Raw genomic sequence first — 56,367 nt, 5'->3', positions numbered from 1 at the left:
GCGCTCCAGCGGGAAGTGCAGCGTGTGCACCTTGTGCAACGCGACCTCCAGGACGCGGCCGACGACCTGGACCGATCCGGCGAGGCTCTGCGTCGGTGCGTAGATGAATGTGATCGCCTCGGCGGCGACGCCGGTCGCCTCCATCACCTTGCGGACGATGCTCTCCGGCGGCGGGGCGCCGGCCTCCAGCACCAGCACGATGCCCGGCGCGTCGTCCTTGTAGGCAAGCTCCTCATAGAGCGTCTCGACCGCGGCGGTGGCCCGGCCGGGGCCGGAACCGAGCGCGAACCAGTTCGGATCGTCCTCACCCCCGGCGAGAGCCCAGCCGGCGTACTGGCTGCCGAGGCAGCCGATCACCGGTTCGGTCGAGCCGACCTGGATCGAATAGGGCCAGTTGCCGAGCGCGCCGACGGTCGGCACGATCGACACCTGACCGAGCCCGCCGAGGCAGATCTCCGTCAGGCGGCGACCGGCTTCCAGGCCGCCCGGTACGGTGGCGCCCGCGTCCACCAGCCGGCAGCCGAGCGCGCCGGTCGAAACCTTGATCCTCAGCCGCACGGCGTCGGCGACCAGCGCCTCGACGAGCGGCGAAACGAGCCGGCCCACGCTTGGGCGCTCAACGGCAGCGGTCATGTCGCGTTTCCCCTCAGAACGGTTTCCAGTTCACGGGCCCTCGTGGTCAGGAGCCCTTCAATGTCTTCCAGGCGTTCGGCCGCGGCCGTGATGGTCGCAATCGGCGCACGGGCTTCGATCCGGGCGCCCGCCCCCGGCCGGTCGAGCACCCAGTCCGGCCATTTCGGTCCGACGGTGACAGAACTATCGACCGAGGCGTAAACCACCATCGTCGCGCGAATTGTCGCATCAACCGCGCGTGGCAGGAGGATCCGGCCTGCAACGGCCGAAATATGGGCCGTCAGAAGGGGCGCGTCCATGTGATCCAAGGCATCGAGCGAGGCGCCCGGGCGCGGGTTCACTTCCAGCAGCCACCAATCGTTTCCGTCCACCATCGCGTCGAGCGATGCCAGCCCCTTGAGACCGAACCGCGCCGCAAGCTTATCGGCCGCGTGCCTCATTCCCTGTTCGACGGTTGCCGGCAGTCGGACCGGACCGGCGACGCCGGCGAACCGGAACGGCGCCTCGTCGGCCGGGGCCAGGATCTGTTCGGCGAAGGCGAAGACCTCCGCCCTCCCCCCGTCAGCCAGAACGGCGGCCGACACCGGCCGCCCCGGCACGCGCCGCATCACCACGTGACCGGTCGGAACCGGTTCGCCGGCGGCGATCGGCCTGATATGCCCGCCGCCGGCGGCGCCGCGACGGCGAACCAGCCACTCACCCTCGGTCGGCACGTCGCGACGCACCTCCGGATGGGGAATGCCGTCGATCCGACAGGCCTCGGCGAGGCGGAACGGGTCGTTGACCGCCCGGACCACCTCGGCCGGGCAGCCGAGCAGGGACCAGCGCGCGGCAAGCGAGGCGACCAGCCGGGTGCGGTCCTCGAAACCGGACCCGAGAACGATCCCGACCGGCTCGACGGCGGCGGCGCGCAGTGCTGTCTCGATCGCCGGCATCAGCGCCGCGCGCCGGAAACCGCAACGCAGACCGCCGCTGACCCGCTCGGCGGCGAGCGCGAGCGCACGGGTGTCCTCGTCGGCGAAGAAGTCGACGGCGATCGGCGCGTATCCGGCCCGTACGGCGGCCGTGGCAAGCGATCGCGCCGATTGGGCGACGACGAGGAGCGCCGGACGGCTCATCCCTTGATGAAGGCGCGGGCCTCTTCGAAGGCATGGCGGAAGTCGAGCACCAGCGGCTTGTCGGTGCTGATCATCTTCTTGAACAGCAGATGTTGCGCCTGGTACTTGACGTTCCCGATGGCCAGAGCGCCGAGCGAAATCGCCTTCTCGGTGCCGGGGATCGGCTCGCCGTTGGCCATCACGTCGACGCCGGCGATTCCCGGCGGCGGAACGGCGTTCACGTCGGCGGCGACAAGCAAGGACTTCACGTTGCGGATCTGCTCCTCGTTGAGGATCTGCACGCCGGCCGGGCCGGCCGAGAAGATGATGTCCGCACCGTCGGCGGCGGCGAAGTTGGCCTCCGGCGACGAGCCGTCCGCCGGTTCGACGTCCACCCCGAAGCGGGCCTTCATGTCCTGCGAGATGCTGGTGACGCGCTTGGTGCCGTCGTAGCCGGTGATGACCACCGATGCGCCCTCGAGCGCGGCGATGACCGCGGCGGAGAAGGCGACCACACCCGTGCCGCCGTAGATCACCACGCGCTTGCCCTTGAGGTCCGTCTTGAACCGGTCCTTCAGCAGCTTTTCGGTGCAGGCGACCATGCCGGCAGCGGTGGTGAAGGAGCCCGCCGGATCGGCAAAGAGGTTCACGACGAAGGGCGGGACGAAGGATTCCTCGGCCGCCTTCAGCATGTCGAGGGCGGCGATGGCGTTCTTGCCGGCGAAGAAGATGCCGGTGCGGACGGCGTCGGACGGCGAGCGAGAGAAGATCGCGTCCTGCACGAGACCGCGGACTTCCTCCTGCGTCACACCCTGGTAGGTGGCCAGAACGTCGTAGCCGGCATCGGCGGCCATGTTCACGTCGAACGGGCTCATGTGCTTGAGCGGCGTGATCATGTGCAGGATGTTCTTAGACAAATCAGCCTCCCGTGCACCGAGCAAAGCCGTTTCCCGGCCTATGATCCGATCGGCGCAGACAATTGATTCAGAAGATCGTTTCGATCGTCGCCCCGTGGTTTCTGCCGCGGGCGATGAGGAACTGCAAGCCGACCTTCGTGTGACCATTGCGCACAAGGTTGTCGATCAGTTTAGACGCGGCTTGCTCCGACTCCACAAGCACGAAGCCGGTGGGTCCCCAGGAACTTTGCCCGACGCCGGGCGCGCCGGCCCGGGCCGCCTCGTCCAGGACGCGCCCGACCGCGGGCGAGGTGAAGCGCAGCCCGCCCTGAGCCGGCGCGAAGTGATCGCCGAGCCGGGCCTGGATCTCCGTCAGCCCGGCGCCGACGGCGGCGATGTCCGCCTCGGCGAGACCGGGCAGCAGGCGCATCATGACCAGCCTGCAGAGGTGGGCGGCCTCGGCGGCGGGAAACAGCGGCAGCGCCTGGAAGGCGGCGGATTCCTTCGGTCCGTGGACGCCCTCCATGGTGGGATCGAGGATCAGCACCATGCGCCAGGCTTCGGGGAAGGACATGCGCGCGATCACCGGGGGCACGGCGCCGTTCGGTCCGCGGCCGCCGTCGACCACGAAGCCGCCGGAGAGGAAGGACGCGACGCCGATGCCGGACCGCGCGCCGCGTTCCAGGAAAGCGCCCAGCCGTGCGACGTCCACCGCGACGCCGTTGAGGCGGCCGAGGCCGGCGGCGAGGGAAAGGGCGAGCTGCGTGCCGGAGCCGAAGCCGGCGTGAGCGGGCATCGTCTCGCGGATGACGATTCGCCCCGCTGCCGGGACACCGATCAGGTCCGCCGCCTCACGGGCGTAGCGCAAGGCGCGGTCGGCCTCCGGACCGTCGGCGGAGAGCGTGTCGGCGTGGCGGATCTCGATGTCCAGAAAGGGCTTGTCGACGGCGAGACCGATCGAGCCGAAACGCCGGCCGAGGTCGCCGTTCATATCGATGAGGCCGAGGTGCAGCCGCGCCGGAGCCTTGATCCTCACCCCGGATCCCGTGTTCGGCCCTGCCATGCGTCCTCGCCTCTTCGTCGCGCGTCACCGGGATGGTGGCCGCCGGCCGGCGCACCACCTATCATCATCGCGACCGTTGCCGCCATGCTGCCAGTGTGGCGCTGCGAGGAGGAGGATGCAACGATGGCCGACAAGACCTATACCGACGCGGAAGTGACCGAGCGGCTGGCGCGCGAACTGCCGAAATGGCGCCTGGAGGACGGCTGGATCCGCCGCACCTACAAGACTGCCTCCTGGAAGAGCACGCTGATGGTGATCAACACCGTCGGCCACCTTGCCGAGGCGGCGTGGCACCACCCCGACATCACCGCCTCCTACGCCTGGGTGGAGGTGCGCCTGATGAACCACCACGCCAAGGGAATCACCGACAAGGACTTCGCGCTCGCCAAGAAGATCGAGGAGGTGGTGCAGTGGCAGCCCGGCAAGGAAGGCGAGGGCCTGGAGGGCACGCCGGAGAAGGACCAGCGCTTCGCCTACGTGCGCTACGACGATTGATGCGCGCCGCGGGCCGCAGCGTGGGGCGGCGGCAGGGATCATGAGGCGGCTTTCGGTGGAGGAGCTCGTCGCGCTCGTGGGACGGGCCGGCGGTTCGGGTGCTGAGTCCTCGGACAACGGCCCGCCCAGGCTGGCTGAAGACGTCGCCCTGCCCGCGCCCTTGCCGCAACAGCCTGTAGCGCGCCGTGCGGGACGGGCTGTTTCGTCCGCCGACCTGCTCGGCGCATCCGCCACGTCGCCGGTGATGCTGACCGGACCGTTGCTGCGGGTTCGGATCGGCGACCCCATGCCGGCCGGGGCGGACGCAGTGATCGATCCGGACCTGATTCAGGCGGTCGGTCCGGCGGCGATGGCGACCGGCGAGGCCGAGCCCGGCGAAGGCGTGCGGCAGGCCGGGACGGACGTGCCGCCAGCCGGATACCTGGTGCCGGCGGGGAGCGTTCTCGATGCCCGGCTTGCGGCCGTCCTCGCGTCGGTCGGCCGGCTGTCGGGCGCATTCGGGTGCGCCCGGCTGGACGCCTCCGACAGGGCCCTGCCGGACCCAGCGGTGCTCGCCGCGGCCGGGGCGCTGTTCGGGCGGATCGCGCTTCCGTCCGGCCTCCGTGTGACGCTCAGTTCCGATCCGGATGCGGAGCCGGTCTTCGGCGACGAACGGGTCCTGGCCGACGGCCTCGCCCTGCGGCCCGGCGACCAGACGATCGCGATGGAGGGCGGCGACGGGGTCAGGTTGATCCTGCCGGCCACGCTGGATTCCGTGGTCGCGGTGGCGGCGATGCTGACGGCCTTCGGCGTGGTCGGCCTGGAGGGCGGCGTGCTCGCCCGCAAGGTCGCCTCCCGCGTCGGCATCGCCGAAATCGCGCTGCTCCGCCGGGACGGCGAGGCGTTCCAGGTGCTTGCCACGGGCGATTGGCCGCTTTGGGCGATCGCGGCTGCGACCCATATGCTGCTTGTCCCACCGGCCAGCGAAGGCTATCCGCCGGGAACGGCGGTCCAGGCGCTGCCGATCGGAGCATGGGCACGTGGCTGACAGGTCTTCCGACCAGGAGCAGTTCCTCACCGTCGTCTCGCGCGACGAGGCAATCGCGCGGTTCCGCGCGGCTCTCGACCCGCGCCCGCTCGGCAGCGAGAGGGTGCCGCTGGACGAGGCCGTCGGCCGGGTGCTCGCCGCCGACATCGCCGCGCCGGTGGACGCGCCGCCGTTCGACCGTGCGCTCGTCGACGGTTTCGCGGTGCGCGCGGCAGACCTGGCGGGCGCTTCGGAAGCGGCGCCCGCCGTGCTCCGCCTGCTGCCGGAGGTGATCGCCTGTGGCGTCCAGCCCACCCTCACCGTCGAAGCGGGAACGGCCACAGCGATCGCGACCGGCGGCCCCCTGCCCCGCGGCGCCGACGCTGTCGTCATGGTCGAGCACACCGAACCGGCCGGTCCGGACGCGGTCGCAGTCGCCAAGGCCGCGAACCCGGGACAGTTCGTCGGCTACGCGGGCAGCGACATCGCCCGTGGCGAGACGCTGCTGCGGCGGGGTGCGGTGATCGGCGCGCGCGAGATCGGCATGCTCGCCACCTGCGGCCTCGGCGACGTGCCGGTGTTCGTGAAGCCGCGTGTCGCGGTGATCTCCACGGGGGACGAACTGGTCGAGCCCGGCCGGCCGCTCCGCCCTGCCGCGGTGTTCGATGCAAACGGGCCGATCGTGGCGGCGGCGCTCCGCGAGAACGGATGCTCGGCGGTGCGGCTCGGCGCGTTGCCGGACGATCCGGAAATCCTGGCGCGGGAGATCCGCCGCGCGCACACCGAGCACGACGCGGTGATCCTTTCCGGCGGCACCTCCAAGGGCGCGGGCGACCTGACGTACCGCATCGTCGCCGACCTGGGGGCGCCGGGCATCGTGGTGCATGGCGTGGCGCTGAAGCCGGGCAAGCCGCTGCTGCTGGCGGTCGCGGACGGCAAGCCCGTGGTCGTGCTGCCGGGCTTCCCGACGTCGGCCATGTTCACCTTCCACGACATCGTGCTGCCGGTGCTGCGCGAAATGGCCGGACTGCCGCCGCGCGGCGCCGCGTCCGTGCAGGCGACCGTGCCGGTGCGCGTCGCGTCCGAACTCGGCCGTGCGGAGTTCGTGATGGTGTCGCTGCTGAACGGGCCCGACGGGCCGCTCGCCTACCCACTGGGCAAGGGCTCCGGCGCGGTCACCGCCTTCGCCCGGGCCGATGGGTTCTTCGCGGTCGACGCGCTGGCCGATGCGATGCCGGCCGGATCGAAGGTTACCGTCACGCTTTTGTCGGAGGGCGCGGGGCCACCGGACCTTTCCGTCGTCGGCAGCCATTGCGTCGGCCTGGACGCGGTCGTCGGCGCTCTCGGCGATCGACGGCTGACCGTTCGCACCGTCGCGGTCGGCAGCCTCGGGGGGCTGACGGCGCTCGGCCGCGGCGAGTGCGACATCGCTCCGATCCACCTGCTGCACCCGGAGACCGGCCGCTACAATGTGGACTGGCTGACGCCGGAGATGACGCTGGTGCCGGGCTGGCGGCGCATGCAGGGCATCGTTCACAGGCCGGGCGATGCCCGCTTCGAAGGACGTTCGGTGGAGGCGGCGGTCGAGGCGGCCCTGGCGGATCCGGACTGCCTGATGGTCAACCGCAACGCCGGATCCGGCACGCGCATCCTGGCGGACCGGCTGCTCGGCGGGCGCAAGCCGCCCGGTTCCTCCAACCAGCCGCGCTCGCACGATGCGGTGGCAGCCGCGATCGCCCAGGGACGCGCCGACTGGGGCCTTGCGATCGAACCGGTCGCCCGCCGGTCGGGATTGCGGTTCATTCCGATCGGGCCGGAGCACTACGACTTCGCGGTCCGCACCGCCGATCTGGAAAAACTGGCCATGCGCGCCTTCGTCGAGGCGCTGGATGCGCCCGCCGTTGCCGCCGTGCTCTCGGAGCTGGGGTTCGAGCGGGGCTGAGGCCGCGACAAACCACGCCAACGCCGTCGCTTGCGACTGTCGGAACTGACGGCCCATAATGCGTTCAACAAGAATCTCATGATCGGGGGGAGACGTGTCGCACGACACACCAGCACGGCCGGCCGATCCGCAAGCGATCGCCCGAGCGGCGGACATTCTGGGAAAGGCCAGGAACCCGGTCATCGCGGGTCTCGGCTGCGACGTGGACGGGGTTCGCGCCGCCCTTCAACTCGCCGCCCGAATCGGGGCTGCGATCGACCATTGCTCCATTGCCCATGAGCGGGTGGAGCTGCGCACGCTGGCCGACAGCGGCGTGATGAACACCACCGTCTCGGAGGCGCGGCACCGGGCCGACCTGATCGTGCTGGCCGGTGCCGGAGCCGTCGCCTGGGCCGACCACGGCAAGGCGCTCGCCGATGGCGGCGGGCTCTATTCCTGGCGCGGCGACCGCGGCGTGCTGTGTCTGGCCACCGGCGAGGCACGACCCGCCCATGTTGCCGTCAACGGCGACGTTGCCACCCTCGGCGACGGGCTGCCGCTGCACCGGATCGTCAGCCTGATCCGGGCGCGTCTGGGTGGCCGCCCGATCGGACCGCTGCCGTCCAACGGCCCGAGCGCGGAGGCGATCGACGCGGTCGCGCTGCAGATGAAATCGGCGAGCTTCGGCGTGATCGTCGTCGACCCCGAGGAGGTCGACCACGTGACGTTCGACGCGATCCAGGGGCTGATCAAGGACCTGAACGCCGAGACGCGCTTCACCTCGCTCTCCGTTCCGGCCAAGCATCACGGCCGCGGCGCGAACCTGGTGTCCGCCTGGACGACAGGCGACCGCCTGCCCGTCGGCATGGGCCGAGGCTATCCCGAGCAGGACGACTGGCGCTTCGACGCGGAGCGGCTGGTCACGTCCGGCGAGGCGGACGCGCTGCTCTGGATCGGCGTGCTCGGCGGCGACCTGCCCGCGTGGTCGGGCCGAGTGCCGACGGTGGCGCTGATCCACCACGGCGCCAAGGCGAACACGGCCGACGTGAGCGTGGAGGTCGGCGTGCCGGGCGTGACGCACGGCGGCGTGCTGACCGACAGCATCCGCGACGGCTTCACCTACCTGGAAGCTAAGTCGCCGCAACCCCTTCCCACGGTGGCGTCCGTCGTCGCCGCGATCGAGGCCGCCATCGCGGGAGCAGCGCCATGATGATCAGGCTCAAGGGCGGACGCGTGGTCGACCCGGTTTCGGGGGCGACCACTGTCCGCGACGTCTACCTGAAGGACGGGCGGATCGTCGCCGCGCCGACCGGCGAGACGATCGACGAGACCTACGACTGCACCGGCAAGATCGTGATGGCCGGCGGCGTCGACGTGCACAGCCACATCGCCGGCGGCAACGTGACCATGTCGCGGCTGCTCCTGCCGGAGCTGCATGTCAGCGAGGCGCCCGGCGCGGAGGGCATGCCTTTCTCCACGGCCAAGTGGTCCGGCTGGGAGATCGGCCGGCTCTACGCCGAGATGGGCTTCACCACCGTGGTCGAGCCGGCGCTGGCGCCGAGCCAGGCGATGCAGACGCATCTGGAACTCGCCGACATCCCGATCATCGATCGCGGCGCGCTGACGGTGGTCGGCAATGACGACCATTTCCTGTCGCTGCTCCGCGACCGGGAGGGTGCCGCCGCGCTGCGCGACTCGATCGCCTGGCTGGTCACCCAGTCCCGCGGGCTCGGCATCAAGGTGATCAACGCCGGCGGCCCGGCGGCCTTCCACTCCGGCCTGCGCACCTTCGACCTGGACGACGTGGTTCCGCACTACGGCGTCAGCTCGCGCCAGATCGTGCAGACCCTGCTGACCGCCGCCGCGGACATCGGGATCCCGCATCCGCTGCACGTGCACGCCAACAACCTCGGCGTCCCGGGCGCGCCGAAGACGATCGCCGACACGATCGCGGCCGCCGAGGGCCGGCCGCTGCACTTCGCGCACATCCAGTTCTACTCCTACGGCAAGGACGCGGAGGGCGGCATGACCTCCGGCGCGGAGGCGATCGCCCGGTCGCTCGCCGACGCGCCCAACATCACCTGCGACGTCGGACAGGTGATGTTCGGGCCGACGGTGACCATCTCGCTCGACCTGATGAAGCAGTGGCAGGGCGCCGCCTACGCCAGCCCGAAGAAGTTCTCGCTGACCGACGGCGATGCTGAAGGCGGCGGCGTGGTGCCGCTGGTCTACAAGAAGACCAACTGGGTGAACCAGCTGCAGTGGGCGATCGGCCTGGAGCTGTTCCTGCTGTCGCCGGATCCCTGGCGCGTGCTGATGACGACCGACCACCCGAACGGCGGTTCGTTCACAACCTATCCACAGATCATCCACCTGCTGATGGACCGCGGCGAGCGCGAGCGCTGGATGGAAAAGATGCCGGAAAAGGCAAAGGAGCGGACCGGCCTTGCCGATCTCACCCGCGAATATACGCTGGAGGAGATCGCCATCATGACCCGCGCCGCGCCGGCAAAGCTGCTCGGCCTGTTCGACCGCGGGCACCTGAAGGAGGGCGCCGTCGCCGACGTCGCGGTCTACGACGACCTCGCCGACAAGTCCGCCATGTTCGGCAGCGCCGCCCTGGTCTTCAAGGACGGCCGGCTCGTGGTGCGCGACGGCCGTGCGCTCGGCTGGGTGCACAGCAAGACCAGCATCCTTTCCGCCGACTACGACAGCCAGATGGACCGGCGCATGGGCGACTACATCACCGACCGCTACGGCGTGGGCCCGAGCGCGTTCTCCGTTCCCCAGGCCGCCTTCGGCGACCGCGACGTCTTCGAGGCGGTGCCATGCCTGAAATGATCGTCAACGGCGTCCGCATCGACGACGGCTTCGCGGAAGCCTTCGACATGGCCGCGACCGGCGTGATCATCACCGCGCCGACGCGCAAGTGGGCCGAGATCGCCGCGCGCACCATGACGGGCTTCGCCACTTCCGTCATCGCCTGCGGTTGCGAGGCAGGCATCGACGTGGAGCTGTCGCCGGAGGAGACGCCGGACGGACGGCCGGGCTTCCGCTGCCTGATCTTCGGTTTCGACGGTCCCGGGCTGGAGACGCAGCTCAGGAACCGCGTCGGCCAATGCGTGCTGACCTCGCCGGGGTCGGCCTGTTTCTCCGGCATCGACGGCGGGAAGCGCCTGAAGCTCGGCGCCACGCTGCGCTTCTTCGGCGACGGGCATCAGATCGCCAAGAAGCTCGGCAGGACGCGATACTGGCGCGTGCCCGTCATGGACGGCGAGTTCACCGTGGAGCACGACACCGGCCTGCACGAGGCGGCGATCGGCGGCGGCAATCTCCTCATCCTCGGCCGCAGCCACGCGGAAGTGCTCGCGGCGGCGGAAGCGGCGGTGGAAGCGGCCTCCACGGTGAAAGATGTGATCCTCCCCTTCCCCGGCGGCATCGTCCGTTCCGGCTCGAAGGTCGGGTCCAAGTACAAGGGTCTCGTCGCCTCCACCAACGACGCCTTTTCGCCGGTGCTGCGCGGCAATCCGAACTCCCAGCTGGAGGCGGACACCGGCGCCGTGCTGGAACTCGTGATGGACGGCCTTTCCTTCGATGCCATCAAGGAATCGATGCGGAGGGGCCTGCATGCCGCCTGCGCCTTCGGTCCGGAGAAGGGCATCCAGCGCATCGCCGCCGGCAACTACGGCGGCAATCTCGGCCGGCACCACTTCCACCTGAGGGATCTTCTCTGATGGCTGCGCTCGGCTTCACCCTCAGGCACGCTCCCCCGGAACGGCTGGACCTTTCCCCGCTGATCCCGGCCGAACTGGCCGGCAAGTCGCTGGCCGAGATCGAGAAGATCGCGGTCGGCACCTCCCGCGCCGGTGTCCGCGTCGGCGACGTCTTCGCCGTCTCCGGCGAGGTGGGCGATGAAATCCGGTTCGAGGGCCACGCTCGGCTCGACAACATCGGGCGCTCGTTGAACGGCGGCCGGATCATCGTCGACGGCGACGTCGGCGCCTACCTCGGACGCGGCATGAAGAAGGGCGCGATCGAGGTGTCCGGGTCGGCCACTGGCCCCTACGCCGGCACAATGATGACGGGCGGGGCGATCCGCATCGGCGGCGATGCCGCGGACGGCACGGCCGGGTCGGTGCCGGGCGCCATGCACGGCATGGCCGGCGGACTCATGGTGATCGCCGGGGCCGCCGGCGCCTACCTCGGCGACCGCATGCGCCGCGGCGTGATCGTCGTGCTCGGCGGCACGGGCGACGCCGCTGGGGCGCGCATGGTCGGCGGCACCATCGTCGCCGACAGGCTGGGCACCCGCGCCGGCGCGGGCATGAAGCGCGGCACGCTGATCGCCACGGCGGTGGACGACCTGGAGCCGACCTTCGTGCCGACGGGCACCTACGACGGCGTGTTCCTGGCCATTCTGGCCAAGCACCTGGCTACCGAGGCGCCAGAAGCCGAGGACCTGGTGCCGGCCCGGACCCGCCGCTTCCGTGGCGACATGGCCGCGCTGGGCAAGGGCGAGGTGCTGGTCGGCGGGTGACGGGCCGGTCGCGTCCGCCTCAGGTGAACTCGTGGTGCCGTGCGATCAGATCTTGTTGCAGTGCACAAACGTGGTAGTCTTGGTTTCGACAGTCGAGGCCGGAGACTGCTGAATGAGCTGGGCTTTGCGAACGGGCGGGACCCTCGGGTCCCATGGTCTGAAGGCGAACGAGAAGACGAAGCCGCGATCGATCCCGAAGGCTGCGGCCGGTACGCCTGAGACTGACGACGAGCGGCTCGACCCGCAGCCGGTGATCCCGGCCGACTTCCGATTTCCCGACCCCGGATCCCGTGGATAGGACTGGATGGCGCCGGCCTGTGAAGGCCGGCACCAGCCGTTCCGGAGGCGTACGCGCTACTCGGTCGCGACCGGGTTGTTGGATGGCGCGACATCCTCGGTAACAGGCGCCGGCGGCTGCGTGGTGGCGCCGGTGACAGACGAGCCTTCGCCCGGCGCGGGCGCGCTCGCCTCGTCCGGCACGCTCTCGATGCTGGACGTTTCGACCCCGCCCCAGAGGGCGATGCCGAGGATCGCCACGACAAACACGCCGATGACGAGGGTGATGAGGCCGCGGTTCTGGCGGCTGCGGCGGTGCGGATCGAGCGGAGGGGTCATGGGCTTCTCCCGGTTCGGCGGCGGCTGCCGCGGTGATCGGAAGACAAAGCCGGCCGGGTGCGATCCGGTTCCCGTTCAGCCTCTGGTGGCGGCGATGCGCGGATGGACGACCCGATCGCCCGGCTTCAGGCCGATCCTCTCCGCCGTTCCACCGTTGAGCTCCAGCACGAAGCGGACGTTCCCCTCCGACGGCACCAGCGCCTCGGACAACGGGGTGGTGCGGTGGGCGATGTTGGCCACCGTGCCGTCCTCGCGGATGAAGATGATGTCGAGCGGCAGGTAGGTGTTCTTCATCCAGAAGGTGGCCGGCGCGTTGCTGCCCATGTCGAAGAGCATGCCGTGGCCGGGCGCCATCTCATGACGATCCATCAGACCCTTGGCCCGCTCGGCCGGCGTGGCGGCCAGTTCCACGGAGAAGGTGTGAGGGCCGGCTGCCGTCTCGACGACGAGCTCGGTGCGAAGGACGGCGGCTTCCTGCGCCGTTCCCGGTGCAGTCCAGGTGAACGTGGCGGCCGCGCCGGCAAGTGCGGCGGCGAGAAGGAGTGCGGTGAGGACGGGCGTTCGCATCGGCATCTCGTCGGTGAAAGCGGGCGTCTACGAGAGCAGCGCCTCTTGTCCGGATCAAGGCGCGCTGGACGCCGCAGGTGCGCTTCCGCGTCTGCAAGAGGCCGTACCCACAAGCAGAATTGCCCCACGGTCGATGACGTGGAGCAACCTTTCTTCCAGGGATCTGGGACTTAGTGCGATGAGGGAATACCGCCGGGCGTGAGCGGCCGGATCTCGGCAGCCATGAGGCCCTTGGGTCCGTCGCCGAATCGGACGAGCACGGTCTGTCCCGGGCGGAGTTCGGCGATGCCGTAGCGGCGCAGGGTTTCCATGTGGACGAAAATGTCCTCGGTGCCCTCGCCGCGGGTGAGGAAGCCGAAACCACGGATGCGGTTGAACCACTTCACCACGGCCTGCTCCAGCCCGCTGTTCGGCACGACCTGGACGTGCGTACGGGAGGGCGGCAGCTGGGACGGATGCACGGCCGTGCTTTCGTCCATGGACAGGATGCGCAGCGCCTGCAGGCCCTTCTGCCGGTTCAGAACCTCGCAGACCACGCGGGCGCCTTCGTAGGCGGTCTGGTAGCCGTCCCGCCTCAGGCAGGTGACATGAAGGAGCACGTCCGACATGCCAGGCTCGTCAGGAACAATGAAGCCGAAACCCTTGGCAACGTCGAACCATTTGATCGTGCCGGCGACCTCGATCACATCGATGGCGCCGTCCTCTTCGGCGCTCAGCCCCCGCTCAACATCCACGTGACCCTTCGCCATCGAATGCCCCCACTGACGCCGCAACTGTTCACCTGCGCATCCAGCCCCGGGCGCGCAGGCGAATCCTTAATGAGACATTACTACCGAACGGACCAAGGCTCGCAAGGCCCGTCGTTAACCAATCCGGGCCCGTTTCCGGCCGCCGGGGACGATAGCCCGGGAGGTGGGCATTTCGGCCACAGTCCGGCCCAGGGACGGCGGCCGAAGGAAGCTGGAAAGTGGGACAAATCAGCGGAATCCGCCGGAATCGAAGGCCGAATCACGGCGACGCGGGTGTTGCGCCGAGCAAGTTTCGCCCTACTAGTGGGAGACCGGGGGCCAGCCAGACGACAACTCACGAGGTCATCATGCGATATCTGCATACCATGGTCCGCGTCCGCGACATCGACGAGGCGCTCGACTTCTATTGCGGCAAGATGGGGATGGTGGAGGTGCGCCGAAGCGAGAGCCAGCAGGGCCGCTTCACGCTGATCTTCCTGGCCGCGCCCGAGGACGTGGACGCCGCCCGCACAGGCGCGGCCCCGCTGGTGGAGCTGACCTACAACTGGGATCCGGAGGTCTACGGCGAAGGCCGCAACTTCGGTCATCTTGCCTACGAGGTGGACGACATCTACGCCACCTGCCAGCGCCTGATGGACGCCGGGGTGACGATCAACCGGCCGCCGCGCGACGGGCGGATGGCGTTCGTGCGCTCGCCCGACAACATCTCCATCGAGCTGCTTCAGAAAGGCGCCGCCAAGGCTCCGGCGGAGCCTTGGGCGAGCATGTCGAACACGGGGAAGTGGTAGGCCCGCGGCTCGCTCCGGTTGCGACGGGCCTCCCGAACGGTTCGCACGACGGCGGGACTTTCGGCCGTCCCGCCCGGTGGCGGAGCCCCTTCCGGGGCATTTTCCGCTTGCCTTGGCGGGGCGTTCCGTATTGTTTGGGCGCGCTTCAAGCGCTTGCAATGCGAACCTGCCGATGGGATGGCAGGGGCCGGCCAACGTGGCCGGCGCCGGTTCAAGATCAAGAAGGACTACGGCATGGGTGTCCGGATCGTCGCTGCGGCCGTCGTGGCCGTCACCCTGGCATCCTGTTCCGGCGGCGTCTACGACACCTCCGACTTCGTTTCGGGCAAGATCGCCAAGGCGCAGCCATCCGTGACTTCCGGAACGACCGCGGACAAGGCGCCGGCCGCGCAGACCGCAGCCTCCGGCACCCCGCAAACCACGACGCCGACACCGGTCAAGGTCGCGACCGCGCGCGCCAGCGGCAGCCTGCTCGCCATGTTCGGCATGGGCGGCGGCGGCGCGCCGGAAACCACGGGCAGCGCCTCCACGGCCGCGGTGACGGAGATCGCCGCCGTGGCGCCGGCCACGCCGATCGCGCCGGAACCCGACGTGGAGGAGATCTCCGAGGCCGAACTCGCCGGCGAGCAGGAGGCGGACCCGGCGAAGATCGCGCCGCCGGAGCCGCCCTACGACGACGGGCTGGAGCACGACTTCGTCAACGTCTACACCTCCAAGCCGGAGAAGCCGGTGGAGATGATGGAGGGGCTGCCCGGCGTCAGCTGGGAGGGCAACCTGGTGCTCGCCTCGCGCACGCCCGACGAGGGCAGCCTGTTCGACGGCGCGCAGCATCCGTTCGCCCGCAGCGTGCCCGGCGTGCCGCGCCAGGTGGTGCGGGCGGCCAACGGGCTGCTGCTCGCCCACTCGGCGATCAACGTGAGCTGCCTGAAGCCGCAACTGGTCAACCTCGTCCGCCGCGCCGAATCGCACTTCGGCAAGAAGGTGGTGATCACCTCCGGCTACCGCTCGCCGTCGCACAACAGGCGGGTGCGCGGCGCGCTCCATTCGCAGCACATGTACTGCGCGGCGCTCGACCTCTTCATGCCGGGCGTGGCGCGGGACGACCTCGCCCGCTACTTCTTCGCCCAGCCGGACCGCGGCGGAATCGGCCTCTACTGCCATACGCGATCGATCCACGTGGACGTCGGCCGCAAGCGCCAGTGGCGCTGGCCCTGCCGCCGCAAGCTGGGCTGACGGCCGGCGGCCGCGCGCCGCCGCGATCGGGCCGCAAGCGCCCTGCCCTGCCGCTTGCCGCGTTGATCCGGCTCGGCTTTTCCACACCGCCGACACGCCGAAGCGCCGCCGCGATGTTTCGCTTGAACTCCCCGCCGGAGACCTCTATACACCGCCCCGTTGGGCGGCCTTCGTCTATCGGTTAGGACACTAGCCTTTCACGCTGGAGAGACGGGTTCGATTCCCGTAGGCCGTACCACCCCAACCTTTTTCCCCCTGTTTATCTTCTGAACCTCATTCAGTCCGATGGGACCTGGAGCGGCTCGGCTGCGTTCCGGCGGGCGGCGGCTTTCGTGAGGTGACGATCGCAGCCTGTTGCACGGCACACGGGCAAGGACGATTGCTACCTATCTGCATTTTTGCAACTTATAGTTTATTTAACGCTTGTCATTTCTGACTTCGGCCGGACATACTCGCCTCTTGTTCCATCAGAGCGGGCGGCGGCGATGAAGCACAGGACCGAGATCGACGGGCTTCGCGCCATAGCCGTTCTTCCCGTGATCTTGAACCACGCAAAGTTTTCGCTGTTTTCGGGTGGGTATGTCGGTGTCGACGTCTTCTTCGTGATCAGCGGCTTCCTGATCTCCTCGATCATCGTGGAGGAGGTGGACGCCCGGAGATTTTCGATCATCAACTTCTATGAGCGGCGGGCGCGTCGCATCATTCCCGCGTTGGCGGTGGTCATCACGGCCAGTTTCGCGGCGGCTATCCTGACCCTGCTGCCCGATGATCTGGAGAACTTCGCGCAAAGCGTCGTCGCCACGATGGCGTTCGCCAACAACGTGCTTCTGACACTGACGAGCGGCTACTGGGAGCTTGCGTCGGACTTCAAGCCGCTGCTCCACACCTGGAGCCTGGGCGTCGAGGAGCAGTTCTATCTCCTCTACCCCCTGGTTGCCCTGACAATCCTGCGGTTCGCGCGGCGGCTGTTCCCTGTCGTGCTCGTGGTCGGGATCCTGGCGAGCCTGGCGCTCAGCATCGTGCAGACGCCGACGCGGCCGAACGCGGCCTTCTACCTGCTCCACACCCGGGCCTGGGAACTCCTGCTCGGCGCCCTGGCGGCGTATTATGCGCCCCGCCTGACGCACGGCATCACGCACGAGAGGGCCAATACGCTGTCGCTGATCGGGCTGGCTCTGCTGGCCGGGTCGATCGTCGGCTTCACCGAGGAACTCGCCTACCCCTCGCACTGGCCGCTGCTGCCGTGCGTGGGGGCGGCACTGATCCTGGTGTTCGCGTTTCCGAGCACGATGGCGGGCCGGATCCTGTCGCTCAAGGTGCTGGTCGGCGTCGGTCTGATCAGCTACAGCGCCTACCTCTGGCACCAGCCGCTGTTCGCCTTCGCGCGGGTGATGAGCGTGCAGGAACCGAGCGCGGCGTTGATGGGCTTGCTCTCCCTTGCCACCCTCGGACTTGCGTATCTGTCCTGGCGCTTCGTGGAGCAGCCGTTCCGCGATCGACGGTTCATCCCGCGCTGGCCGATGTTCGGGGTCGTCGCCGCCGCATCTATCGCGCTCATGGCGGCGGGGTTCGGCGTCTTCCGGATGTCGGGCCTGCCGGAGCGCTTTCCGGGCATCGGTTTGGAAGCCGGGCGCTACATCGCCTACAACGAGCGGGTCCACGGCTACCGGAAGGACCGGTTCGAGACGGAGAAGCCACGTCTTCTGGTCACGGGAAACAGCGTGGCGCGCGACTTCTTCAACGTCATCCTGGAGAGCGGCCGATTCGAGACCTGGGAGCTGGTCTATCGGGACGATCTCGACGTCTGCATCGACGACCCACTGAAGCAGCCGGGCGGAGAGCTCTTCGCGCAGGCCGATGCGGTTGTCGCTACCACGAACTGGACCTACAGCGGCGATTGCGACCGGATCGTGCTGACAGCGGGCGTGCTCGCCGAACGCCCGTTCGTTCTCGTCGGACCGAAGCACTTCGGCTACAACCTGAACGCCTACATGCGCACGCCAGCAGAGGAGAGGCCCAACGTGCGGGCCCATCTGCTGGAAGACACGGGGCACTCGAACGCCATCTTCCGGCGGTCGGTTCCCGCCGACCACTACGTCGACCTGCAGGCCATGCTGAACGAGCGGTTCGGCGGAACCCCGGTCTTCGACGCGGAGGGCCGGATCCTTTCGGCGGACCGGGTGCACCTCACGAAGGCGGGAGCGGCCTTCTTCGCCAGCTTCGTGTTCGACAACCCCGCCTTTGCACCCGTCCTGGCGATGGATCGTGCGCGCTGACGGATACGCCACGCCGCGCATTCCGGGGGGCTGGAGGCGGAAGGTTCGTCCGCCCGGTTGTCGGCTCGGCCCCGCTGTGGCAGGGATGCGGGATGTGGTGCGCATACGGGTGGCGTCGATGAAGGCTTATCGCTGGGTGGCCGCGTCGACGGCGCTGCTGAGCGCCGCGGCGCTGGGGCTGCAGATGGGGCTGATCGTCCAGTCGATGACGGCGGGCGGGTCTTCGGCGGCGGAGGCGGCGTGGCGCTTCCTGGGGTACTTCACGATCCTGACCAACATCGGCGTCACGGCGGTGGCGGCGGCTATGGCGTGGCGGCCGGAAAGCCTGCTGGCGGGGCCGCGGGTCCGGCTTGTGGCCGCGACGGCGATCGCGCTGGTGGGTATCGTCTACACGCTGCTGCTTCGGGCGATCTGGGATCCGAGCGGCTGGCAGGCGGTGGCGGACCACACGCTGCACGACGTCATGCCGCCGCTATTCGTGCTGGCCTGGGCGCTGGCGCCGCACGGGACGCTGCGCTGGGCGGATTCGGGATGGGCCCTGCTGCCGCCCCTCGCCTACTGCATCTACGCCCTCGGACGGGGTGCGATCGACGGCTGGTACGCCTACTGGTTCCTGGACCCGCACACGCTGACGCCGGTGCAGATGACGGGGAACATGGCGGTGCTGCTGCTGGGGTTCTGGGCCGTGGCGCTGGCGCTCGTTGCGGTGGACCGGCGGCTCGGGCATCGGAAGGCGAAGGGCTGACCGACGCCGCTCTCCGGGCGGGGCGGGCCCGCGTCAGCCGGCTACCAGTTCCTTCTCGATGGTCTCGTAGGCTTCGTTGAGCCGGGCCATGCGGTCGGTTGCGAGGCGGATGCATTCGGGCGGCACGCCGCGCGCCATCAGGCGATCCGGATGGTTCTCGCCGACGAGCTTGCGGTAGGCGCGGCGGGCATCCTCGCGTGTGGAGCCCTGGGGGATGCCGAGCACGGCATAGGGATTGCGCGCGTCCGGGCGGACGTGGCGGGCCTCGATCTGCGAGAAGACCTGCGGCGACAGGTGGAACACCTCGGCAACAGTTTCCAGGAAGGCGAGTTCGCGCTCGTGGACGACGCCGTCGGCCTCGGCCACCAGGAACAGACCGTCGAGGATGTCTTCCAGGAGGTCCGGATCCTCGGCGTGAAGGCGGCGGATCTTGTTGGCGTAGCTCTCGAAGCCAGCGACGTCCTCCTTGGCGAGGTTGAAGAGGCGCGCGACGTTGCGGCGCTCCTCCTCCGGCACGTCGAAGAGCTTCTTGACGACCGCCACCTCGTCGGCGGTGACCACGCCGTCCGCCTTGGCCATCTTGGCGGTGAGCGCGATCATCGAGATCGTGAAGGACACCTGCCGGCGGGCGTCTGCCCCGAGCGTCTCGCGGATGACGGTGCCGGCACGGTCGATCATCGATCCGACCGTCTCCGCCAGCGGGAGGCGGGCGACGATCTCGGAGAGGCGGGTCCAGAGGCTCATGAGCAGGGACATTAAGGGATGGGCCCGGTTTGCGCGAGGGAGCGCTGCCAAAAAACCGCAACGAGCCCCAGGGAATCGTTACTTGCCCGGTCGAACACTCGGAAATCACGACCGCTCGATCAGGTGCGCGAGGCGGGCGATGGAGAGGGCGCGCCGCCCCAAGAGAAGGTGAACCCTCGACCGAGGGAGAGGTTTCGCGGCGGCGCGAATGGGGGCATAAGGAGGGACCTCTTCATTGGTCCCCAATATGTCCTCTTCGTCCAAGGCTGCGGTTGCGCAGCCCGCACCCCGTGATTTGCTGGGGTTTCTGCTCGGCCTGATCGGCGTGACCATCTTCGGCGGAACCCTGCCGATGACGCGAATCGCCGTGGCGACGTTCGATCCTTGGTTCGTGACCATGGGGCGCGCGGGCCTGGCGGCGATCCTTGCCGGTGCGCTCCTGCTGGTGATGCGGCGTCCGTTTCCGCCGCCGCAGGCCCGACGCTCGCTGTGGATCGCGGCGGTGACGACGGTGGTGGGGTTTCCGATCTTCTCGGCGATCGCGCTGCTCACCGTGCCCGCATCGCACGGAGCGGTGGTGCTCGGCCTGCTGCCGCTCGGCACGTCGATTGCCGCGGTGGTGGTGAATGGCGAACGACCTTCGCCGCGGTTCTGGGCCTGGAGCCTTGCGGGCGCGGCGCTGGTGCTGGCGTTCACGCTGCGCACGGCGGACGCTTCGATCGGCTGGGGCGACGTGCTGATGGTGATCGCGGGGGCGTCGGCCTCGACGGGCTATGCGCACTATGCGCGGATCAGCCGCTGGACGCCGGGCTGGGAGGGGATCTCATGGGCGCTGGTCATCATGGCGCCGCTGACAATCCCGGCCACGCTGTTTCTTTTTGAGCCAGCCTATTGGAACGCACCGCGGGAGGCGGTGCTTTCCCTGCTCTACGTGTCGGTGCTTTCGGTGTTCATCGGGTTCTTCTTCTGGAATGCGGGCCTGGCAATCGGCGGCGTTGCCAAAGTGGGACAGGTCCAGCTTTTGCAAGCGTTCATCTCGCTCGCCATCGCGGCGACGCTTCTGGGTGAACGGGTGGATGCGACAATGATCGGTTTTGCACTGGCGGTCATGGGCGTTGTCATCATGGCGCGGCGGTCGTCCGTGCAGCATCGGCGCTGACCGAGCCGCGGCGCGGGCGTCGATCGAGGCGTTTCCGAGAAAGGGACCGAATTGCCGGTCCGAACGGAAGCGCCAGCAATCAAGGTGCCGGATCGTTCCGGCGTCGACGAGGGTCTGCCGGCCCGGTCGGCGGGGATCGATCCAAGGGGCAGGAGCTGGCGATGGCGGAATCGGGAACCTGGGATTTCTGGATCGACCGCGGCGGCACGTTCACGGATATCGTGGCGCGGCGGCCGGACGGCGGTCTGGTGGCGCACAAGGTTCTGTCTGAAAATCCGGGCGCCTACCGGGACGCGGCGATCCAGGGCATCCGGGACCTGCTTGGCGTGCCCGCGGGCGAACGGCTCCCTGCCGAGCGGATCGGTGCCGTGAAGATGGGCACCACGGTGGCGACGAACGCGCTGCTGGAACGCAAGGGCGTGCGCACGCTGCTGCTGATCACCAAGGGTTTCAAGGACGCGCTGGAGATCGGCTACCAGGCGCGGCCGGACATCTTCGCCAAGAAGATCGTCAAGCCGGAGCTGCTCTACGAGAAGGTGATCGAGGTCGGCGAGCGTGTGCGGGCCGACGGCACGGTGGAGGCCGAGCCCGACCTGGAACTGATCGAGGCACAGCTGGAGGATGCCCGCGACAGCGGCTTCGAGGCGGTCGCGATCGTCTTCATGCACGCCTACGCCTTCCCGGAGCACGAGCGCCGGGTGGCGGAGGTGGCGCGGGCGGTCGGCATCGGGCAGGTATCTGTCAGTCACGAGGTCTCGCCGCTGATGAAGCTGGTGGGGCGCGGCGACACCACTGTGGTGGACGCGTACCTGTCGCCGATCCTCCGTCGCTACGTCGACCAGGTGGCGGGTGAACTCGGGGCGGGCCTGCCCACGGCCGACGGGGCGGAGGCGCCCTCCCCCCGGTTGTTCTTCATGACGTCTGCCGGCGGCCTGACCTCGGCGGACCGGTTCCAGGGGCGCGACGCGATCCTCTCCGGGCCGGCCGGCGGCGTGGTCGGCGCGGTGGAGACGGCGCGGCTCTCCGGCTTCGACAAGGTGATCGGCTTCGACATGGGCGGCACGTCGACGGACGTGTCGCACTTCGAGGGCGACTACGAGCGCGCCTTCGAAACGGAAGTCGCGGGCGTGCGGATGCGTGCGCCGATGATGCGGATCCACACGGTGGCCGCGGGCGGCGGATCGATCCTTCACTACGACGGCGCACGGTTCCGGGTGGGACCGGATTCGGCCGGCGCGGCGCCCGGGCCGAAGAGCTACCGGCGTGGCGGCCCGCTGACGGTGACAGACGCCAACGTGATGGTCGGCAAGCTGGTGCCTGCGCTGTTTCCGCCGATCTTCGGGCCGGAGCGCAACCTGCCGCTCGACGCCGACGCGGTGCGGATGGCCTTCGAGATGTTGGCCAAGGAGATCGGCGACGGGCGGACGCCGGAGGCGGTGGCGGACGGCTTCCTGAAGATCGCCGTCGCCAACATGGCGAACGCGATCAAGACCATCTCGGTGCAGCGCGGCTACGACGTGACCAACTACACGCTCACCACGTTCGGCGGTGCCGGTGGGCAGCACGCCTGCCAGGTGGCGGACGCGCTGGGGATGACGCGGGTGTTCGTGCACTCGTTCTCCGGCGTGCTGTCGGCCTACGGCATGGGGTTGGCGGTGATCCGCGCGACGCGCACCCAGGCCGTGGCCAGGGTGTTCGACGAGACGATGGTGGACGATCTCCAGGCGCGGATCGTGGCGCTGTCGCACGAGGCGGTCGGCCAGGTGGCCGCGCAGGGCGTGCCGGAAGACGAGGTGATCTGGAAGGCGACGCTGCATCTTCGCTACGAGGGAACGGATTCGGCGCTGCCGATCCCGTTCAACGACTTCGACCGGGCGGCGGCGATCAACGCCTTCGAGACCGCACACCGGGCCCGCTTCGGCTTCGTTTTTCCCGGCAAGCCGCTGGTGGTGGAGGCGATCGAGGTGGAGGCCGAGGACGGGCGGGTGGACGGCTCGCACGAGCGGGACCTGCCGCTGACGTCCGATCCGGTGGAGCCGCTGACGATCACGCGCTTCTTCTCCGGCGACCGCTGGCAGACCGCGCCGGTGCTGATGCGGGCGAGCCTCGCCCCGGGGCAGACGGTGCAGGGCCCGGCGCTGATCATCGAGCCGCACCAGACAATCGTGGTGGAAGCCGGATGGCGGGCGGAGATTACCGCCCGGAACCACGTGACCCTGACCCGGACGGAGGCGCTGTCGCGCACGGCGCCGATCGGCACCAGCGCCGACCCGGTGATGCTGGAGGTGTTCAACAACCTCTTCATGTCGATCGCCGAGCAGATGGGCGTTACGCTGCAGAACACGGCCGCCTCGGTGAACATCAAGGAGCGGCTCGACTTCTCGTGTGCCGTGTTCGACGCCAAGGGACGGCTGGTGGCGAATGCGCCGCACATGCCGGTGCACCTCGGCTCGATGGACCGCTCGGTGGAGGCGATCATCGCGGCCAACGAGGGCCACATGCGGCCGGGCGACGTGTTCGCGCTGAACGCGCCCTACAACGGCGGCACGCACCTGCCCGACATCACGGTGGTGACGCCGGTGTTCGACCAGGCGGGCACCGAGATCCTGTTCTACGTGGCGAGCCGGGGGCACCACGCCGACATCGGCGGCACGGCGCCGGGCTCGATGACGCCGCGGGCGACCACGGTGGACGAGGAAGGCGTGCTGATCGACAACTTCCTCTTGGTGGACGGAGCGGTGCCCGGCGGGCAGTTCCGCGAGCCGGAGCTGGTGCAGCTCCTGACGCAGCATGCCTTCCCGGTGCGCAACGTGGCGCAGAACGTGGCGGACCTGAAGGCGCAGATCGCGGCCAACGAGAAGGGCGTCGCGGAGCTGCGCAAGATGGTGCGGCAGTTCACCCTGCCCGTCGTGCAGGCCTACATGGGGCATGTGCAGGACAATGCGGAGGAGAGCGTCCGCCGGGTGATCGACCGGCTGACGGACTCCTCGTTCCAGGTGGAGATGGACGACGGCGCCGTCATCATGGTGGCGATCGAGGTGGACAAGGAGACCCGCTCGGCGGTGGTGGACTTCACCGGCACGAGCGCGCAGCGGCGCACCAACTTCAACGCGCCGGAGCCGGTGACCCGGGCGGCGGTGCTCTACTGCTTCCGGGTGATGGTGGACGGCGACATCCCGATGAACGCGGGCTGCCTGCGGCCGATCGAAATCATCGTGCCGGAGGGCTCGATGCTGAAGCCGCAGTGGCCGGCGGCCGTGGTGGCCGGCAACGTGGAGACCAGCCAGCACGTGACGGATTGCCTGTTCGGCGCGCTGAAGGCGATGGCCTCGGCGCAGGGCACGATGAACAATCTCACCTTCGGCAACAAGCGCGTTCAGTACTACGAAACGATCTGCTCGGGTTCGTCGGCCGGGCCCGGGTTCAACGGGACGGACGCCGTGCATACGCACATGACGAACTCGCGCCTGACGGATCCGGAGGTGCTGGAGTTCCGTTTCCCCGTGCTGCTGGAGGACTTCCATATCCGACGCGGTTCTGGCGGGCGGGGCAAGTGGTCGGCCGGCGGGGGCACCGAGCGGCGGATCCGTTTCCTGGAGCAGATGTCGATGGCGATCCTCGCCTCGCACCGTCGCGTGCCACCGCACGGGCTGGAGGGCGGCCTGTCCGGCGAAGTGGGCGCGACGTTCGTCCGCCGGCTGGACGGGACTATCGAGACCCTGGAGAGCTCCGACGAGACGGTGCTGCGGCCGGGCGAGGCTGTGATCGTGCGCACGCCGACAGGCGGCGGATACGGACGTCCGGAGGGGTGAAGGGCGGCGGCGGGGAGTCGCCGGCCACCGCGCGCCGAGCGTTCCTCGGCGGTGTGTTGCGCCGCCGCCGCATAAGCTTTCGCCGAAGCCCTTAAGCGAATCCCCTGGCGACGTGCCGGTTTGGCACGGACATCCGAAAAGTGCGGATCGCGGTTCGGAAGGTTCGTTCAAATTGCGCTGATCGGCGAAACCGAAAGGCGACTTCGTTCGTTAAGCCACCAGTCCTGCGAAGCGCCTGTTTGCGTTTCGCTTTTAGCCCGCGAGGGGCGGCCTGAAGGTCGCTTTTCGTAACCATGATGCGTGGCGGGCGTGCAACGTGCTGCGTAGGCATATCGACGCCGGGGGATCCGCCACGATTTCGGCGTCATTAGGCGGAAAACAACCGCCTCTGCCGTACGGTCCCGTCGATCGAACGGCCAGTCCGGAAAACGAAAATCATGTCTTCTGCCAAGTCGCTTATTGCCGAAGCCGTCAGCCAGTTTCCCCTGCAAACCACCACCGAATGGTGCTCACGCCACCCCGGATGCGACATCGAGCGCATCGAGGCGGACGCGGCGTCCATCTCCACGGTGGACTGCCTGTTCGACGGCGAATGCCGGATCGTCGTGAAGGGCGATCCCGGTGCGATCCCCGCGCACGTCTTCGGCCGCTTCGACGGCCGGCGCGCGGAAATCGACCGCATCGTCTTCCAGTGAGACACGCGCGGGGGTGATCCCCCGCACGGTCGCTGAAGGACTTGTCGTCCATCGCTCAGACTGCGACGGCTGTGCCCTCGCATCCTGCAGACGAGCGAGCCGACCAGTCTGGCGAAGCTTTCCGTTGGGATTGTCTGGCCGAGGCGCTGACGCGCGCCTCGGTCTTTTCGTTTTCAGCGGGGGAGCGGGTTTGCCCGACTCCGATCGCCCGGATGATCGCCCTTTGCCTTCTGGCGGGTTTGCCTTCGCGGGTCAGGCGACTTCCTCGCCACCCCGGCAAACGCGAGCAGACCCCTTTGCGAACTGTCCCACTGACTGTGCCGTCGGCCTCAGACGGCGCCCAGTACGATCGCGGCGACGAACGCAAACGCAGCGCACACGACCAAGACGTTGAGGCTTCTGGTCATACTCATGGATGGCCGATCCTCTCTCTCCTAGTCACCCGACCAAACTAGTCTGGATTTAGGCAGGTGCCTACCCGGATTCCATTGTGCGCCGCCGAACACACCGGCAAGAAATTTTACCGGATGGTGGGAATTAACGGAAATTCAACGAGATAGACACGGGACCCGGGTGCAAAAAAGAATTGGATTTCGCCAATCGAGCGACCGAGGAATGGCGTTTCTGGACGCCGTTCCGTCCGAACCGAGATCCGGACGGCGCGGGTCGGTCCGGAATGAGGCGCAGCCGCGGCGAGAGGCGCGCGTCTCCCCGCTCGCCGACGATCCTGCGGGCCGGGCGAAGTGCCCTACCCCCTGGCGATCAGGCGCTCGACCCAGTCAGCCGCAGCCAACGCCGCGCGGTCCTTGCCGAACGGGGCGACGATCTGGACGCCGAGCGGCAAGCCGCTGCCGTCGACGAGGCCGGGCACGTTGACGGCGGGTACACCGAGCAGCGTGAAGAGGCGGTTGAAGTTGGGGCTACCGGTCGCGCCGAGGCCCTCAGGGGCCGCACCGGGCGCGGAGGGCATCATCAGCACGTCGACGTCCTGAAAAAGGTCGCCGAACACGCGGCGGGCCACGTGGGCCGTCGATCGGGCGCTGTCATAGGCGATCGGAGAGAGGTGCTGGCCGTGCTCCAGGGCGACGCGCAGCTCCGGCGATAGGTCGGCGCCGTGGGTCTCAATCTCCCAGGCGAGCGACTGGGCGCCTTCGAAATCCATGATGATGCGCTGGGCCGCCTCGGCCTCGCTGAACAGGCTGGGCAGCTGGAGATCGACGACGGAAGCGCCGCGGGCGCTGGCGCGGCGCGCGAGGTGCTCGACGGCGTGGCGCATGTCGGCGGAGGCCTCCTCGTAGGTGGGCCAGCGGGCGAGCCCGATGCGCGGTGCGCCGAAGTCCTTGGTGTCGACGCGCAGCTCCCGTCCAGCCAGCGCGGAAAGCACGTAGGCGCAGTCGGCGACGTGGGCGGCGAAGAGGCCGATCGTGTCGAGGTGCCACGAGAAGGTCTTGGTTCCGACCGTGGGCAGCAGGCGATAGGAGGGCTTCAGGCCGGCGACGCCGCAGAAGGAGGCCGGGCGGATCACCGAGCCCGCTGTCTGCGTGCCGAAGGCGTAGGCCACCATGCCCGCCGCGACGGCCGCCGCGGACCCGGACGAGGAACCGCCGGGGGTGTGTCCGGGATGGTGGGGGTTCGTGGTCACCGAGGGATGGAGATGGGCGAACTCGGTGGTTCGGGTCTTGCCTAGCACCACGGACCCGGCACGCCGGGCCATGGTGACGATGGCCGCGTCCGCCTTTGGCCGCCAGCCGGCGTAGATCGGCGAGCCGTATTCGGTGGGGAAGTCGGCGGTGTCGATGATGTCCTTGACGCCGACGGGCAGGCCCATCAGCGGACCGGCGATGCCGTTGAAGGCCCGCGCCGAGGCGCCCTCCAGGTCGAGGTGCGCGAAGGCTTTCACGACCGGCTCGCGGCGGGCGATAGCCTCGGCGACCCGGTCGTAGACGCCGTGGACGGAGAGGCGCCCGGTTTCGAGCTCGCGGATCGTGCCGAGGACGGACAGCATGGACACCTCATCGATGGGGGTTTCGGGGCGCCGCATGAAAACCGCACAGGCCGACGGGTGCAAGCGCGTTCGCATGGCTCTAGTGTTTGCCCCGACGTTCGAATCGCGGAGAGGGAGCGAGATGGCCGACAAGCCGGACCCGGAGATCGGCCTGCTGGCCCTTGCGGCGCATGAGATCCAGGGGCCGCTGCGGCGGATCGAAGCCTATGCGGATCGGCTCGCTGATCCTGATCCGGCCGAGGTGGCGCGAGCAGCCGCCGTGATCCTCCGGGAGGCCGCGCGTGCGCGGCGGCTGGCGGCGGACGTGATCGCCTGGGCGAAGATCGATGCGACGGACGCGGTCGCGGAACCGGTCCGGCTCGACCTCCTGGTGACAGCGGTTGCGGACGACTGGGCGGCCGGCGCCGAGTTGGCGGACATCACGCTGGACCTGGAGCCGACCACCGTTCCGGCCGACCCGGCGCTGGTACGGCCGCTGGTCAGCAACCTCCTGGAGAATGCCCTCGTGCACCGCAAGCCGGAGACGCGGGCGACGATCACCGTCACCTTGCGGGCGGAGGACAGCCGGGCGGTGCTCGCCGTGGCGGACAATGGCGTCGGTTTCGCAGGCAACGGCGCGGCACTGTTCCGGCCATTCCACCGGGCAGGATCTGACCGGCCGGGCAGCGGGCTCGGCCTTGCCATCGCCGGCGCCGCCGCGGAAAGGCTCGGATGGACGTTGACTGCGGAGGGACGGCCAGGGGATGGCGCTCTGTTCCGGATGGAGATCCGGGGATGAGGGCAGTCGGGAGTAGGCCGTAGGGAGGTGATCGGGTTCCGCAACCTCTCTCCCGTCTTCGTCCGCGCAGGCGGGCCAACCACAGCTTTCAGGTTCGGTTGAGGCGCGTGGTGGGCGGAAAGAATACGTGGGTGGTCCGCCTTCGCGGACCATGACGGCTTAAGGGGTACCGGGCGGATGGGGTGGTCCGCCCTCCCATTCCGTGATGCTGGCAGGGCAAGCGGGTTGCGTTTGCTGCCGGCAGGCAAGCTGAATCCGGTACCCACCGCCGACGTCCGATCGGCAGCGCTAGTGTCTGCTTCCCCTGACCCGGTCGAAATGCCAGCCGGTCTGTAAGCCGGGTTCTGTAAGCGGTTGCCCGCCTGACGACCATTCATCTGGGACGTCCGTTGCCGGACGCCTCCTGCAACCCACCCGGGCGACTGGCTCGGAAACGAGCTGGGTTGCCCCGCGCCGCCCCTATTCGGTTTTGCTCCCGGTGGGGTTTGCCGTGCCGTTTCCGTTGCCGGAACCGCGGTGGGCTCTTACTCCACCGTTTCACCCTTACCCCGGCACGCCGAGGCGGTCTGTTTTCTGTGGCACTTTCCCTGGGGTCGCCCCCGCCGGACGTTATCCGGCACCGTGTTTCCGTGGAGCCCGGACTTTCCTCCCGGGCACGCTTTCGCGTCCTGCCCGAGCGGCCGTCCAACCGGCTGGCCGGCGGCATGTGGCACGGGAGGGCGGCGGGGTCAAGGCGACGGGGCGAATGCAGGATTGCGCCGCCCAAGAAAAAGGCCACGCGGGGCCGGAAGGCACCCACGTGGCCGTGCAATGAAAGCGTGCGTGGACAGTCTTGGAATAGGCCGCCTCAGAGCGAGGCGACGTAGCGGTTGACCTTGGAGCAGTAGACGCGGGCCTGCTTGGTCATCTTGCGGGCGGCGTGGCCGCCGTTGTAGCGCAGAATGGCGCCGCAGGTGTTGCCGTCGGCCAGCTGGTAGGCGCGCGCCAGGTAGAGCATGCCCCAGGTGAGGTTGGTCTCGGGGTCGTAGAGGCCCTTGGCGGAACCGCGGTAGCCGATCAGGCGGGCGGTGGCGGGCTTGATCTGCATCAGGCCGATCTCGCCGGCGCGGCCCTTGGCGCGGGGGTTGAAGCGGCTTTCCACGTGGACGACGGCCTCGGCCAGTTCGACCGGGACGCCGTTCGCCTTGGCGTGCTTGCGGATGAGGGCGCGAAGCTCGCTGGAGGGAAGGCCGCGGGCGCTCTTCGGCGCGTCCTTCTCCGGGACGGTGGTCACCTCGGCATCCTGCGACAGGGAACCGTTCACCCCATAGAGCATTTCATAGATGCTGCTGGGCTTCTCGCCCGCCTCCCCGGTCTTGGCCGAGGCGAGAACAGGGGATGATTTCCCCTCAGAGGCAGCCGATGCGATCGACGGCGTTGCGATATGAGCGACGAATATCGCCGCCGCGAGCAGCGCGTTGCGCGCAGCACCCAAGTCCTTCATGCGTCTTGTTCCTATTGATCCATAAGTCTTGATGGGGGTCTTCTTACCGCTCAATGCGGCCAAAATTGGAAGGCCCCGTTCGCGACCTCAGGGGAAAGCCGAACTGGGAAAGCATGTAATCGCCACGATCGTTAAGCTCCACGGCGAAATTAAGGCGAAGCTTGCCCCATAACGGCACATATTATGGCTTTTGTGAGGCTTCAGGCGAGGCGATCCACCTCGTCGAGAAGGTTCTTCACCGTTCTCTGCGTGGCCCCGTCGGCGATTCCGTTAACGAGCGAGGGGCGGAAATGCCGCTGGAAGGCTGTCACGACAGCGACAGTCTTCGCACAGAATATCCCATTGACAGGCGCATCATATCCAAATTGTACCAAGCTTGACTGGAGCTGTTCGACCGCGGGCCCGGAATGGCCCTCGCAGAGACTTTCGTCTGAGAAAATTCCGGTTGCCGGCGCCCACAAACCGATCCCCTCGGCCGCAAGACGCTGCCAGGGAAAGAGTTCGCCCGGATCCTCCTTGCGGGTCGGCGCCACGTCGGAGTGGGCAAGAACGTCGCGGGGGGCGATCGGGTGGCGCGACAGAATCCCGCGACAAAGGGCGATGACGGCGTCGATCTGCGGCTCCGGGAACGGGCGGTAGCCGAACTCATGGCCGGGGTTGGCGATCTCCACCCCGATCGAGTGGGCGTTGACGTCGCAGATGCCGCGCCAGCAGGAGACGCCGGCGTGCCAGGCGCGGCGGGATTCGTCGACGGTCTGGACGATGCGGCCGTCCTCGTGGACGAACCAGTGGGCGGAGACCTGGCTGCGCTCGTCGCAGAGCCAGGCGAGCGCGCCGTCCGCCGAGGGCATGCCGGTGTAATGGAGGATCAGCAGTTCGACGCGCCCGCCCTCCGGCCTTGGACCGTGGTTGGGAGACGGGCGGAAGCTGTACATGGCGTGGGCCTCATGGGGGCGATTCCTCGGCCAGTCTTACGATCCCGCTGCGCCGGGTGCCAGATTCGACCGTCGGGATGCTTGATATGAGGGATGGCCGGTGCTTCCTTCGGCTGTGAAGGCCGCCCGCGCGCGGCTACAGGCGCACGGGACAAGCGCATGGGAAACGAGGACCAGATGGCTGGCGACAGTGCCTTGAGGGTCAATCCGCTGCTGGTGGCAACGGATGTGCCGCCTATTCCCGCCGCACAGGCGTGGGCGCGCGCCTACGACGGCCGGCTCGGCAAGTTGATCAACCTGGCGCAGGCGGTGCCGGGCGATCCACCGCCGGACGTGCTCTTGGAGCGGCTGGGCGCGGAGGCACGGACGGCGAGCGCGGCGACCTACGGGTCGATCTACGGCGACCTTGCCTTGCGCGAGGCGCTCGCCCGCGATGTCAACGCCGTCTACGGCGGCGACGTCATCGCGGCGGAGATCGCGATCACGGCAGGCTGCAACCAGGCCTTCTTCGTGACGGCGATGGCGCTGGCGCAGGCCGGCGACGAGATCATCCTGCCGGCCCCCTGGTACTTCAACCACAAGATGACGCTGGACATGCTGGGCATCGTCGCCAAGCCGCTGCTGGCGCGGCCGGAGAACGGATTCGTGCCGGCGGTTGAGGACGCGCGGGCGCTGATCTCGGCGAAGACGCGCGCTATCCTGCTGGTGACGCCCAACAACCCGACGGGGGCGACCTACCCGGCCGCCGTGATCGCCGCTTTCGCGGCGCTTGCCGAGGAGGCTGGCATCGCGCTGGTGCTCGACGAGACCTATCGCGACTTCATGCCCGCCGGCGCGGGTGCGCCGCACGCCCTGTTCGCTGCGGAACACTGGCGTGACCGGGTAATCCAGCTCTATTCCTTCTCCAAGGCCTATGCGATCCCCGGGCACAGGCTGGGATCGATCATCGCCGGGACGGTGCTGATGGAGGAGATCGGCAAGGTGCTGGACTGCGTCCAGATCTGCCCGCCGCGCGCCGCGCAGGCGGCGATCGCGTGGGCGATTCCCGAAACCGCGGCGTGGCGGGCGCAGACTCGCGACACGATCGTCCGGCGCGCGGATGTGTTCCGCGCGGTGGTAGCCGGGGCGCCGGGATGGTCGATCGCGGCGATCGGGGCCTATTTCGCCTATGTGGCGCATCCGTTCGAGGCAACGGGCGAAGCGGTGGGCGAACGGTTGGCGCGGGAAGCGGGCGTGCTCGCCCTGCCCGGCTCGTTCTTCGGGCCGGGACAGGAGAAGCACCTGCGCTTCGCCTTCGCCAACGTGGACGAGGCGAGCCTGCGGCTGGTGACGGAGCGTCTCCGCGCGCTGGTGTGACGGCGAGATTGGGACGTGCTAAACGGCGGCCGCACCGCCGCTTGGGAAACAAAGCCGTGACGACGCCTGCCGACGACCTTCTGACGATCCGCGATCTGGTCCGCTATGCGGTGACCTGCTTCGAGGAGGCGGGCCTCTTCGCCGGGCACGGCGTGTCGGGCACGGTGGACGATGCCGTGTTCCTGGTGCTGGAGAGCCTCAGGCTGCCGATCGACGACGTGAATCCGTGGATGGACGCCCGGCTGACCCGGGCGGAGCGGGAGCGGATCCTCGGCCTGATCGAGGAGCGCGCGACGACGCGCAAGCCGACGCCCTACCTGGTAAAGCGGGCCTATATCCAGGGCGTGCCGTTCCACGTGGACGAGCGGGTGATCGTGCCGCGCTCGTTCATCGGCGAGATCCTGTTCTCCGAGCTGATCGGCGGCGACGATTTCACGCTGATCGAGGATCCGACCTCGGTGGAGAGCGTGCTCGACCTTTGCACAGGGTCTGGCTGCCTGGCGATCCTGGCGTCGCGGGTGTTTCCCCATGCCGACGTGGACGCGGTGGACCTTTCGCCCGATGCGCTGGCGGTGGCGGAGATGAACGTGGCCGAGCTCGCGCCGGAGCGCGTGACGCTGCACCGTGGCGACCTGTTCGAACCGCTGGGTGGCGCGCGCTACGACCTGATCATCACCAATCCGCCCTATGTGGACCAGGAGACGATGGACCTGTTGCCGGCGGAATACCGGCACGAGCCGGAGATGGCGCTCGCCGGCGGTCCGGACGGCCTGGACATCGTGCGCCGGATCCTGAGGCAGGCTGGGTCGCACCTCAATCCCGGCGGCGGGCTCTTGTGCGAGATCGGCACTGGACGGGAAATCCTGGAGGCCGAATTTGCCGACCTCCCCTTCTTCTGGCTCGACACGGAGGAGAGCGAGGGCGAGGTGTTCTGGCTTGCCGCCGAGGCCCTTCACGGCGTCGCGTGATTCGTCCGGTATGCGCAGCATGTATATGTATTTTGCATGAGTTGCGCTTAGCGTTTGGCTCGACCCCCTTTTTTAACGATTTCAGGATGTAAATGCAGGGTTCCGGCGCCTCGGTTCTGGACAGGTGCGCGGGTCGGTGGGTAGATCGATCCTGAGCCCGCGGGTCCGCACCTGTAGGCGGCATGGTTGATGCATAGCGTTTTGCGAATTTATTGCGGCGATCCGACGAGCATTTTCACGGACGCTGGAGAATTCGAAACCAGTCGCCGCGTATCCTTGGCAGATTGAAATTTTCTCGTGGGCGGAGGGGCCGGTTCCCCGCCGCCATGGGGTGGGCGAATGAACGTGAACCCGGACGCCAAGATGACGAACTTCGTCGCCGAGCCGCGCGCGACCGACGCGGAAGCCCTCAAGCGGTCGATCCTGGAAAAGCTGGCCTACGCGGTCGGCAAGGATCCCGGCCACGCCACGGTCCGCGATTGGGCGACGGCGCTGGCGCTCGCCGTGCGCGACCATGTGGTGGACTCCTGGTTCGAGAGCACCCGGCGCGGATACTCGGCCCATCGAAAGCGCGTCTACTACCTCTCCATGGAGTTCCTGATCGGCCGCCTGCTCAACGATGCGGTCGCGAACCTCCAGCTGGAGACGGCTGCGCGCGAGGCTACCAAGGCGCTCGGCGTCGACTACGATTCCCTGGTGGTCCAGGAGAGCGACGCGGCGCTGGGCAACGGCGGCCTCGGCCGCCTGGCCGCCTGTTTCCTCGATTCCATGTCGACGGTCGGCATCCCGGCCTATGGCTACGGCATCCGCTACGAGCACGGGCTGTTCCGCCAGCGCTTCCACGACGGCTGGCAGGTCGAGGAGCCGGAGGACTGGCTGGTCTCCGGTCACGTCTGGGAATTCGAGCGGCTGGAAGTCGCCTACCCGATCAAGTTCGGCGGACATATCTCGTTCGACGGTCAGGGCCACACCTACTGGCACGCCGAGGAAACGGTGCTGGCGGTCGCCTACGACACGCCGATCACCGGGTGGAAGGGCGTTCACGTCAACACGTTGCGGCTCTGGGCCTCCAAGCCTGTGGAGGTGCTCGACCTGCGGCGCTTCAACCACGGCGACTACGTGTCGGCGGCGGAGAAGAGCATCAAGGCGGAAACCATCAGCCGCGTGCTCTATCCGGACGACACCACGCCGGAAGGCAAGGAACTGCGGCTGAAGCAGGAGTATTTCTTCACCTCGGCCTCGCTGCAGGACCTGGTGCGGCGCTATCTCTCGGAGTTCGACGACATCCGGTTGCTGCCGGAACAGGTCGCGATCCAGATGAACGACACGCATCCCGCCATCGCGGTGGCCGAACTGATGCGCATCCTGGCGGACGAACACGGCCTGGCGTTCCCCGAGGCCTTCGAAATCACGCGCAAGTGCCTCAGCTACACCAACCACACGCTGATGCCGGAGGCGCTGGAGCGCTGGAACGTCGGTCTGTTCCGGCGCGTGCTGCCGCGGCACATGCAGATCATCGAGTGGATCGACTACCACCACCTCGCCGAGGTGCAGGGCCGCAACGTCTCGGTGTCACTGGACGCGATCCGGATCATCGAGCACGGCAGCGAGATCAAGATGGGCAACCTCGCGTTCGTCGGCTCGCGCCGGGTGAACGGGGTGTCGGCGCTGCACACGGACCTGATGAAGCAGACCGTGTTCCGCGATTTCCATTCGCTCTATCCCGACCGGATCGTCAACGAGACGAACGGGATCACGCCGCGGCGCTGGCTCTACGAGTGCAATCCGGGGCTGCGCAAGCTGCTGGTGGACTCCATCGGCGACGGCTGGGTGGACGACCTGGAGAAGCTGTCGGCGATCGTGCCACTGGCCACCGACAGCGCCTTCCGCGACAAGTTCAGCGTCGCCAAGCGCGCCAACAAGGTGCGGCTGGCCAACGAGATCGAGAAGCGGATCGGGCTCAAGGTGGATCCGTCCGCCCTGTTCGACGTGCAGATCAAGCGCATCCACGAGTACAAGCGGCAGCTCCTGAACATCCTGGAGACGATCGCGCTCTACCAGGCGATCCGGCGCACGCCGGGCGCGGAGTGGACGCCGCGCGTGAAGATCTTCGCCGGCAAGGCGGCGCCCGGCTATCACATGGCCAAGCTGATCATCAAGCTCGGCAACGACGTGGCGCGGACGATCAACTCCGACCCGATCGTGGGCGACCGGCTGAAGGTGGCGTTCCTGCCGAACTACAACGTCTCGCTGGCCGAGATCATCATCCCGGCAGCCGACCTGTCGGAGCAGATCTCGACGGCCGGCATGGAGGCCTCCGGCACCGGCAACATGAAGCTGGCGCTCAACGGCGCGCTGACCATCGGCACGCTGGACGGCGCCAACGTGGAGATCGGCGAGCGCGTGGGGCCGGACAACATCTACATCTTCGGCCTGACCGCCGACAGCGTGGCGGACATCCGCACCCGCGGCTACAACGCGCGGGCGACGATCGAGGGCGATCCGACCCTGAAGGCCGCGATCGATGCGATGGTGGCCGGCGAGTTCTCCCCCGACGACCACGGCCGCTTCCACCAGATCGCGGACCGGCTCTACAACACCGACTGGTTCCTGGTGACGGCCGACTTCCAGGCCTATTTCCAGCGCCAGCGGGACGTGGACCTGGATTACCGGGACGCGACGCGGTGGGCGGAACGGGCGATCCTCAACACCGCCCAGGTCGGCTGGTTCTCCAGCGACCGCACGATCCGCGGCTACGCCAAGGACGTCTGGGGCGTGGAGACGACCTGATTCCGAGGTCGGTTCGATCGCGACGGCAGCCCGCGGGCCGGCGACGCCGGCCCGGCGGGTGAGGCCTTCGCAGAGGGTCGTTCAGACGGCGGCGTCCCCTGCCTGCGCGACACTCTGCTCGATCGCCCCGAAGATCGAGTGCCCCGCCTTGTCCTTCATCTCGATGCGGACCGTATCCCCGGCTGCCAGAAATGCCGTGGCGGGGGCGCCGGCGACCATCGTTTCCGCACGGCGCCGTGCGGCGATGCTGGCGAATCCGACGCCGCCCTGTTCGAGCGGCTGGCCCGGACCGCCGTCGACGCCCCGGTTCGAAACAGGTCCGGAGCCGATGATGCTTCCGGCGCCGAGCGGGCGGGTCCGGGCGGCGTGCTCGATCAGGGCCGGGGCGTCGAACCTCACGTCACGGGCGGCATTGGGCTTTCCGAAGGGCTTGCCGTTGATGGAGACGAGAAGCGGCAGGTCCACCTTGCCGCCGTCCCAGGCCGGGCCGAGTTCGTCTGGCGTGACCGCGACCGGCGAGAAGGCCGCGAGGCTGAATGGGAGCCGCCCGCCCGCTTGAGCGAAGCGATCCGCCGCCGGACCTCCGAAGCCGACGTCGTTGACCAGCATGACGAGACGGATCGCGGCAGCGGCCTCATCGCGGCTGGCACCTAAGGGGACGTCTCCGGTCAGCACGGCGATGCCGCCTTCAAGGTCGATGTCGAGGGCATTCGGCGGGGCGAGGATCGGGTCCCGCGGGCCGACGAAGCTGTCGGAAGCCGCCTGGACGAGCCGCGGACCGTCTGTTTCGGAGCCACTGTCGGGATTGCCCAGGCCGGCATAGGCCTCTCCGTCGATCCGCTGGTAGGCGCGCGGCAGTGGCGAGCGCGCATGGTGTTCGTGGAAACGTTCCGTCGGGAGCGCACCGAGCTCCAGATCGTGCGCGAGATCGAGGAGCCGAGGAGCGGCGTGTTCCCAGTCGTCCAGGGCCGCTTGGAGGGTGGCGGCAATCGGGCGCGCTGAAACGAACCGGGTGAGATCGCGAGAGACCACGACGAGCATGCCGTCGCGGGTCCTGTCCTTGAGTGTTGCCAGTTTCATCTCAGCCGCTCCGCTCCCGTCGCTCGGACCGGCGTTCGCCGCCGGCCTCCTTGCCGCGGTCGACACCATCGCCCGCGAGGGCAAGTGTAGCGGCGATTGCGTTGGGCCGCTGCGGGAAACGGAGAGGCACGGACCGCCACACACGCCGGGCGGTCAGGACGGTTCGCGCAGCTCGGTCCGGGCGAGCACCTGCAGTTCGTCCGCCGGCCGGCCGTCCAGGCGCTGCAGCAGGAGTTCGGCGAGCTGGTAGCCGGACCGGATGCGCGAATAGTGGGACGCCGTCATGCGGGAACCGAGATAGGCGCCGATGTTCGTTCCTGTCCTGACGGAGAATCCGACGCGCTGGCTGTGCCCGGCGGCGGCGCTCCGGACGCCGGCACGGACGCCGAGGTAGACGGTCTCGTTCGTGCAGACGAAGGCGTCGGGATTGTCGGCGGAGGTCAATCGCTGGGCCGCCTCGCGCGCGGCCGCTGGATCCGGCTGGACATGAGCGACGAGCGCCGGGTCGAACGGGAGGCCGGCTTCCTGCAACGCCCGCCGGTAGCCGCGCAAGCGCTGCTGGACGAAGGAGAAGGCGGGGTCGAGGTCGACCAAGGCGATGCGCCGGTGGCCCTGCCCGATCATCGCGGAAGTGCCCTGCCAGGCCGCGAACTCGTTGTCGATGTCGAAATAGGCGTGCTGGGTGAGGAGTTCGGTCCGGCCGTAGGTGACGAAGGGAATGCCGTATTCCAGCAGCAGCTTGACCCGGTCGTCCTGCGGTTGGATGTGGTCGAGGATGACTCCGTCGGCTATCCGGCTGCGGACCACGTCGACGACGGCCTTGAGGTTGTTCTCGCCGATCACGGCGGGCACCACGCGGACGGTGTAGTCGGTGTCGGCGAGGCGGCTGTGGATGCCGGCGAGCAGGCCGAGCGCGCCGGCGTCGCCGACCTCCTCCTCCTGCGGGAACGCGAATTGGGCGAGGATGGTCAGCGTCTTGCCTGTCCGCAGCTTCACGCCGTCGAGATTGCGGACGTAGCCGAGGCGATCGGCGGCCTGGCGGACGCGCTGGACCATCTCCGGCCCGATCTTGTGACCGTCCTTCAAGGACCGGGCTACCGTGGTCACGGACACGCCGAGGTGGTCGGCGATGTCCTTGAGAGTGACCGGTTTGGGGTCCTGCAAGCCCTGGATGGGCCGTCTCATCGCGGCGGACCGGACCGGAGAAACGTCAGTTCGGGTTCCGGCAAACCGGTGCGCAGCTCCGACCCGCGGCGGCGATAGATGCCGATCCGTTTCGGCCGGCCGGGATAGAGGTGGAAGCAGTTGTCGGTGAGCACATCGGCGCGGCCGAGATCCACGGTGACGAACAGCGCGACCCGATCGGAGACGAGGATGAGGTCGTCGCCCTCGCGGCGGATCGAAACGTCTGGAACGCCGATGTCATAGGCCTTGAAGCGGTTGGGGAAGAAGGTGTTCTCGCCGTCCAGTCCGGTGGCCAGGTCGGTCCATTCGATGTGCAGGAAGTCGGCCTCGCCCAGTCGACCCGCCGGCAGGCTGGCGATCTCGACGGCGCGGTCGGGCGGGATCTCACAGGTCGATTCCGTCAGCAGCGTCCGCTCGCCGCCGAAGGCCTGGCGCGACAGGCGGTAGACGATCCGTGTCGCCTCGTTGCCATCGTTGACGGCGTGGACGCCGACGGTTTCGCCTGGTCCCGGCTGGGCGGTCAGGAGAACCGGCGCCATGAAGTGGCGGGCGAGATAGTGGGTGGCCTTCCAGCCGCCGCCGTATTCCAGACTGGCCCAGCTGGCGACCGGCCAGGTATCGTTGAGCTGCCAGTAGAGCACGCCCATGTTGCGGGGCTTGCGGCTGCGCCACCATTCGATGGCGGTCTTCATGGCCAACGCCTGGCTGATTTGGGACAGCCAGACCATGTCTTCGAAGCGATCCGGAAACGGGAAGTAGCGCACGAGAGTCTCGACGATGCGACTGTTGCCGCCATCGTTGCGCTGATGGATCTCCATGACGCGAGAGGAGACGTTGCGGTCGCCCGGTTCGGTGAAGCTCTCGATGACGGGCATGGACGGGAAGGACTGGAAACCGAACTCCGAGCAGAAGCGGGGCTGCACCGTCCGATAGTGCTCGAAGTCCTTGGCCGAGTGCCAGACGTCCCAGAAGTGCATGTCGCCGGACCGGTCGTCGTGCCAGCCGTCGCCGAAGTTCAGGCGGCCGATCGACGGCGACGAGGGCCAGAACGGAACGTCCGGCGCCTCGTCCTCGAAGCACTCCTCCAGCGCGTGGTTGAGCCGGTCGTAGTTGGCGAGGTAGCGGTCCCGATCGGCCCGAGTTTCGGGAAACCAGCGCAACGCCCCGACCAGTTCGTTGTCGCCGCACCAGAGCGCCATCGAGGGCTGGGACGACAGTCGGCGGATCTGCTGGCGGGCCTCCAGCCGCACCAGCTTCAGCCAGCGGTTGTCGGCGCCCGGGTAGTGATTGCAGGCGAACATGAAGTCGTGCCAGACCATGATGCCCATCTCGGAGCAGAGGTCGTAGAACCAGTCCGGCTCGTACTGGCCACCGCCCCAGATGCGGATCATGTTCATATGGACGTCGCGGGCCGACTGCAGGCGGTCGCGCACCACGTCGGGCGTGCAGCGGGCCGGCAGCGCGTCGGCCGGGATCCAGTTCGCCCCGCGCATGACGATCTCGCGGCCGTTCACGGCGAAGGCGAACCTCGCGCCGACCTCGTCCGGCTCGGTGATCAGGCGGACGGTCCGCAGGCCGATCCGGCGGGTGAGCGCCTGCCCGTCGCAGTGTACCGTCAGATCGTAGAGCGGCTGTTCGCCGTGGCCGGCCGGCCACCAGAGCCGTGGCTCGTCGATGACGAAACTGGCGACGAGGCGGTTCTCGCCGGGGACGACGGACAGGGTGCGTTCCACGACCTGGCCGTCCAGGTCCATCACGACGGCGGTTTCGCCGACACCGTTGCCGTGCAGGTAGGCCGTGACTTCGACCGTCACGCTGCCTGCCTCGTGATGCTGGACGACCTTGAGTTCGTCGAGGCGTGCGAGCGCGGAGCGACGCAGCAGGACATCACCGTAGATGCCGAGGGGCATCAGGGCGATGTTCCAGTCCCAGCCGGCGTGGCAGGCGGTCTTGCGCAGGAAGTTGACGTGGCCGATGCGGCAGTTGCCGGTGAGGTAGGGCAGCGCGAAGGGAAACGCGTCGCGCTTCTCCGCCGCGACCGCCGTGGCGGAGTGGAAGGTGATCTCCAGGTCATTGCGGCCCTCCCGGAGGGCGCCGGTGACGTCGAGGTCGTAGCGGACGAACTGGCTCTCGGTGCGGCCCACCACCACTCCGTTGAGGCGAACGGTAGCGAAACAGTCGATCGTCGGGACGGTAAGCGTCCACGTCCCGTCCAGGGCCGCGGCGACGTCGAAGCTGCGCGACACCACCCAGTCGCGCTGGTGGACCCAATCGAGACTGGGCTCGGTATCGCGCCAGTAGGGGTCTGGGATCTCACCGGCGGCAAGGAGAACGGAGTGGATGTCGGCGGGAAATTCCAGCGGCAGCCGGGAGTCCGCGACGTGGAGAACCCAGTCCTCGTTCAGGCGAACCGCGCCCGCTCCCGTCTCCATGCCCATCATCCAATTCTGCCAGAGTATGGGGCGCATGGTTGCACGATCGCCAGTGGAACGGTCAAGTGTATCGATACACCTGGTTCCGGTCACGGCGGGAGAATCATCCGGAGGACGGAGACTTCCCCCGCTTTTCCATGATGTAGGATCGGGCCGGGGTTCCCGCTTCCCCGGAGCGGAGGCGGCTCTGCCGGAAAACGCGGCGCCCGGCTTGCCGTGGTCAATCCAGCGGGGGAAACACGCCCGTGTTCTTGATCGTCCCGTAGACGAAGCTGCTGTCGATCGAACTGATGCCGCCGATGGAATGAACCCGGTTGCGGATGAAGTCCTCGTAGTCGTCGAGCCCCGCGACCATGACCCGCAGCAGATAGTCGGCCGGACCGGTCATCAGATGACATTCCAGGACCTGCTCGAGCGCACGGACGCGGGTTTCGAAGTGGCGGACGGTTTCGGCACCATGGTTCTCGAGACGGATCCGGATGAACACCGTGACCGGCAGCCCGTAGGCGCGGGCGTCCACCATCGCGCGATAGCCCTGGATGGCACCGCTTTCCTCCAGGAGGCGGATGCGCCGCAGGCAGGGCGAGGGAGACAGGTTCACCTCCGCCGCGATCTCCAGGTTCGTTGCGCGCGCGTTGCGCTGCAGGGCGCGGAGAATTTGACGATCCTTGGCATCCATATTCCCTCTCCTTGGCATTTAATGCCACCAACGAAGATGATTGCAGCATGAAAAGCAATCAACTGCGCCGACGGCAAGCGCAGGATGGCGGCAGCTCTCAGGAGGACTGCCATGGAAGATCGACCCCGAAGCCTCGCCACGCGCGCCATTCATCACGGCTACGACGCACGGCTGCATCAGGGTGCCCTGAACCCGCCGCTCTTTCTGTCGTCCACCTTCAGTTTCCCGACGGCGGAGGCCGGCGGCGCGATGTTCGCGGGCGAGGTGGAGGGACATTTCTACAGCCGGATCTCCAATCCGACGCTCGAATACCTGGAAAGGCGGATCGCCGATCTGGAAGGAGCCGAAGCGGGACTCTGCGCCGCATCGGGCATGGGGGCGATCACGGCGACGCTTTGGTCCTTCCTGGAGGCGGGCGACGAGGTGATCCTCGACAAGACGCTCTACGGCTGCACCTTCGCATTCCTGACCCACGGCCTCCCACGCTTCGGCGTCCGGGTGCGGCCGGTGGATCTGTCCGATCCGTCGAACCTCGCCGAGGCGATCGGCCCGAAGACGCGGATCGTTTACTTCGAAACGCCCGCCAACCCCAACAATCGCCTCGTCGACATCGCCGCCGTGGCCGAGATCGCCCACCGGCACGGGGCCAGGGTCGTCGTCGACAACACCTATGCGACGCCGGTCCTGACCCGCCCGATCGAGCACGGCGCCGACATCGTGGTGCATTCGGCCACGAAATTCCTCAGCGGACACGGCGACGTGGTGGCTGGGCTGATCGTCGGCACCGCCGACGACATCGCCCGCATCCGGCTGGTCGGGATCAAGGACATGACCGGCGCAGTGATGTCGCCGTTCAGCGCCATGCTGATCCTGCGGGGGCTGAAGACGCTCGACCTGCGGGTCCAGCGGCATTCGGCTTCGGCACTGATCGTCGCGCATGCGCTGGAGCAGCATCCCGCGGTGAAATGCGTGCACTACCCGGGTCTGGCGAGCTTTCCGCAGTCCGGTCTCGCGCGGCGGCAGATGTCCGGTTTCGGAGGGATGATCCCCTTCGAGGTGGTGGGCGGCAAGGCCGGCGGTATCGCCATGATGAACCGGCTCGGTCTCATCCAGCGGGCCGTGAGCCTCGGGGACGCCGAAAGCCTGATCCAGCATCCGGCGAGCATGACCCATTCGACCTACACGCCCGAGGAGCGCGCCACCCACGGCATCGCCGAAGGCTTGGTGCGGCTGTCCGTCGGGCTGGAAGGGGTCGAGGACATTCTCGACGACCTGATGCGGGCGCTGGCCGCGCACAATGCCTGAAGGCCTGGCGCGCCGTCGCCGGCCCGGAGATGCCCTTCGGGGCGGTCCGATCCGGCGATCACCGGGGCGGAGCATCGGACCGGCGTCACCGGCAGAGGCAACGCCGACCGGTGCCGCTCGTACAAGGGGCCCGGCGGTCCGGGGTGGCCGCCGGATCGCCGGGCACCGGGCTTTCAGGCTTGCGCCGTCACGGCCGGTCGACCCAAGCCCGGATTGCCGCCGTGTAGCCGGCGGGATCCTGCAGCATGGCGAAATGGCTGACGCCCTTCAGGGTCAGCAGTTTGGCACCCGGGATGGCAGCGGCGATGGCGGCGGAATGTTCGGCCAGGATCGCCTCGTCGTGCTCGCCCTGGACCACGAGGGTCGGAACGGTCACCGACTTCAGCAATTCCAGCCCATCGGGCTTGTCGGCGAACCACATCTTCGAGATTGCGCCGACGAAGGCTTCGAACCCGTCCGGGGTCGGCGACAGGCGCGCGTAGTCGGTTGCCATCATGCCGATGTAGCTGCCGAAGACCGCATCGCTCTCCACCGACGGATCGACGCCGGCGAGCGTGACATTGCCGGCATGGGCAAACAGGCTGGACAGTCGGCCGGGCGCGGTCTTGGCGACCTCGTAGCCGATGTTCGCGCCATCCGACCATCCCACCAGATCGACGCGGTCGATGTCGAGACTGTCCAGCAGAGCCAGATAATCCTTCGCCAGGAGTTCGATCGAGTAGTCGCTGCCGTCGTTGGTCGAACGGCCGTGGCCGCGGGTGTCGGCGACGATGACCCGGTGATCCCTGGAGAGATCCGCCACCTGGTTCGCCCACAGGTCGGCGTGCCCCAGCCCGCCGTGGATCAGCAGCACCGGGGTGCCGCCGGCGTCGCCATAGGTCGCATAGTACATCGAGATGCCGTTCACCTGCGCCATGCCGCTGGAGGACGCGGCCGGCATGGCGGGCGGCGCCGGGATCGAGAGCCACGCCTCCTCGGCGGAGGCGATGGTCGCAGATCCGAGGATCATAGCGGCCGCAAGGAACTTCAACATGTCGTACCTCTTCTGTGGCAGGAACCTTGCCTCTTTTGCGGATGCGGAGGCGGGACTAGGATAGGTCGGGAAAACCGCCCCCCGTTAGCGGGCTTGCGAAGGGTCGTCCGATGAAGAGCCCGGCGGAAAATCGCGTGCTGTCAAACGGATGCCTGCCAGGTCATCTGCTTTGCGCAAACCCCGCGGTGATCCTGGATGCCCAGTACGAGGACTTCGACCAGCAGGCGGAAAGGCTTGTCGGGTTCGATCAGACCTACCTGCAACTGACGCCGGGGCCGTTTCGCGGGCGTTTCGTCTCGTGCTTTCTCGGACCCGGACTGTCCCTGCATCTGGAACAGAGCACCCAGGCACTCGAGCAATCGATCGCCTGTGCCAGGGACGCCTATGCCGTCAGCGTCGCGGTCAGCGACGGGGTTCCGTTCCGACTGAACGGTGTCGATTTCGGACCGGATGGCGTGATGATCGCCTCGCCGGGCGCCGCGCTTCACCTGCGCAGCCCCCCGAACGGCGCCATTCTGGCGATCGTGATCGAACGGGGCGAGATGGAGCGGGCGGCCGGTCCGACGAGCATCGTGTCGGAGTGGTTCTCGGCGATGCACGGAGGCGTGCGCCTGCTGAGGGCCCCGCAGCTTTCCCGCCGGATCCGCGAAGACGCGGTGCAGGCCCTGCAGGCGGTGCATTTCCGCGGCGAGGACTCGGTGGAGCCCTGGTCGATCGGTCGGGATCTCCTGACGGGCCTGGTGTCCAAGCTGTCGCTGGAACTCGTCGGGCGGACCGAATTCCAGAACAGGCCGGTGCCGCCGTCCTTCGACCGGTTCGTTGCGCTGCGCACGGTGATCCATGAGAAGTGGGACGATATCCGCAGCATGGACGACCTGCTGGCCGCTTCGGGAGTGGGCGGGCGCCGGGTCGTCGAAACCAGCTTCTCCGATCAGGTCGAGATCGGACCACTCACCTATCATCGCGTCCTGCGGCTGCACCTCGCCCGCAAGGCGCTGCGCGATTCCCGGCAGTTCGGCACCTCGATCGGTGACATCGCCGCGCGCCACGAGTTCTGGAACTGGAGCCAGTTCTCCACCCAGTATCAGGCGTTGTTCGGCGAGCGGCCGTCGGAAACCCGGCTGAAGGCGGGCTACGGGGCGCGATCACACCGGTGAGGGGCGACGGCGGCGGATGAGACGGGACGCCCGGCCAGCCGGCGTCAGACGGGAATTCTCGCCGGAGCGCAGACCTTTTCCCGTAGTCGGACGAGAACGAGCCAGTTTCGAAGGCAATGCAGCGCGCGCGAGCGTCAGTGCTCCGACTGTTTTCAACCATTCAGGAAACAACGGCCGCCTCTTCGTCGCGGGTGGCTGCTGGTCCTGGTCGCAGACACCGATGATGATCGCCTTGCCGGCCGCCTTCACGGCGAACGACTATCTGTCGCTTCCCTCGTATGGATGCAGCCCGTGAAGTGCCTCGTCGCCTTCGTCCAGCTCGCGCCAAAGCTGGGCGGGGATCCCTACGGCTTTGAAGATTCGAGTGGCAAACCGGGCTTCGCATAACCTGCATGGCGGAGGAAAGTCGGGTCGCGACCGTAGTTGCCCAGCTTGCATTTTAAATCGCGCTGCTGACGGCCTGCCGGCTTACAGTTCAGCGGTGACGTGGAGAACCCGGCCGGCGATGACCAATCATCTTGCCCCTCTCTGCAGCGTTCTGCCCGCGTCGTGGGCGATTCAGTGCGAAAGCAGGACCGGCAGGCGAAGGTCAGCGAATACCTCGGCGGTTGCACCTCCGAGGATGAAATCGCGCAGGCGAGAATGACCAAAGCCGCCCATGGCCAGAAGGGATGCGCCGGCCTTTAGAGCCTCGTCCTGCAAGACCTCGCCAATCGGGCGCCCGCGCAGATCAATTTCCGCAGGCTGGGCCACGAAACCCCTGTTCTCCAGACAAGTTGCCAGGGTGCCGGCGATAGCACGCCCAGTCAGCGGCTTCTCGTCCTTGACGGTCAGCACCGTGATGCGGCCACCGTCTCGCAGCAGTGCGAGCGCATCTCCAAGGGCGCGAGATGCAACCCGGCTACCGTCCCAGGCGACGGCAAGGTGGTCGATTTTCTCTGCCTGTGCAGACGGCGGCACCAGGATAGCGGGTCGGCCGGAGCCGAACACGACGGCTTCCGCCATATCCCGGGTTGACTGACTTTCTCTGGACCACGGGAGCAGCGAAAGGTCGAAGTAGCGTGCTTCTTGAGCTGCGGCGTCGAGTGCGGCACCGAGCACGAGCGTACGCTCCGATAGCGTCAGTCCCTCCGGTGCTCCCACCGCCCGCGCGATATCCCCGAGGCGGCGGCAGTCGTCGCGGCTGTGCTCCTCGGCGGCACGAACCATTCCGGGAACGTCCAGCATCAGCCCGGCGAGGGGCGACGTGATCTTCGGGATGTCCACCGCAAACGTGGTGACGTGCAAGGCAACACCCAGAGGTACTGCGAACCCCACGGTCGCTCTTAGCGCGTCTTCGGCGACGGCTTCCGGATAGCTGTTCAAGGGCAGGTAGGCGATGCGTCTGACGGGCATTCCATCTCCTTTCAGCAGATACGCTTCGGATGAGCTTCATCGTCTCTGTATGATCAAGACATATCCGACAGACGTCGGGTTTGATCTGGATCAACCAAACTTCGACATCCTTCGCTATTCTGCGCCAAAGGTCAGACGGGCAGTAAAACGATGCCGCAGGATGCATATCAGACCGTGAAAGACGTGGCGGATCGGCTGAAGGTTGCAGAGGCCACGGTGCGCCATTGGATCCGATCAGGCGAGTTGCGGGCCATCGACATCGGCAAGGGCTGGCGGATCGCGGATTCCGATCTCCGAGGTTTTCTCCTGCGGCACGAGACTGCCCCACGGCCGATGGCGGGAACCGATCAGACGATCGACCCCTGAGCGGGCCGAGGTCTCAACCTAGCCCTCCGGCGCACTGCAGTTCCCAGCAGCTGCAGGACAGCCGAACTGTTGGGCTTGACGGACCCCTGGCCAGATCAAAAAAGGAGTGGACATGAACCGACCCGCCGATCTTCGCGCGGCCCGCATCCATGCCCTCCCCGCCGACGCGTGCCTGACCGAGCTTGCTTCGAGCGAGATTGGCCTTAGCGGGGCAGAGGCAGAACGCCGGCTGGCCCACCATGGGCCGAACCGCCTGCCCCAGGAGCGGCCACGTGGGCCTCTGGGACGGTTCATCGCCCAATTCCATAACGTGTTGATCTATGTCCTGATCGGCGCGGCCGTGGTGACGGCGGCCCTGCAACATTGGGTCGATACCGGGGTGATTCTGGCCGTGGTATTGGCCAACGCCGTGATCGGTTTCATCCAGGAGGGCAAGGCGGAAGCGGCGATGGCCGCGATCCGCAGCATGCTGGCGCCGCGCGCCGCCGTCCTTCGAGGGTTCCGAGGCCGCCAAAGAAGCCGCTGACATCGTGCTGTCCGATGACAACTTCGCCAGCATAGCGGCGGCCGTCTGCGAAGGGCGTACCGTCTACGACAATCTGAAGAAGGTCATCAGTTGGACCCTGCCCACCAATGCAGGTGAAGCGATCGTGGTTGTCATCGCACTCATCGCGGGGCTTGCGCTACCGCTCACTCCCCTGATGATCTTATGGGTGAACCTGATAACGGCAGTCACTCTTGGGATTGCTCTCGCGTTCGAGCCGACCGAGGCCGGAACGATGGCCCGTCCACCACGTCGCCGCGACGCGCCGCTGTTGTCCGATGAACTCGTCTGGCACGTTGTACTGGTTGCGCTGCTGTTCCTGGCTGCCGTATTCGGAGTGTTCACCTACGCGATCGACAAGGGCTATTCGCTGCCACTCGCGCAGACCATGGCCATGAACTCGCTCGTGGTTCTCGAGATCTTCCACCTGTTCTTCATCCGCAACATTCACGGTACTTCGCTGACCTGGAAGGCGGTGCGCGGCACCAAGGTGGTCTGGGCCGTGGTGGTCGCCATAACGCTCGCTCAGTTCGGCGTCACGTACCTGCCGCCTTTGCAGCAGGTGTTGGGAACGCGGTCTGTGCCGCTCATGGACGGTTTACTGATCGTCGCGGTCGGCGCGGCGTTTTTCTGCCTCATCGAGATCGAAAAGCAGATCAGGCTTGGGCTGAACGGGCGCAGGGCGGCCCGGGCTCTGGGTTAGGCGGGGCGGTCACGTACAAGGCCGGCGGTCTTCCCAGCTTTGAGCCCTGACCGATCCTCCGCGTAGTCAATAGCGCCCTATGTGGCCAAAAATCACTCCCACTCGATCGTCCCCGGCGGCTTGCTCGTCACGTCGTAGACGACCCTATTCACCCCCCTCACCTCGTTGATGATGCGCGTGGCGGCGCGGCCGAGGAAGGCCATGTCGAAGGGGTAGAAGTCGGCGGTCATGCCGTCGACGGAGGTGACGGCGCGGAGCGCCAGGACGAAGTCGTAGGTACGGTAGTCGCCCATGACGCCGACGGTCTGCACCGGCAGGAGCACGGCGAAGGCCTGCCAGATGGTGTCGTAGAGGCCCGCCTTGCGGATTTCGTCGAGATAGATGGCGTCGGCCTTCCGGAGGATGTCTAGCTTCTCGCGGGTGATGCCGCCGGGGCAGCGGATGGCGAGGCCTGGGCCGGGGAAGGGATGGCGACCGATGAAGCTCTCGGGCAGGCCGAGCTCGCGGCCGAGGGCGCGGACCTCGTCCTTGAAGAGCTCGCGCAGCGGCTCCACCAGCTTCATGTTCATGCGCTCGGGCAAGCCACCGACGTTGTGGTGGCTTTTAATCGTCACCGAGGGGCCGCCGGAGAAGGAGACGCTCTCGATCACGTCGGGATAGAGCGTGCCCTGGGCGAGGAAGGCGAGCGGGCCGCGGCCGTCCTCGGCGATGCGGTGCGCCTCCCGTTCGAACACCTCGATGAAGAGGCGGCCGATGGTCTTGCGCTTCACCTCGGGATCGACCACGCCGGCGAGTTCGGTCAGGAAGAGCTCGGAGGCGTCCACGTGGACGAGCGGGATGTTGTAGTGGTCGCGGAACATGCCGACCACCTGCTCGCTCTCGCCGAGCCGCATCAGGCCGTGGTCGACGTAGACGCAGGTCAGCTGGTCGCCGATCGCCTCGTGGATCAGCACGGCCGCCACCGATGAGTCGACGCCGCCGGAAAGGCCGCAGAGCACGCGGCCACCGCCCACCTGCTGGCGGATCTTGGCGATCATCTCGGCGCGATAGGCGGCCATGGTCCAGTCGGACTTGAGGCCGACGATGCGGTGGACGAAGTTGGAAAGCAGCCTGGCGCCGTCGGGCGTGTGCACCACCTCGGGGTGGAACATGGTGGTGTAGTAGCGGCGCTTCTCGTCGACTGCGATGGCGAAGGGCGCGTTCTCGGAGGTGGCAACGACCTCGAATCCGTCGGGCAGTCGCGTCACGCGGTCGCCGTGGCTCATCCAGACGGGATAGCGTCCGCCGACCTCCCAGAGGCCCTCGAAGAGCGGGCTCGCCCGCTTGATCTCCACGTCGGCGCGGCCGAACTCGGCGGCATGTCCGCCCTCTACGGTGCCGCCGAGCTGGACGCAGAGCGTCTGCTGGCCGTAGCAGATGCCGAGGATGGGCACGCCGCTGTCGAACACCTCCTGCGGCGCGCGCGGGCTGGCCTCCGCCGTGACGGACGCCGGGCCGCCGGAAAAGATCACGCCCTTCGGCTTCAGCTTCAGGAAGGCTTCGCGGGCGTGCTGGAACGGGTGGATCTCGCAATAGACCCCTGCCTCGCGCACGCGCCGGGCGATCAGCTGAGTCACCTGGCTGCCGAAATCGATGATGAGCAGGGAATCGTGGGCGGTCATGGGAATGGGGCACCCCTCGTGCGGACGAAGCGGCGGGCGCCGCGCGAACCTTGGAATGCCGAGATGCGATAAGCCGTGACGGCGCGCGGGGCAAGGGAAAACAACGCGGCGGCCGGCATCGCCGGCCTGGGCTGCAGCCCGTCCCGGCGCAAGCGCGGCAGCCGGGATCCGTGTCGGCCCGCAGCTTGCGTCTGGCCTCACGGAGGGCTAGTCAGGCCTTCGTCGATTGCCGTCCTGTTTCATTTTCGATCACCTCGGGCTTTGCGGAGCGCTTCATGCTGCGACAGATGTACGGTTGGACCATGTCGCTGGCCGCCGGGCGGCATGCGCCGCGCGCGCTCGGGATCGTCTCGTTCGCAGAAAGCTCGTTCTTCCCGATCCCGCCCGACGTGATGCTGGTGCCGATGGTGCTGGCCAAGCCGGAGAAGGCCTACGCCTATGCCGCGCTCTGCACAGCGGCATCCGTGGTGGGCGGCATCCTCGGCTACCTGATCGGCGTGATGCTGTTCGATTCGCTCGGCCAATGGCTGATCGCGGCCTACGGCCTCGGCGACGACCTTGGTTCGTTCCAGAGCGCCTATGCCAAGTGGGGCGCCTGGATCATCCTCATCAAGGGGCTGACGCCGATCCCCTACAAGCTGGTGACGATCGCATCGGGGTTCGCACACTACAACTTCGGGCTCTTCGTCGTGCTCAGCGTCATCACGCGCGGCGCGCGGTTCTTCCTGGTGGCGGCGCTGCTCCGGCGCTACGGCGAGCCGATCCGGGATTTCATCGAGAACCGGCTGGAATGGGTGATGCTCGGCCTGGCGGTGGTGATCGTCGGCGGTTTCGTGGTGGTCCGCTACATCTGATCGGCAGGTGGACGCAGAGCGTTCGCCCTGCCCTCACTTTCGAAACGCCTCGTTGGCGTGCTTCAGCATGTCCCCGCCCATGGCCTTGTCCTCGCCCATCCAGCCGACGAGCCGGGCGGACTTCACGTCCATGCCCATGATGTTGGCGCCTGTCACATCGGCACCCTGAAAGTCGGCGCCGGCTGCTTCCAGCTGCATCATGTTGGCGCCGGTGAGCCGGGCATCGCGGAACTTGGCGAACTCGGCGGCCACGCGGGACAGGTTCGCGCCCGAAAGATCGGCGCCGGTGAGATTGGCGGAGTTCAGCACCGCGCGCATCATCCCCATCGACTGGTTCTTCATGTCGGCCGAGAGATCCGCGCCGGATAGGTTCGCGCCCTTCAGGCTGGCACGCGACAGGTCGGCCGTGAGGCGGGAGCCGGAGAGGTTCGCACCGTCCGCCCTGACGTCCATCATCTGTGCCTGGAACAGGCTGGTACCGGCGAGGTCCGCGCCCGAGAGGTCGGCCTTGATCATCCAGGCCTGGTCGAACCGGGCGCCGGCGAGACTGGCATCCCTGAGGCTGGTGCCGTTCAGCTTGGCTGCGGTGAACAGGGCGCCGGTCAGGTCGAGGCCGGAGAGGTCCAGGCCGTTGAGCCGGCGGGCGCTGAAATCGGCCGGTTGGTCGGCCGTTGCCGCCTTGGCAAGGGCTTCCACCTCGGCGCGAGTGAACTCAGCCGTCGTCATGTCCGGAGACGACATGTCGAGGTACCTGGTCATGTCCTGCGCCTTGGTGGCGGCGGACGGAACGATCAGTGCGGCAGCGACGCACGCGACCACGAGAGTTGGCAGGTTCCGCATGGGAAATTTTCCTCCGGATGTGATCCCACCACGGAGTTCGGCCGGAGGATACCGCGTATTTCACCCCTGACGAGGAAGTGAAGACGGAAGCGGAAGCTCCTCAGCCCTGCCGGTTCAGCACGGCGCAGAAGAAGCCGTCGGTGCCGGTGGTGGCCGGGGTGAGGCGAAGGGCGGTGCCGCCGTCGTCACCGAGGCTGAGGACGGTGAGAGGATCGGCGACCGTGCCCGTCACGGCCCGCCATGCAGCGGCGGTGTCGCCGAGCCGAAAGTCCGGATGGGCGGCAAGGAAGGCGGCCACCTGGTCCTCATTCTCCTCCGGAAGCACCGAGCAGGTGACGTAGACGAGCCTTCCGCCGGGTCGGACCAGCCGCGCTCCGTCGGCGAGCACGGACGCCTGTTCCCGCTGGCGGGTCTCCAGGGCGCCCGGAGCGAGCCGCCATTTGGCGTCCGGCCGGCGGCGCCAGGTCCCGGACCCGGTGCAAGGCGCATCCACCAGCACCACGTCGATCCGGCCGGCGAGATCGGCGAGCACGTCGCCGCGCTTGGGCTCGCGGATCTGGATGTTGCGGGCGCCGGAGCGGGCGATCCGCTCCAGGATGTCGCCGAAGCGGCGGCGGTCGCTGTCGTAGGCGTAGATCTGGCCCTTGTTGTCCATAGCGGCGGCAAGCGCGAGCGCCTTGCCGCCCGCACCGGCGCAGAAGTCCACGGCCTGCTCGCCCGGGCGGGCGAGCGCCATCAGGGCGGCGAGTTGGCTGCCCTCGTCCTGGATCTCGAACCAGCCCTTCTTGTAGGACAGCTCGGAGGCCACGTGCGGCGGCTTCTCGTCAGCGGCGCCGGAGGGCACGCGGACGCCGAAGGGCGAGTGTCGGCACGGGCGGGCGTCGAGATGGTCGAGCGACTTCAGCACGGTGTCGCGGTCGCTCTTCAACGGATTGACGCGGAGGTCCACGTCGGCCCGGCCGGCAAGCGCAGCGCCCTCTTCCACGAAGCGGTCGCCGAAGGCGCGGCGAAGCGACCCCTCCAGCCATTCCGGCACGTCCGCGGCTTGCCAGAGCGGCGTGCCTTCGGGGAGCACCGGCGCGACCAGCCCGGCCCGTTCCGCGTCGGTCAGCGGCTCGGGCGCGTGGCGGTCTTCGGCAAGGGTGGCGTCGAGCTGCTCGATGCTGCGGCCCCAGAGCCGGACATAGGCAGCGAGCGCGAGGGCGCGCGGCGAGTCGCTACCCATCCGGGCGGCCAGGGAGGCACGGCAGCGCAGGGCGTCGAACACGAGGTTGCCGATGGCGCTGCGGTCGCGGGAGCCGGCGAAGCGGTGAGCAAGTCCCCAGTCCTTCAGCGCGTCCTGCACGGGCCGGCGCGTCCGGTCTACATCGCCCAATACTTCGATCGCCGCAGCGATCCTGCCGCCGTCTCTCATGACGCCTGTCCTCGGTTGACCCGTTCAACTGCCGTGAATAGGCGAGCCGGCCACCGAGGGCAAGCGCCATGCCCGGTTCTCAGCGCTTCAGGCGGCGGCGCCGAGGGCCGCGAGGGTGTGAAAGGCGATCAGCGCGGTCATCGCGATCAGCGCGGCGTACCCCACCAGGAAGATCCGGAACCGGTGCGGAACGAAGTTGGTGGTGGTGTGGACGACGGTGTGGGCGACCCGCGAGGCCACGTAGACCCAGGCCAGCACGGCGAACAGCACGGTCGCGGCGTTGAGGACCAGGGCGAGGATGCCGAGCGCGTAGAACAGCGTCGGCGTCTCGAACTGGTTGTTCATGTTGTTGGAGAGAGCGCGCACATCGTCCGGCCAGCCCTCCTGCGAGAGCTTGACGTTGCCCTTGACGCGCTTGTCGCGGAAGGCGCGGAAGCGCGCCTTCGCGCTCCGCCACATGGTGAGATAGGTCCACACCATCTGGGCGACCATGGCGAGGACGATGGCGGCTGCGGCGACGGTCATCAGACCGAGCCCGGGTAGTTCGGGCTTTCGCGGGTGATGGTGACGTCGTGGGCGTGGCTCTCGCGCATGCCGGCCGGCGAGATCCGGATGAAGCGGGATTTCGTCTGCAGTTCGTCGATGGTCTGGGCGCCGACGTAGCCCATGGCAGCCCGGATGCCGCCGACGAGCTGGTGGAGGACCGAGGCGAGCGGGCCCTTGTAGGGGACCTGACCCTCGATGCCCTCCGGCACGAGCTTGAGAGCGTCGCGGACCTCGGCCTGGAAGTAGCGGTCGGCGGAACCGCGGGCCATGGCGCCCACCGATCCCATGCCGCGGTAGGCCTTGTAGCTGCGGCCCTGGTGCAGATAGACCTCGCCCGGGCTCTCCTCCGTGCCGGCGAAGAGCGAGCCGATCATCACCGCGGACGCGCCGGCCGCGAGGGCCTTGGCGACGTCGCCGGAGAAACGGATGCCGCCGTCGGCGATGACCGGGACGTTGGCCTCGCGCGCGGCCTCCACGCTCTCCAGGATGGCGGTGAGCTGCGGGACGCCGACGCCCGCGACGATGCGGGTGGTGCAGATCGAGCCGGGGCCGATGCCGACCTTGACCGCATCCGCACCGGCGTCAATCAGCGCCTTGGTGCCGTCGCCGGTGGCGACGTTGCCGGCGATGACCTGGACGCGGTTGGACAGCTTCTTGACCTTGGTGACCGCCTGCAGGACGCGCTCGGAGTGGCCGTGCGCGGTGTCTACGACGAGAAGGTCGACGCCTGCGTCGATCAGCATCTGCGAGCGCTCGAAGCCCTGGTCTCCGACGGTGGTGGCGGCGGCGACGCGCAGGCGGCCCTGTTCGTCCTTGGCGGCGTTGGGATGAAGGCGGGCCTTCTCGATGTCCTTCACGGTGATCAGGCCGACGCAGTGGAAGCTCTCGTCCACCACCAGCAGCTTCTCGATGCGGTGGCTGTGGAGGAGCCGCTTGGCCTCCTCCTGGCTGACGCCTTCGCGGACGGTGACGAGGTTCTCGCGCGTCATCAGCTCATAGACACGCTGGTTCGGGTCGGAGGCGAAGCGGACGTCGCGGTTGGTGAGGATGCCGACGAGGCGGCCGGTAACGCGGCCGCCCTCCCCGGCATTCTCCACCACGGGGATGCCGGAGATGTTGTTGGCGCGCATCAGGTCGAGCGCTTCCTTCAAAGTCGCCTGCGGACCGATGACGACCGGGTTCACCACCATGCCGCTCTCGAACTTCTTGACCTGCCGGACCTGCTCGGCCTGGACGGCGGGCTCCAGGTTGCGGTGGATGACGCCGATGCCGCCGGCCTGCGCCATGGCAATGGCCAGCCGCGCTTCGGTGACGGTGTCCATCGCGGACGAGAGGATCGGAATGTTGAGCTCGATGCCGCGCGTCAGGCGGGTGCGGACGTCCGTTTCGGACGGCAGGACCTCGGAATGCCCCGGCTTCAGGAGGACGTCGTCGAAGGTGAGCGCGAGCTGCCCGCCGTGGACGGGGTCGAAGAAGACTGCCATGACCAACTCCTGAAATCAGCGGGGCGCGAGGAAAATGAAAAGACCCGCCAGCGGGCCGGGATACGACTCGCCGAGGGTTTCCTGACACCGATGAAGTTGGCGGCGGTATCTAACACGGGTGTGGCGAGGTGGGAAGAGCCCCGAGATGTTGAGGTGTGGGCGGACGTGGATGCGGGCCCCGGTTGGCATGACGACATGTGAAATGCGTGGGTGGTCCGCCTGCGCGGACCATGACGGCCGAGAGGTATAAAGCAGACGGCATGGGTAGCGGCGGGAGGAAGACGATGCGACTCGCGTCGAGCCGCTTATCGCACTGGCTCACCCCCTACCCCGTCATGGTCCGCGCAGGCGGACCACCCACGACTGTGCGGATGCCGCGAGAGGTGGCGACCGTCACGTTGAACGGAGCTGTTGCGCCGTCCGCCAGAGGTGCCAGGGCTTGAGGAAGCCGGGGATATCGGCGATCGCGCCGAAGGGCGGCGTCCGCTCCAGCGACTTCAGGTAGGGCTCCACGAGCCCCAGGGCGACGTAGGCAGGCCGGGCGCGTGGATCGGCCGTGACGACGGCGCGCAGGGCGCGGTCCCTGTGATGGCGTGTGTGCTCGCGCATTTCCGCCAGGGCGGCCCGGACGGGCTGGTCGGCCTTATCGGACCCGGCCCCGGCATCTCGGATCATCGCCGGGCTTGCGCCGTGGCGCTTCAGGATGTCCTCGGGGATGAAGACCTGGCCGCGGCGGGCGTGGATCGGCAGCGCGCGCATCAGTCCCGTCATCGCCCAGGCCACCCCGGCATGGCCGGAGGCGTCGGCCGCGCGCGGGTCCTCGCCTTCGCAGAGGATCATCGCCGCGGCCTGGAACAGGGCCGAGACGGTCTCGCCGGCGTAGCCCTCCAGGTCGAGAAGCGAGGGCATGGGATCGTCGTAGAGGTCGAAGGTGCGGGCGTCGATCAGGTCCACCAGCGGCTTCTTCGGCAGCAGGAAGCGGCGGATGGTGTCGAGGAGCGCGGCGGCGACGGGGTGCCCCTGCACGTCGCCGCGGGCGTCGCCGGTCAGCACGTCGCGCCACCACTGCAAGCGGATCTCGCCGGGCATCGGCTCGCGGATCACATCGCGGATGCGCGCGACTTCGCCGGAGAAGGCGACGAGGGCGAGCACGTGCCGGCGCTTGTCGGCGGGAATGAACAGGCTGGCGAGCCAGCGGTCGCGGTCGGTGTCCCGCACCAGGGCCTCGGCGCGGCGGTAGGCGTCGTCGATGGCGCCTTCGTCGGCCATGGCGTCAGCCGACGGCCAGCAGCGCGGCGGCGACCGCGCGGTTCTCGCCGAGCATGATGTTGTAGGTGCGCACGGCCGAGCCGGTCGACATCACGTCGCCGCGGATGCCGCGTTCGCGCAGCGCGTAGCGCAGCGCCTCCGGCATCGGCACGAGGTCGGTGCCGGAGCCGATCAGCAGCACTTCGAAGTCGCCGGCCTCGGCCAGCGCCTTGGCCAGCGAGTCCACCGAAATGTCCGCCGGTGTTTCGGCAGGCCAGCCATGGATGCCGGACGGCAGGCAGAGAATCGAGCCGCGGTGGCTCATCTCGGCGAAGCGGAAGCCGCCGTTGCCATAGGCGCTGACCGGCGCCCGCCCGGGGAAGTGCTGCTCCCGCATGACGATGCCGTGGGTTCCGCGGGGCTCGAACAGCTTGGACATGGCAATCCTCTCGAACCTCGGACCGGAAGCGGGGCGGACCGGTCGAACCGCCCTCCCCTCCTCAAGCGGTCTTGGCGGCCGCCGGTTCCTCGCCCTCGGGTGCGGCCGACTTGTCGCCGGCCAGCTGCGGGTCGAGGAAGATCAGAACCGGAGCGGCGATGAAGATCGACGAGTAGGTGCCGACCACGACGCCGAACAACATGGCGAAGGTGAAGGAGCGGATGACCTCGCCGCCGAAGATGTAGAGCGACAGGAGCGCAATCAAGGTCGTGGCGGCGGTCAGCGTGGTGCGCGACAGCGTCTGGTTGATCGCCAGGTCGAGCATGGTGACGAGGTGCATGCGCTTGTACTTGCGCCGCATCTCGCGGATGCGGTCGTAGACCACCACGGTATCGTTCAGCGAATAGCCGATGATGGTCAGGATGGCTGCGATGGTGGAGAGATTGAACTCCAGCTGCAGCACGGCGAACAGGCCGATCGTCAGCACGATGTCGTGCAGCGTGGCGATGACCGCGCCGACGGAGTACTGCCATTCGAAGCGGAACCAGACGTAGACCATTATGGCGCCGAGCGCGAGCAGCACGCCCACGATGCCGTTCTGGGCGAGTTCGCCGGACACGCGCGGGCCGACCACCTCGACGCGGCGGTAGTCGATG

The 56,367-nt window shown here is 68.0% G+C and carries 49 protein-coding genes, 1 tRNA gene and 1 other RNA gene (2 of these 51 cut by a window edge); 25 read left to right on the top strand and 26 right to left on the bottom strand.

Features of this window, described 5'->3' with window-relative positions; genetic code table 11:
* The 4 genes from mch to HZ321_RS19715 all read right to left on the bottom strand — a co-directional run.
* Positions 1-633, bottom strand: partial view of a methenyltetrahydromethanopterin cyclohydrolase gene (mch, locus tag HZ321_RS19730; RefSeq protein WP_181704120.1) — the 5' portion only. 345 nt of this gene lie to the left of the window's left edge; the window shows 633 of its 978 coding nt (coding positions 1-633); it begins with the start codon at positions 631-633; its stop codon lies beyond the left edge, outside the window.
* Complete coding sequence (locus tag HZ321_RS19725; RefSeq protein WP_181704119.1) at positions 630-1,751, bottom strand: ATP-grasp domain-containing protein; 1,122 nt, start codon at positions 1,749-1,751, stop codon at positions 630-632. The genes mch and HZ321_RS19725 overlap by 4 nt, the downstream gene beginning before the upstream one ends.
* Positions 1,748-2,647, bottom strand: a complete 900-nt coding sequence (locus HZ321_RS19720; protein WP_181704118.1) for an NAD(P)-dependent methylenetetrahydromethanopterin dehydrogenase — start codon at positions 2,645-2,647, stop codon at positions 1,748-1,750. The genes HZ321_RS19725 and HZ321_RS19720 overlap by 4 nt, the downstream gene beginning before the upstream one ends.
* A gap of 67 nt (positions 2,648-2,714) precedes the next feature.
* Complete coding sequence (locus HZ321_RS19715) at positions 2,715-3,689, bottom strand: beta-ribofuranosylaminobenzene 5'-phosphate synthase family protein (protein ID WP_181704117.1); 975 nt, start codon at positions 3,687-3,689, stop codon at positions 2,715-2,717.
* Between the two features lie 123 nt (positions 3,690-3,812).
* Between HZ321_RS19715 and HZ321_RS19710 the strand changes: the two genes are divergently transcribed.
* The 7 genes from HZ321_RS19710 (at position 3,813) to HZ321_RS19680 (ending at position 11,648) form a co-directional block, all read left to right on the top strand.
* Positions 3,813-4,184, top strand: a complete 372-nt coding sequence (locus HZ321_RS19710) for a 4a-hydroxytetrahydrobiopterin dehydratase (RefSeq protein ID WP_181704116.1) — start codon at positions 3,813-3,815, stop codon at positions 4,182-4,184.
* Between the two features lie 40 nt (positions 4,185-4,224).
* Positions 4,225-5,211, top strand: coding sequence for a molybdopterin-binding domain-containing protein (locus HZ321_RS19705; RefSeq protein WP_181704115.1), 987 nt, complete (start codon positions 4,225-4,227; stop codon positions 5,209-5,211).
* Positions 5,204-7,132 carry a molybdopterin biosynthesis protein gene (locus HZ321_RS19700; protein WP_181704114.1) on the top strand — a complete coding sequence of 643 codons (1,929 nt, stop codon included), beginning with the start codon at positions 5,204-5,206 and terminating at the stop codon, positions 7,130-7,132. The genes HZ321_RS19705 and HZ321_RS19700 overlap by 8 nt, the downstream gene beginning before the upstream one ends.
* A gap of 94 nt (positions 7,133-7,226) precedes the next feature.
* A complete protein-coding gene (locus tag HZ321_RS19695) occupies positions 7,227-8,321 on the top strand; it encodes a molybdopterin-binding domain-containing protein (RefSeq protein ID WP_181704113.1) in 1,095 nt (364 codons plus the stop codon).
* Positions 8,318-9,952 carry a formylmethanofuran dehydrogenase subunit A gene (locus tag HZ321_RS19690; RefSeq protein ID WP_181704112.1) on the top strand — a complete coding sequence of 545 codons (1,635 nt, stop codon included), beginning with the start codon at positions 8,318-8,320 and terminating at the stop codon, positions 9,950-9,952. The genes HZ321_RS19695 and HZ321_RS19690 overlap by 4 nt, the downstream gene beginning before the upstream one ends.
* Positions 9,940-10,845 (top strand): formylmethanofuran--tetrahydromethanopterin N-formyltransferase, encoded by a 906-nt coding sequence (fhcD, locus tag HZ321_RS19685; protein WP_181704111.1) that lies wholly within the window; start codon positions 9,940-9,942, stop codon positions 10,843-10,845. The genes HZ321_RS19690 and fhcD overlap by 13 nt, the downstream gene beginning before the upstream one ends.
* Positions 10,845-11,648: a formylmethanofuran dehydrogenase subunit C gene (locus HZ321_RS19680; protein WP_181704110.1), complete on the top strand. Its 804-nt coding sequence runs from the start codon at positions 10,845-10,847 to the stop codon at positions 11,646-11,648. Before fhcD ends, HZ321_RS19680 begins: the two co-directional genes overlap by 1 nt.
* A gap of 354 nt (positions 11,649-12,002) precedes the next feature.
* On the opposite strand, the gene HZ321_RS19675 is transcribed toward HZ321_RS19680, so the two are convergent.
* From HZ321_RS19675 to HZ321_RS19665, 3 genes are all read right to left on the bottom strand, one after another.
* Positions 12,003-12,263, bottom strand: a complete 261-nt coding sequence (locus HZ321_RS19675; RefSeq protein WP_181704109.1) for a hypothetical protein — start codon at positions 12,261-12,263, stop codon at positions 12,003-12,005.
* Between the two features lie 75 nt (positions 12,264-12,338).
* Positions 12,339-12,830, bottom strand: coding sequence for a DUF192 domain-containing protein (locus HZ321_RS19670; protein ID WP_181704108.1), 492 nt, complete (start codon positions 12,828-12,830; stop codon positions 12,339-12,341).
* Between the two features lie 170 nt (positions 12,831-13,000).
* On the bottom strand, positions 13,001-13,579 hold the full coding sequence (locus HZ321_RS19665; RefSeq protein WP_181704107.1) for a cold-shock protein: 579 nt from the start codon (positions 13,577-13,579) through the stop codon (positions 13,001-13,003).
* 347 nt (positions 13,580-13,926) lie between these two features.
* Between HZ321_RS19665 and HZ321_RS19660 the strand changes: the two genes are divergently transcribed.
* The 5 genes from HZ321_RS19660 to HZ321_RS19640 all read left to right on the top strand — a co-directional run bounded on the left by HZ321_RS19660 (position 13,927) and on the right by HZ321_RS19640 (position 18,621).
* Positions 13,927-14,367, top strand: a complete 441-nt coding sequence (locus HZ321_RS19660) for a VOC family protein (protein ID WP_181704106.1) — start codon at positions 13,927-13,929, stop codon at positions 14,365-14,367.
* A gap of 177 nt (positions 14,368-14,544) precedes the next feature.
* Positions 14,545-15,600: a D-Ala-D-Ala carboxypeptidase family metallohydrolase gene (locus HZ321_RS19655; protein WP_181704105.1), complete on the top strand. Its 1,056-nt coding sequence runs from the start codon at positions 14,545-14,547 to the stop codon at positions 15,598-15,600.
* Between the two features lie 163 nt (positions 15,601-15,763).
* Positions 15,764-15,838 (top strand) — tRNA-Glu (locus HZ321_RS19650).
* A 247-nt stretch (positions 15,839-16,085) separates the two neighbouring features.
* Positions 16,086-17,876, top strand: a complete 1,791-nt coding sequence (locus HZ321_RS19645) for an acyltransferase family protein (protein ID WP_181704104.1) — start codon at positions 16,086-16,088, stop codon at positions 17,874-17,876.
* A gap of 118 nt (positions 17,877-17,994) precedes the next feature.
* Complete coding sequence (locus HZ321_RS19640) at positions 17,995-18,621, top strand: Pr6Pr family membrane protein (protein ID WP_181704103.1); 627 nt, start codon at positions 17,995-17,997, stop codon at positions 18,619-18,621.
* Positions 18,622-18,654: 33 nt separating this feature from the next.
* Here the strand turns inward: HZ321_RS19640 and HZ321_RS19635 are convergent, their stop codons facing one another.
* Positions 18,655-19,365: a TerB family tellurite resistance protein gene (locus HZ321_RS19635; RefSeq protein WP_181704102.1), complete on the bottom strand. Its 711-nt coding sequence runs from the start codon at positions 19,363-19,365 to the stop codon at positions 18,655-18,657.
* Between the two features lie 247 nt (positions 19,366-19,612).
* Here HZ321_RS19635 and HZ321_RS19630 point away from each other — a divergent pair, with 247 nt between their 5' ends.
* From HZ321_RS19630 to HZ321_RS19620, 3 genes are all read left to right on the top strand, one after another.
* Positions 19,613-20,524 carry a DMT family transporter gene (locus tag HZ321_RS19630; RefSeq protein ID WP_181704101.1) on the top strand — a complete coding sequence of 304 codons (912 nt, stop codon included), beginning with the start codon at positions 19,613-19,615 and terminating at the stop codon, positions 20,522-20,524.
* 161 nt (positions 20,525-20,685) lie between these two features.
* A complete protein-coding gene (locus tag HZ321_RS19625) occupies positions 20,686-24,336 on the top strand; it encodes a hydantoinase B/oxoprolinase family protein (RefSeq protein WP_181704100.1) in 3,651 nt (1,216 codons plus the stop codon).
* A gap of 437 nt (positions 24,337-24,773) precedes the next feature.
* Positions 24,774-25,031 carry a hypothetical protein gene (locus HZ321_RS19620; RefSeq protein ID WP_181704099.1) on the top strand — a complete coding sequence of 86 codons (258 nt, stop codon included), beginning with the start codon at positions 24,774-24,776 and terminating at the stop codon, positions 25,029-25,031.
* A gap of 748 nt (positions 25,032-25,779) precedes the next feature.
* Here the strand turns inward: HZ321_RS19620 and HZ321_RS19615 are convergent.
* Entirely contained in the window at positions 25,780-27,036 is a 1,257-nt protein-coding gene (locus HZ321_RS19615) for an amidase (RefSeq protein ID WP_181704098.1), read from the bottom strand.
* Positions 27,037-27,157: 121 nt separating this feature from the next.
* Here HZ321_RS19615 and HZ321_RS19610 point away from each other — a divergent pair, with 121 nt between their 5' ends.
* Complete coding sequence (locus HZ321_RS19610) at positions 27,158-27,814, top strand: sensor histidine kinase (RefSeq protein WP_181704097.1); 657 nt, start codon at positions 27,158-27,160, stop codon at positions 27,812-27,814.
* Between the two features lie 317 nt (positions 27,815-28,131).
* On the opposite strand, the gene rnpB is transcribed toward HZ321_RS19610, so the two are convergent.
* The 3 genes from rnpB to HZ321_RS19595 all read right to left on the bottom strand — a co-directional run bounded on the left by rnpB (position 28,132) and on the right by HZ321_RS19595 (position 30,232).
* Positions 28,132-28,510: RNase P RNA component class A (gene rnpB / locus HZ321_RS19605), an RNA gene on the bottom strand.
* 151 nt (positions 28,511-28,661) lie between these two features.
* Entirely contained in the window at positions 28,662-29,297 is a 636-nt protein-coding gene (locus tag HZ321_RS19600) for a lytic transglycosylase domain-containing protein (RefSeq protein WP_244636050.1), read from the bottom strand.
* A gap of 200 nt (positions 29,298-29,497) precedes the next feature.
* Positions 29,498-30,232: an N-acetylmuramoyl-L-alanine amidase gene (locus HZ321_RS19595; protein WP_181704096.1), complete on the bottom strand. Its 735-nt coding sequence runs from the start codon at positions 30,230-30,232 to the stop codon at positions 29,498-29,500.
* 177 nt (positions 30,233-30,409) lie between these two features.
* Between HZ321_RS19595 and HZ321_RS19590 the strand changes: the two genes are divergently transcribed.
* The 3 genes from HZ321_RS19590 to HZ321_RS19580 all read left to right on the top strand — a co-directional run bounded on the left by HZ321_RS19590 (position 30,410) and on the right by HZ321_RS19580 (position 35,346).
* Complete coding sequence (locus tag HZ321_RS19590) at positions 30,410-31,588, top strand: aminotransferase (protein WP_181704095.1); 1,179 nt, start codon at positions 30,410-30,412, stop codon at positions 31,586-31,588.
* A 56-nt stretch (positions 31,589-31,644) separates the two neighbouring features.
* The gene (gene prmB / locus HZ321_RS19585; RefSeq protein ID WP_342343884.1) at positions 31,645-32,556 is read left to right on the top strand and encodes a 50S ribosomal protein L3 N(5)-glutamine methyltransferase; all 912 of its coding nucleotides are present in this window, start codon (positions 31,645-31,647) and stop codon (positions 32,554-32,556) included.
* A gap of 339 nt (positions 32,557-32,895) precedes the next feature.
* Entirely contained in the window at positions 32,896-35,346 is a 2,451-nt protein-coding gene (locus tag HZ321_RS19580) for a glycogen/starch/alpha-glucan phosphorylase (protein WP_244636043.1), read from the top strand.
* Positions 35,347-35,427: 81 nt separating this feature from the next.
* On the opposite strand, the gene HZ321_RS19575 is transcribed toward HZ321_RS19580, so the two are convergent.
* The 4 genes from HZ321_RS19575 to HZ321_RS19560 form a co-directional block, all read right to left on the bottom strand.
* Positions 35,428-36,426 carry a fumarylacetoacetate hydrolase family protein gene (locus HZ321_RS19575; RefSeq protein ID WP_181704093.1) on the bottom strand — a complete coding sequence of 333 codons (999 nt, stop codon included), beginning with the start codon at positions 36,424-36,426 and terminating at the stop codon, positions 35,428-35,430.
* 153 nt (positions 36,427-36,579) lie between these two features.
* The gene (locus tag HZ321_RS19570) at positions 36,580-37,611 is read right to left on the bottom strand and encodes a LacI family DNA-binding transcriptional regulator (protein ID WP_181704092.1); all 1,032 of its coding nucleotides are present in this window, start codon (positions 37,609-37,611) and stop codon (positions 36,580-36,582) included.
* Complete coding sequence (locus tag HZ321_RS19565; RefSeq protein WP_181704091.1) at positions 37,608-40,079, bottom strand: glycoside hydrolase family 2 protein; 2,472 nt, start codon at positions 40,077-40,079, stop codon at positions 37,608-37,610. The genes HZ321_RS19570 and HZ321_RS19565 overlap by 4 nt, the downstream gene beginning before the upstream one ends.
* A gap of 184 nt (positions 40,080-40,263) precedes the next feature.
* On the bottom strand, positions 40,264-40,722 hold the full coding sequence (locus tag HZ321_RS19560; protein WP_181704090.1) for an Lrp/AsnC family transcriptional regulator: 459 nt from the start codon (positions 40,720-40,722) through the stop codon (positions 40,264-40,266).
* A 111-nt stretch (positions 40,723-40,833) separates the two neighbouring features.
* Between HZ321_RS19560 and HZ321_RS19555 the strand changes: the two genes are divergently transcribed.
* Positions 40,834-42,027, top strand: a complete 1,194-nt coding sequence (locus HZ321_RS19555) for a methionine gamma-lyase (RefSeq protein ID WP_181704089.1) — start codon at positions 40,834-40,836, stop codon at positions 42,025-42,027.
* 187 nt (positions 42,028-42,214) lie between these two features.
* Here the strand turns inward: HZ321_RS19555 and HZ321_RS19550 are convergent, their stop codons facing one another.
* Positions 42,215-43,060 (bottom strand): alpha/beta fold hydrolase, encoded by an 846-nt coding sequence (locus HZ321_RS19550; protein WP_181704088.1) that lies wholly within the window; start codon positions 43,058-43,060, stop codon positions 42,215-42,217.
* A gap of 134 nt (positions 43,061-43,194) precedes the next feature.
* Here HZ321_RS19550 and HZ321_RS19545 point away from each other — a divergent pair, with 134 nt between their 5' ends.
* Positions 43,195-44,217 (top strand): helix-turn-helix domain-containing protein, encoded by a 1,023-nt coding sequence (locus tag HZ321_RS19545; protein WP_181704087.1) that lies wholly within the window; start codon positions 43,195-43,197, stop codon positions 44,215-44,217.
* A 558-nt stretch (positions 44,218-44,775) separates the two neighbouring features.
* Here HZ321_RS19545 and HZ321_RS19540 read toward each other — a convergent pair.
* Positions 44,776-45,612 (bottom strand): universal stress protein, encoded by an 837-nt coding sequence (locus tag HZ321_RS19540; protein WP_181704086.1) that lies wholly within the window; start codon positions 45,610-45,612, stop codon positions 44,776-44,778.
* A 174-nt stretch (positions 45,613-45,786) separates the two neighbouring features.
* Between HZ321_RS19540 and HZ321_RS19535 the strand changes: the two genes are divergently transcribed.
* The 3 genes from HZ321_RS19535 (at position 45,787) to HZ321_RS19525 (ending at position 47,225) form a co-directional block, all read left to right on the top strand.
* Positions 45,787-45,978: a helix-turn-helix domain-containing protein gene (locus HZ321_RS19535; RefSeq protein ID WP_206682809.1), complete on the top strand. Its 192-nt coding sequence runs from the start codon at positions 45,787-45,789 to the stop codon at positions 45,976-45,978.
* Positions 45,979-46,090: 112 nt separating this feature from the next.
* Positions 46,091-46,504, top strand: a complete 414-nt coding sequence (locus tag HZ321_RS19530) for a cation-transporting P-type ATPase (protein ID WP_181704084.1) — start codon at positions 46,091-46,093, stop codon at positions 46,502-46,504.
* A 4-nt stretch (positions 46,505-46,508) separates the two neighbouring features.
* Positions 46,509-47,225 carry a cation transporting ATPase C-terminal domain-containing protein gene (locus tag HZ321_RS19525; protein ID WP_342343883.1) on the top strand — a complete coding sequence of 239 codons (717 nt, stop codon included), beginning with the start codon at positions 46,509-46,511 and terminating at the stop codon, positions 47,223-47,225.
* Between the two features lie 92 nt (positions 47,226-47,317).
* Here HZ321_RS19525 and guaA read toward each other — a convergent pair whose 3' ends face one another.
* Positions 47,318-48,886 (bottom strand): glutamine-hydrolyzing GMP synthase, encoded by a 1,569-nt coding sequence (gene guaA, locus HZ321_RS19520; protein WP_181704083.1) that lies wholly within the window; start codon positions 48,884-48,886, stop codon positions 47,318-47,320.
* A gap of 275 nt (positions 48,887-49,161) precedes the next feature.
* On the opposite strand from guaA, the gene HZ321_RS19515 reads away from it, so the two are divergent.
* Positions 49,162-49,740 carry a YqaA family protein gene (locus HZ321_RS19515; protein WP_181704082.1) on the top strand — a complete coding sequence of 193 codons (579 nt, stop codon included), beginning with the start codon at positions 49,162-49,164 and terminating at the stop codon, positions 49,738-49,740.
* A gap of 33 nt (positions 49,741-49,773) precedes the next feature.
* On the opposite strand, the gene HZ321_RS19510 is transcribed toward HZ321_RS19515, so the two are convergent.
* The 7 genes from HZ321_RS19510 to secF form a co-directional block, all read right to left on the bottom strand.
* Positions 49,774-50,580: a pentapeptide repeat-containing protein gene (locus HZ321_RS19510; RefSeq protein ID WP_181704081.1), complete on the bottom strand. Its 807-nt coding sequence runs from the start codon at positions 50,578-50,580 to the stop codon at positions 49,774-49,776.
* 100 nt (positions 50,581-50,680) lie between these two features.
* On the bottom strand, positions 50,681-51,994 hold the full coding sequence (locus HZ321_RS19505; RefSeq protein WP_181704080.1) for an RsmB/NOP family class I SAM-dependent RNA methyltransferase: 1,314 nt from the start codon (positions 51,992-51,994) through the stop codon (positions 50,681-50,683).
* An 87-nt stretch (positions 51,995-52,081) separates the two neighbouring features.
* On the bottom strand, positions 52,082-52,519 hold the full coding sequence (locus HZ321_RS19500) for an MAPEG family protein (RefSeq protein ID WP_181704079.1): 438 nt from the start codon (positions 52,517-52,519) through the stop codon (positions 52,082-52,084).
* Entirely contained in the window at positions 52,519-54,024 is a 1,506-nt protein-coding gene (gene guaB, locus HZ321_RS19495; protein WP_181704078.1) for an IMP dehydrogenase, read from the bottom strand. The genes HZ321_RS19500 and guaB overlap by 1 nt, the downstream gene beginning before the upstream one ends.
* Positions 54,025-54,417: 393 nt before the next feature.
* Positions 54,418-55,293 (bottom strand): phytoene/squalene synthase family protein, encoded by an 876-nt coding sequence (locus tag HZ321_RS19490; protein WP_181704077.1) that lies wholly within the window; start codon positions 55,291-55,293, stop codon positions 54,418-54,420.
* Positions 55,294-55,297: 4 nt separating this feature from the next.
* Positions 55,298-55,711 (bottom strand): Mth938-like domain-containing protein, encoded by a 414-nt coding sequence (locus HZ321_RS19485; protein WP_181704076.1) that lies wholly within the window; start codon positions 55,709-55,711, stop codon positions 55,298-55,300.
* 61 nt (positions 55,712-55,772) lie between these two features.
* Positions 55,773-56,367, bottom strand: the 3' portion of a protein-coding gene (secF, locus tag HZ321_RS21745) for a protein translocase subunit SecF (RefSeq protein ID WP_181704075.1). The gene runs 356 nt beyond the window's last position; 595 of the gene's 951 nt are visible here — the last part of the coding sequence; its start codon lies beyond the right edge, outside the window; its stop codon occupies positions 55,773-55,775.

The organism is Chthonobacter albigriseus (assembly GCF_013839445.1).
GTDB lineage: Bacteria > Pseudomonadota > Alphaproteobacteria > Rhizobiales > Pleomorphomonadaceae > Chthonobacter > Chthonobacter albigriseus.
This window is presented reverse-complemented; position numbering and strand designations above follow the sequence as displayed.

Excerpts from the sequence above, each read along its gene's own strand:
- HZ321_RS19725 (WP_181704119.1), bottom strand. The coding sequence starts at position 1,751 with ATGAGCCGTCCGGCGCTCCTCGTCGTCGCCCAATCGGCGCGATCGCTT.
- HZ321_RS19715 (WP_181704117.1), bottom strand. The coding sequence starts at position 3,689 with ATGGCAGGGCCGAACACGGGATCCGGGGTGAGGATCAAGGCTCCGGCG.
- HZ321_RS19710 (WP_181704116.1), top strand. The coding sequence starts at position 3,813 with ATGGCCGACAAGACCTATACCGACGCGGAAGTGACCGAGCGGCTGGCG.
- HZ321_RS19705 (WP_181704115.1), top strand. The coding sequence starts at position 4,225 with ATGAGGCGGCTTTCGGTGGAGGAGCTCGTCGCGCTCGTGGGACGGGCC.
- HZ321_RS19690 (WP_181704112.1), top strand. The coding sequence starts at position 8,318 with ATGATGATCAGGCTCAAGGGCGGACGCGTGGTCGACCCGGTTTCGGGG.
- fhcD (WP_181704111.1), top strand. The coding sequence starts at position 9,940 with ATGCCTGAAATGATCGTCAACGGCGTCCGCATCGACGACGGCTTCGCG.
- HZ321_RS19680 (WP_181704110.1), top strand. The coding sequence starts at position 10,845 with ATGGCTGCGCTCGGCTTCACCCTCAGGCACGCTCCCCCGGAACGGCTG.
- HZ321_RS19675 (WP_181704109.1), bottom strand. The coding sequence starts at position 12,263 with ATGACCCCTCCGCTCGATCCGCACCGCCGCAGCCGCCAGAACCGCGGC.
- HZ321_RS19670 (WP_181704108.1), bottom strand. The coding sequence starts at position 12,830 with ATGCGAACGCCCGTCCTCACCGCACTCCTTCTCGCCGCCGCACTTGCC.
- HZ321_RS19665 (WP_181704107.1), bottom strand. The coding sequence starts at position 13,579 with ATGGCGAAGGGTCACGTGGATGTTGAGCGGGGGCTGAGCGCCGAAGAG.
- HZ321_RS19660 (WP_181704106.1), top strand. The coding sequence starts at position 13,927 with ATGCGATATCTGCATACCATGGTCCGCGTCCGCGACATCGACGAGGCG.
- HZ321_RS19655 (WP_181704105.1), top strand. The coding sequence starts at position 14,545 with ATGGCAGGGGCCGGCCAACGTGGCCGGCGCCGGTTCAAGATCAAGAAG.
- HZ321_RS19645 (WP_181704104.1), top strand. The coding sequence starts at position 16,086 with ATGAAGCACAGGACCGAGATCGACGGGCTTCGCGCCATAGCCGTTCTT.
- HZ321_RS19640 (WP_181704103.1), top strand. The coding sequence starts at position 17,995 with ATGAAGGCTTATCGCTGGGTGGCCGCGTCGACGGCGCTGCTGAGCGCC.
- HZ321_RS19635 (WP_181704102.1), bottom strand. The coding sequence starts at position 19,365 with ATGAGCCTCTGGACCCGCCTCTCCGAGATCGTCGCCCGCCTCCCGCTG.
- HZ321_RS19630 (WP_181704101.1), top strand. The coding sequence starts at position 19,613 with ATGTCCTCTTCGTCCAAGGCTGCGGTTGCGCAGCCCGCACCCCGTGAT.
- HZ321_RS19625 (WP_181704100.1), top strand. The coding sequence starts at position 20,686 with ATGGCGGAATCGGGAACCTGGGATTTCTGGATCGACCGCGGCGGCACG.
- HZ321_RS19620 (WP_181704099.1), top strand. The coding sequence starts at position 24,774 with ATGTCTTCTGCCAAGTCGCTTATTGCCGAAGCCGTCAGCCAGTTTCCC.
- HZ321_RS19615 (WP_181704098.1), bottom strand. The coding sequence starts at position 27,036 with ATGCTGTCCGTCCTCGGCACGATCCGCGAGCTCGAAACCGGGCGCCTC.
- HZ321_RS19610 (WP_181704097.1), top strand. The coding sequence starts at position 27,158 with ATGGCCGACAAGCCGGACCCGGAGATCGGCCTGCTGGCCCTTGCGGCG.
- HZ321_RS19600 (WP_244636050.1), bottom strand. The coding sequence starts at position 29,297 with ATGAAGGACTTGGGTGCTGCGCGCAACGCGCTGCTCGCGGCGGCGATA.
- HZ321_RS19595 (WP_181704096.1), bottom strand. The coding sequence starts at position 30,232 with ATGTACAGCTTCCGCCCGTCTCCCAACCACGGTCCAAGGCCGGAGGGC.
- HZ321_RS19590 (WP_181704095.1), top strand. The coding sequence starts at position 30,410 with ATGGCTGGCGACAGTGCCTTGAGGGTCAATCCGCTGCTGGTGGCAACG.
- HZ321_RS19580 (WP_244636043.1), top strand. The coding sequence starts at position 32,896 with ATGAACGTGAACCCGGACGCCAAGATGACGAACTTCGTCGCCGAGCCG.
- HZ321_RS19575 (WP_181704093.1), bottom strand. The coding sequence starts at position 36,426 with ATGAAACTGGCAACACTCAAGGACAGGACCCGCGACGGCATGCTCGTC.
- HZ321_RS19570 (WP_181704092.1), bottom strand. The coding sequence starts at position 37,611 with ATGAGACGGCCCATCCAGGGCTTGCAGGACCCCAAACCGGTCACTCTC.
- HZ321_RS19565 (WP_181704091.1), bottom strand. The coding sequence starts at position 40,079 with ATGCGCCCCATACTCTGGCAGAATTGGATGATGGGCATGGAGACGGGA.
- HZ321_RS19560 (WP_181704090.1), bottom strand. The coding sequence starts at position 40,722 with ATGGATGCCAAGGATCGTCAAATTCTCCGCGCCCTGCAGCGCAACGCG.
- HZ321_RS19555 (WP_181704089.1), top strand. The coding sequence starts at position 40,834 with ATGGAAGATCGACCCCGAAGCCTCGCCACGCGCGCCATTCATCACGGC.
- HZ321_RS19550 (WP_181704088.1), bottom strand. The coding sequence starts at position 43,060 with ATGTTGAAGTTCCTTGCGGCCGCTATGATCCTCGGATCTGCGACCATC.
- HZ321_RS19540 (WP_181704086.1), bottom strand. The coding sequence starts at position 45,612 with ATGCCCGTCAGACGCATCGCCTACCTGCCCTTGAACAGCTATCCGGAA.
- HZ321_RS19530 (WP_181704084.1), top strand. The coding sequence starts at position 46,091 with ATGAACCGACCCGCCGATCTTCGCGCGGCCCGCATCCATGCCCTCCCC.
- guaA (WP_181704083.1), bottom strand. The coding sequence starts at position 48,886 with ATGACCGCCCACGATTCCCTGCTCATCATCGATTTCGGCAGCCAGGTG.
- HZ321_RS19515 (WP_181704082.1), top strand. The coding sequence starts at position 49,162 with ATGCTGCGACAGATGTACGGTTGGACCATGTCGCTGGCCGCCGGGCGG.
- HZ321_RS19510 (WP_181704081.1), bottom strand. The coding sequence starts at position 50,580 with ATGCGGAACCTGCCAACTCTCGTGGTCGCGTGCGTCGCTGCCGCACTG.
- HZ321_RS19505 (WP_181704080.1), bottom strand. The coding sequence starts at position 51,994 with ATGAGAGACGGCGGCAGGATCGCTGCGGCGATCGAAGTATTGGGCGAT.
- HZ321_RS19500 (WP_181704079.1), bottom strand. The coding sequence starts at position 52,519 with ATGACCGTCGCCGCAGCCGCCATCGTCCTCGCCATGGTCGCCCAGATG.
- guaB (WP_181704078.1), bottom strand. The coding sequence starts at position 54,024 with ATGGCAGTCTTCTTCGACCCCGTCCACGGCGGGCAGCTCGCGCTCACC.
- HZ321_RS19490 (WP_181704077.1), bottom strand. The coding sequence starts at position 55,293 with ATGGCCGACGAAGGCGCCATCGACGACGCCTACCGCCGCGCCGAGGCC.
- HZ321_RS19485 (WP_181704076.1), bottom strand. The coding sequence starts at position 55,711 with ATGTCCAAGCTGTTCGAGCCCCGCGGAACCCACGGCATCGTCATGCGG.